General features: G+C 45.7%; 36 protein-coding genes. 15 read left to right on the top strand and 21 right to left on the bottom strand.

Features of this window, described 5'->3' with window-relative positions; all coding sequences use genetic code 11:
- Nucleotides 1-266: 266 nt before the first annotated feature.
- Genes VF399_07505 through VF399_07490 form a run of 4 tightly spaced genes read left to right on the top strand, consistent with a single transcriptional unit; the run spans nucleotide 267 to nucleotide 3,836 of the window.
- Nucleotides 267-1,406, top strand: coding sequence for a hypothetical protein (locus VF399_07505; GenBank protein ID HEX7320184.1), 1,140 nt, complete (start codon nucleotides 267-269; stop codon nucleotides 1,404-1,406).
- 60 nt (nucleotides 1,407-1,466) lie between these two features.
- Nucleotides 1,467-2,609 (top strand): ParB/Srx family N-terminal domain-containing protein, encoded by a 1,143-nt coding sequence (locus VF399_07500; protein ID HEX7320183.1) that lies wholly within the window; start codon nucleotides 1,467-1,469, stop codon nucleotides 2,607-2,609.
- Nucleotides 2,610-2,667: 58 nt separating this feature from the next.
- Nucleotides 2,668-3,477: a restriction endonuclease gene (locus VF399_07495; GenBank protein ID HEX7320182.1), complete on the top strand. Its 810-nt coding sequence runs from the start codon at nucleotides 2,668-2,670 to the stop codon at nucleotides 3,475-3,477.
- Between the two features lie 14 nt (nucleotides 3,478-3,491).
- On the top strand, nucleotides 3,492-3,836 hold the full coding sequence (locus VF399_07490) for a hypothetical protein (GenBank protein HEX7320181.1): 345 nt from the start codon (nucleotides 3,492-3,494) through the stop codon (nucleotides 3,834-3,836).
- Nucleotides 3,837-4,186: 350 nt separating this feature from the next.
- Here the strand turns inward: VF399_07490 and VF399_07485 are convergent, their stop codons facing one another.
- Entirely contained in the window at nucleotides 4,187-5,602 is a 1,416-nt protein-coding gene (locus VF399_07485; GenBank protein HEX7320180.1) for a hypothetical protein, read from the bottom strand.
- Nucleotides 5,603-5,687: 85 nt separating this feature from the next.
- Complete coding sequence (locus tag VF399_07480; protein HEX7320179.1) at nucleotides 5,688-5,861, bottom strand: hypothetical protein; 174 nt, start codon at nucleotides 5,859-5,861, stop codon at nucleotides 5,688-5,690.
- A 393-nt stretch (nucleotides 5,862-6,254) separates the two neighbouring features.
- On the opposite strand from VF399_07480, the gene VF399_07475 reads away from it, so the two are divergent.
- From VF399_07475 to VF399_07465, 3 genes are all read left to right on the top strand, one after another.
- Nucleotides 6,255-7,322: a hypothetical protein gene (locus VF399_07475; GenBank protein ID HEX7320178.1), complete on the top strand. Its 1,068-nt coding sequence runs from the start codon at nucleotides 6,255-6,257 to the stop codon at nucleotides 7,320-7,322.
- A gap of 34 nt (nucleotides 7,323-7,356) precedes the next feature.
- Nucleotides 7,357-7,641, top strand: a complete 285-nt coding sequence (locus VF399_07470; GenBank protein ID HEX7320177.1) for a hypothetical protein — start codon at nucleotides 7,357-7,359, stop codon at nucleotides 7,639-7,641.
- A gap of 172 nt (nucleotides 7,642-7,813) precedes the next feature.
- Entirely contained in the window at nucleotides 7,814-8,311 is a 498-nt protein-coding gene (locus VF399_07465) for a hypothetical protein (protein HEX7320176.1), read from the top strand.
- A gap of 100 nt (nucleotides 8,312-8,411) precedes the next feature.
- On the opposite strand, the gene VF399_07460 is transcribed toward VF399_07465, so the two are convergent.
- The gene (locus VF399_07460) at nucleotides 8,412-8,687 is read right to left on the bottom strand and encodes a hypothetical protein (GenBank protein HEX7320175.1); all 276 of its coding nucleotides are present in this window, start codon (nucleotides 8,685-8,687) and stop codon (nucleotides 8,412-8,414) included.
- A gap of 108 nt (nucleotides 8,688-8,795) precedes the next feature.
- Here VF399_07460 and VF399_07455 point away from each other — a divergent pair, with 108 nt between their 5' ends.
- The 4 genes from VF399_07455 to VF399_07440 all read left to right on the top strand — a co-directional run bounded on the left by VF399_07455 (nucleotide 8,796) and on the right by VF399_07440 (nucleotide 12,420).
- The gene (locus VF399_07455; GenBank protein ID HEX7320174.1) at nucleotides 8,796-9,992 is read left to right on the top strand and encodes a site-specific DNA-methyltransferase; all 1,197 of its coding nucleotides are present in this window, start codon (nucleotides 8,796-8,798) and stop codon (nucleotides 9,990-9,992) included.
- Nucleotides 9,985-11,073 carry a CfrBI family restriction endonuclease gene (locus tag VF399_07450; protein HEX7320173.1) on the top strand — a complete coding sequence of 363 codons (1,089 nt, stop codon included), beginning with the start codon at nucleotides 9,985-9,987 and terminating at the stop codon, nucleotides 11,071-11,073. The genes VF399_07455 and VF399_07450 overlap by 8 nt, the downstream gene beginning before the upstream one ends.
- Nucleotides 11,074-11,080: 7 nt before the next feature.
- Entirely contained in the window at nucleotides 11,081-11,365 is a 285-nt protein-coding gene (locus VF399_07445) for a hypothetical protein (protein HEX7320172.1), read from the top strand.
- 440 nt (nucleotides 11,366-11,805) lie between these two features.
- Nucleotides 11,806-12,420, top strand: a complete 615-nt coding sequence (locus VF399_07440; GenBank protein ID HEX7320171.1) for a DUF4145 domain-containing protein — start codon at nucleotides 11,806-11,808, stop codon at nucleotides 12,418-12,420.
- A 558-nt stretch (nucleotides 12,421-12,978) separates the two neighbouring features.
- Here the strand turns inward: VF399_07440 and VF399_07435 are convergent.
- The 5 genes from VF399_07435 to ruvX are packed head-to-tail and all read right to left on the bottom strand — an operon-like array spanning nucleotide 12,979 to nucleotide 20,441.
- A complete protein-coding gene (locus VF399_07435) occupies nucleotides 12,979-14,370 on the bottom strand; it encodes a diguanylate cyclase (GenBank protein HEX7320170.1) in 1,392 nt (463 codons plus the stop codon).
- A complete protein-coding gene (locus VF399_07430; protein ID HEX7320169.1) occupies nucleotides 14,367-16,637 on the bottom strand; it encodes a hypothetical protein in 2,271 nt (756 codons plus the stop codon). The genes VF399_07435 and VF399_07430 overlap by 4 nt, the downstream gene beginning before the upstream one ends.
- Entirely contained in the window at nucleotides 16,634-19,051 is a 2,418-nt protein-coding gene (locus tag VF399_07425; GenBank protein HEX7320168.1) for a hypothetical protein, read from the bottom strand. The genes VF399_07430 and VF399_07425 overlap by 4 nt, the downstream gene beginning before the upstream one ends.
- A complete protein-coding gene (gene mltG, locus VF399_07420; GenBank protein ID HEX7320167.1) occupies nucleotides 19,038-20,009 on the bottom strand; it encodes an endolytic transglycosylase MltG in 972 nt (323 codons plus the stop codon). The genes VF399_07425 and mltG overlap by 14 nt, the downstream gene beginning before the upstream one ends.
- Before the next feature lie 12 nt (nucleotides 20,010-20,021).
- On the bottom strand, nucleotides 20,022-20,441 hold the full coding sequence (gene ruvX / locus VF399_07415; protein ID HEX7320166.1) for a Holliday junction resolvase RuvX: 420 nt from the start codon (nucleotides 20,439-20,441) through the stop codon (nucleotides 20,022-20,024).
- Between the two features lie 286 nt (nucleotides 20,442-20,727).
- Between ruvX and VF399_07410 the strand changes: the two genes are divergently transcribed.
- From VF399_07410 to VF399_07400, 3 genes are read left to right on the top strand one after another with little or no spacing between them, the layout of a single operon-like run.
- Entirely contained in the window at nucleotides 20,728-21,540 is an 813-nt protein-coding gene (locus tag VF399_07410; protein ID HEX7320165.1) for a geranylgeranylglycerol-phosphate geranylgeranyltransferase, read from the top strand.
- Nucleotides 21,537-22,286 carry an undecaprenyl-diphosphate phosphatase gene (locus VF399_07405; GenBank protein ID HEX7320164.1) on the top strand — a complete coding sequence of 250 codons (750 nt, stop codon included), beginning with the start codon at nucleotides 21,537-21,539 and terminating at the stop codon, nucleotides 22,284-22,286. The genes VF399_07410 and VF399_07405 overlap by 4 nt, the downstream gene beginning before the upstream one ends.
- 12 nt (nucleotides 22,287-22,298) lie before the next feature.
- Complete coding sequence (locus VF399_07400) at nucleotides 22,299-22,784, top strand: flavodoxin family protein (GenBank protein ID HEX7320163.1); 486 nt, start codon at nucleotides 22,299-22,301, stop codon at nucleotides 22,782-22,784.
- Nucleotides 22,785-22,889: 105 nt separating this feature from the next.
- On the opposite strand, the gene VF399_07395 is transcribed toward VF399_07400, so the two are convergent.
- The 13 genes from VF399_07395 to VF399_07335 form a co-directional block, all read right to left on the bottom strand.
- Nucleotides 22,890-23,912, bottom strand: coding sequence for a T9SS type A sorting domain-containing protein (locus tag VF399_07395; protein HEX7320162.1), 1,023 nt, complete (start codon nucleotides 23,910-23,912; stop codon nucleotides 22,890-22,892).
- A 15-nt stretch (nucleotides 23,913-23,927) separates the two neighbouring features.
- Nucleotides 23,928-24,233: a hypothetical protein gene (locus VF399_07390; GenBank protein ID HEX7320161.1), complete on the bottom strand. Its 306-nt coding sequence runs from the start codon at nucleotides 24,231-24,233 to the stop codon at nucleotides 23,928-23,930.
- 411 nt (nucleotides 24,234-24,644) lie between these two features.
- Complete coding sequence (locus tag VF399_07385; GenBank protein HEX7320160.1) at nucleotides 24,645-25,283, bottom strand: hypothetical protein; 639 nt, start codon at nucleotides 25,281-25,283, stop codon at nucleotides 24,645-24,647.
- A gap of 6 nt (nucleotides 25,284-25,289) precedes the next feature.
- The gene (locus VF399_07380) at nucleotides 25,290-25,667 is read right to left on the bottom strand and encodes a hypothetical protein (protein ID HEX7320159.1); all 378 of its coding nucleotides are present in this window, start codon (nucleotides 25,665-25,667) and stop codon (nucleotides 25,290-25,292) included.
- Nucleotides 25,668-25,682: 15 nt separating this feature from the next.
- Nucleotides 25,683-28,793, bottom strand: a complete 3,111-nt coding sequence (locus tag VF399_07375; protein HEX7320158.1) for an N-6 DNA methylase — start codon at nucleotides 28,791-28,793, stop codon at nucleotides 25,683-25,685.
- A complete protein-coding gene (locus VF399_07370) occupies nucleotides 28,783-29,076 on the bottom strand; it encodes a UPF0758 domain-containing protein (protein ID HEX7320157.1) in 294 nt (97 codons plus the stop codon). Before VF399_07370 ends, VF399_07375 begins: the two co-directional genes overlap by 11 nt.
- 327 nt (nucleotides 29,077-29,403) lie before the next feature.
- Nucleotides 29,404-31,800, bottom strand: coding sequence for a PEP/pyruvate-binding domain-containing protein (locus tag VF399_07365; protein HEX7320156.1), 2,397 nt, complete (start codon nucleotides 31,798-31,800; stop codon nucleotides 29,404-29,406).
- On the bottom strand, nucleotides 31,778-33,658 hold the full coding sequence (locus VF399_07360; GenBank protein ID HEX7320155.1) for an ABC-F family ATP-binding cassette domain-containing protein: 1,881 nt from the start codon (nucleotides 33,656-33,658) through the stop codon (nucleotides 31,778-31,780). The genes VF399_07365 and VF399_07360 overlap by 23 nt, the downstream gene beginning before the upstream one ends.
- A 12-nt stretch (nucleotides 33,659-33,670) precedes the next feature.
- Entirely contained in the window at nucleotides 33,671-36,586 is a 2,916-nt protein-coding gene (locus tag VF399_07355) for a tetratricopeptide repeat protein (GenBank protein HEX7320154.1), read from the bottom strand.
- Nucleotides 36,587-36,615: 29 nt separating this feature from the next.
- Nucleotides 36,616-37,710 carry a GTPase HflX gene (hflX, locus tag VF399_07350; protein HEX7320153.1) on the bottom strand — a complete coding sequence of 365 codons (1,095 nt, stop codon included), beginning with the start codon at nucleotides 37,708-37,710 and terminating at the stop codon, nucleotides 36,616-36,618.
- A gap of 17 nt (nucleotides 37,711-37,727) precedes the next feature.
- Nucleotides 37,728-38,312: a CDP-alcohol phosphatidyltransferase family protein gene (locus VF399_07345; protein ID HEX7320152.1), complete on the bottom strand. Its 585-nt coding sequence runs from the start codon at nucleotides 38,310-38,312 to the stop codon at nucleotides 37,728-37,730.
- On the bottom strand, nucleotides 38,305-38,970 hold the full coding sequence (rsmI, locus tag VF399_07340) for a 16S rRNA (cytidine(1402)-2'-O)-methyltransferase (protein ID HEX7320151.1): 666 nt from the start codon (nucleotides 38,968-38,970) through the stop codon (nucleotides 38,305-38,307). The genes VF399_07345 and rsmI overlap by 8 nt, the downstream gene beginning before the upstream one ends.
- Nucleotides 38,970-39,938 carry a hypothetical protein gene (locus tag VF399_07335; GenBank protein HEX7320150.1) on the bottom strand — a complete coding sequence of 323 codons (969 nt, stop codon included), beginning with the start codon at nucleotides 39,936-39,938 and terminating at the stop codon, nucleotides 38,970-38,972. Before VF399_07335 ends, rsmI begins: the two co-directional genes overlap by 1 nt.
- Nucleotides 39,939-40,208: 270 nt before the next feature.
- Here VF399_07335 and VF399_07330 point away from each other — a divergent pair.
- A partial coding sequence (locus VF399_07330; GenBank protein HEX7320149.1) for a C25 family cysteine peptidase occupies nucleotides 40,209-42,989 on the top strand: 2,781 nt, incomplete at its 3' end.

Here is a 42,989-nt window from a genome sequence, read left to right as displayed (position 1 = left end):
GATTCCTCGCCCTTTAACATCGCCAATACCACCCCAAGCTTTTCCTCGAGCGTCCAAATCTTGCGGTTCATCGTAAAACTCCTTTCCAAGCCCGCAAGTATACCTTATATTCATGTCCAAGTCAAACGGGGAGCATTCCGCAATACTGTCTAAGCAATATGCGGATATGTCAAATAGTAAACGAGGAGCATGAATTATACTCAAATGAACGCGCAAAGTTATTTAAAAATACCCATGAAATAATAAGACAAAGAAATGATTAATTTGTGACAATGATATTGAAACGACATCATAAGAGAAAGAATATTTTATTGATTGAACCTGGGTATGAGAGTCACTATCCTCCTTTAGGATTAATGAAAATATCTACTTGGCATAAAAACAAAGGAGATGTTGTTGATTTCATAAAGGACAATAATAATAACCATGACTTTTTTGGTAGTAATCAGGTTAAACTCAAAAAAAATTATGACAAAATATACATAACAACATTATTCACTTATCATGCAATCACAGTTATAGAATCTATCAAACATTTTCAATCGCAATATCCACATGCTGAAATTAAAGTTGGGGGTATATTTGCCACTTTGCTACCAAACGTCATAAAAGAGCAAACGGGTATAAACCCCCATCTTGGTCTTTTAGACGGTGCTGAACATGTTGCTCCAGATTATTCGTTATTTCCTAAGTTACGGTGTTCAATAACATTTACGTCGAGAGGATGCAAAAGAAAATGCATGTTTTGCGCAGTTAGATGTCACGAACCACAATTTTTTATTAAAGAAGATTGGGAAAAAGATATAGATATTTCAAAAGAGAGGATTATTTTTTGGGATAATAATTGGTTGTTTTCGCCACGATTTGTGACTGATGTCGAAAATTTAAAGCGTCTTAACAAAATATTTGATTTCAATCAAGGTTTGGATTGCAGGCTTTTTGACAAAGAAAAAGCCAAATTATTATCAACAGTAAGAATCAAACCTTTACGTTTTGCTTTCGATAATCATTCAGAAGAGGGGTATATACAATCCGCGATAAAAACAGCAGAAAAAATTGGATTTAATGATATCAGAGTTTATGTTTTATATAATTCAGAAGATCCTAATGATACACCGGATTATTTTTTCTATCGAATAAATGAATTGAACAAACTTGGTGTATTATCTTATCCAATGCGATATCGATCTATTAATAGTATTGAAAATCACTTTGTATCACCCCGTTGGGAAAAACCTATACTTCGCGCTGTAAAACTGTGTTTAATGTTCTTTTACTCTTACGGAATGATTAGAAGAAATCGCGAAGCATTCACAGCTCTTTTCGGAAAAAACGCCAAGGAATTTAAGGAAAAAATGTGTAAGATTTATGAAAGCGACAAAAAAAAGAAAAAGAAGAATAAATGATGAAGATCAAAGATATTAGTACAACATTAAGGATAACGAAAATATAAGAGGAGGTGCTTCATGCCAAGAAATAAGGAAACAACAATTTACGCCGAACTATTAAATATGAAAGTAGAAAGAGTAAAGATAGAACAAATCTATCTTGATCCTAATAATCCCAGACTCGAAATTCCTGGAAAAGAGAAAATATTAGATAGTAGAATAGTTGAACCTAATATACAGAACGAATATATGAGTCAAATAAAAAGTAAGGGTATTGTGGATTTAACTGAAAGCATAAGCACTTCTGGCTTTTGGATCGTTGATAGAATTGTATTAAGGCCACTGGTTGCTGATAAATATGTTGTTGTTGAAGGCAACAGAAGAGTTGCAGCACTCAAAACCCTAAAGGAAAATCATGAAAAAGGAATCAAAACACTGGCTAAGCAGATAATTGGCGGCATAGAAAAATTTGAGGCATTGAAATACACGGGTAGTAATCCCGATATTGCCTGGATTATTCAAGGTTTTAGACATACGCCTGGTATCAAGTCTTGGGAACGGTACCCGAAAGCAAAATTTTTTGCAGATTTCGAAAAAGCGAGTAGTAAAGAGTTGCAAGATATTGCTTCACTTTTTGGAATAAAACCTGCTAAGGAACTTACACACTTGATTCGTTCATATTATGCATTTGAACAGGCAAAACAAGATGATGAATATGGTGATATGCTCACGCCAGACAAATTTGGGCATTTTGATGAAATAATTATGGTAAAAGAAGGATTGAAGATATGGTTAGGTTGGGATGATACATCCCGCAAATTTACTAAGACTGATAATTTGAGAAAGTATCTTTCTTGGGCAACATCTCAAGAAGACGTAAAACCAAGGATTGATATTTCTCCAACTACCCGAGACACATTAGCAAAGCTCGTACAGCCAGAATACAAAAAGCTGTTTGATAAGTTCAGTAATGGTGAACTTAATCTTATTCAATGTGCAAACGAACTCCATCAAGAAGAAACAAAAAGAATGCCAATTGATATCACAGATATTATCAAGCATTTACGTGATGCAGAACAAGTCATAAATACACTACCGATACCTAAATTACAGTCACCTAAATCGAAGGAAGAAAGACTCCAGAGAGTCAATCTTGTCGAGATATTAAGAAAGATGATTAACACATCACGCCTACAAATAAATAATCTCACAAGGAAATGAAGTCATGAGTATTAATTTGCCAACTGTAAAAGTAGCAAGAGAGGTGTACGATGAAATAATGAAGATGAAAGAGGATAAAATTAATCTCAAAGACTATTGCACCAAGAAAATAGAGAAAATGTATCCTGGACAAAGCCCACTTGAAATCACAGATAGTCTTGATGATATACTACCAAAGGTTGAATCATATTTTGTAACGCGAAAGGAAGTTTGCGATTCCAGAGGCGTAGGAGCTGAGTATGAACTGTGTGAGTCACTACCGCACATGATTATTAGCTATAGCCTCATACATAATGAAAGTCTTTGGTTGGCAAATTTCAGAAAATGTAGAGCAACTATTTTAAGAACAATGTGTAGTATGCCTTGGCAGGGATTTGAAAAACTATGTGTTGATTTACTAAAGATTTCTGGTGTGAATCCAGTAAAACAGACCAAAACGAATCAAGAAGGAATAGACTTTATCGGTTTATATAATATCGACAAAGAAATCTCATTGGGAATTATTCCCAAAAAATATCAGATAAAAGTAATTGGACAAGCAAAACGATACTCAAAAAAAGTAGAGCCAGGTTTGGTTCGATCATTCAAGACATACTATGACGAAACAAGAAATGGGCAAGTCGATTTGCCCATTTGGTTCACGAAAAACGAAGGGCCTATTTTGGGCATATTTTATGCTACCTCATCATTCACGCGGAGGGCTGCAAATTTTGCTCAAAAAGAATGGATAATATTAAAAAATGGTGAACAGATTATAGAGGATCTTACTAAATTACCTATTGATAAAAATTGGTTTTCGCAAGATAAAAAGGGGGAGTTAAAATTCAATAAAGAATTATTTATTTCAAGATGGACTAATAGATCTTAGGTTTGGAGGTATGAATGTCTCATTACCAGTATGGAAGAAGAAAAGAATTTCAAGTCGGTGAGTTTCTTAAGAGACGTAAATATCAATGGTCGATAGCAAGAGGAAGTAGAGGACCCATTGATGTTATGGCAGTGAAAGGTCGCAGAAAGTGGGCAATTCAAGTAAAATCAACAAGAAAAATTTCCATTTCTTATGCACGGTTGACAATAGACGATGAAAAAAAATTAGTAATGTCTGCGAAAAGAAAAAATGCTATTCCTGTATTGGCTTTAGTGGTAGGAAATAGTGTTGGTTTTTTCAAAATTTCTAATAGAGATTTAATGTTGCGTGGTAAATTGAGACCGCTACAATATAAGTAATATAAGTATTATTTGTTCAAAAATGATCTAATATCTGCTTGTTGAAGGATAAGAGAATGGAGCCATCATAGTTGTGTCATTAAGCATGACCAAGTGATAATAACATATATATAAAAATTCGCATTCGTCAACACACTGCCTTTTGATGACCGTGAGAAGTAAGTAGACAAGTTTGTGTCACTTAGTCCTGCCAAATGCTGAGGATTAAAAGAATGGTGTACTCCTGGCTGTGTTATTGGTTCCACAAAATGACTAAATCATAAATATAAAATTCGCAGTCGTTAATAAATGAACATAGAAAATCAAAAGCAAATTAAGTATTATTAAAAGTTATCAACAAATAAAGAAAATCAAGAAATCCGTTTAATATGATCATATATTTCTTTCCAGTTTTGGACTCGTATAATGTTTGAAGGCAAATTATTTCTCATTTCTTTTTCTTTATCAGGCAAACATTCAAGGGGTTCATTGTACGGATGAGATAGCAGAAAAACAACATCGCAGATATAAGAAAGTTTTACCGCTTTTTCTATGTCGTCTTCAACAAAAAACCTTATATTTTTTTCTCTGGATAAATAAAATCTATTATTAAAATGTCCACGAGGGTCAGATGAATAATCATTACCTTTTTCAAAAATTAATCTATCATATTTTATTTGATTAGCCTTTAACCATTCATTTGTAATTTGCTTGAGAGGTATTTCCTTTTTTAATATAATATATTTTTTTAATGAAAGTATTCGCAATATCTTAAATAATAATCTTGAAAATGAAAAACTATTACAAACCCCTAAGAATATATCAATGTATTGTAATAATTCTTGTTCGTTACTATGCTCAGGCCATCCCCTCCATGTAAATACATAAATTTTTAATTTAAATTTATTGCGTAAATCTCTTATTGAATCGTAGGCATGTTCAATTATAGGCATGTCTTTCCAATATTGAGGATCATTAAAAACAGCCAGCTCATGATCGCGAGTCACATTTAGATTAGGATCTTTGTGAACGGGCATATAGTGAATGTCTTCGGGCTTGATACTAATAATATTATTTGTTTTTTCTCTAAGTAAATTACAAAATTGCTCTCTATGTTTATTTAGAACTCCATCAATATCAATACCCAAAATATTTGATTTCAAATATTTGGTTTCTCTACGTCTTGCGAGTATTTCATAAATAAGGGTATGTATTAACCATAAACATACATAGATTATCATACACCCTATTCCAAAAGACAATGATTTTAAATCGTTCGAAGCAGGAATATTTAGAAAAATATACAATGCTGCACAAGCATACAATGAGTTTATTATTGCAAATACCATTACTACTGGAAAGAAAAACCAAGGTTCATAATATTTTGGAATATAAGGACATTGGGGTAAGGATCTCATATGCAGCTTAAAATTTATGTCTATTTTAGAATTATCGTAAAAATATTTTCTTATCCCATTTACTGTTCTTGCATAGAGAATTGCATCAAATCGATGATTGATTATATATATTGATACAAGTATTCCAATAAATACAAATGATAAAAGAACGATAATTAAGAAATCTTTGAATTTCTCACATAATTGTAAGGCTTCTGGTAAGGAAGTCAGTCTAAGTAATACAGCCACTGCTGAAAGTGGCAGAGCCATTATAAGCAAATAATGTCTAAAAAATGACGTTATACTTTCTATAGATTTAAAATGTGCCTTTACAATATTCTCATATTCCGATAAAAGAAACTTTTCGAATTTATTTTCATCGTTTGTCATTTCTTATCCTTTTTTCGAGGGATACCCGGGGTTGTCCAGTTCACTGTTGAAATTCGGTAACAAACTCTATTCATAATATATGATATTATGCAACCACCGGGTTGTCAAGAGCCTTGTTTTGCTTTAAGGCTGCGACTAACCTGGGTAGATCGCGATAGCCTCTGATCTTACGGGTCCTTTTTTCAGCCTCGATCAGATCCAGTACCACCCAGCGTTCAGCCATCCGACCGTTACGCCATCGCTTCACGTACTTCGACACCTGACGCACGTCCGAAAAACACTCTCAATCAGATTTGTGGTCTGCAAGGATTGCCGAAATGCCCTGGGCAACCCTAAATCAATCACGGGCAAGGTGTCTGCTAAATCATCTTCCAAACTGCGCGCCGCACCCGGATAACTATCGGCCAGGGTCTTTATTAAACGCCCTAAGATCGCCCGCGCCCTGGCACCATCCTCTCATTAAAGATATATTTCTGAAACTTGGATTAAATATACTATGAAATTATAGAAGACTTGTTAGGTTATTAGATGTAGTTATGATAGGGAAAAGGGCAATATAAAATAGGAGATTCTATTAACGATTGCTGTTGTATCTTCCTTAACATATATATCTCCTTCTTGACTAATCGGACGATTTGAATATAATCCCCCCATGTTATTAAAAAATGATTGTAAGCGAATGTTAATTTTAAGTGGGAAAGTGGCACTCCAAAAAAATTGTAGTAATATTATAGCTTTTGAAAAGGTGCTCAAGGTTTATTGTGCTGAAAGAAGAGCTGATTATGATACATGTTTACTATATTATGATGTACCCAATAAATTCAAAATAAGACCAGTCAGAAAAAGTGCTAAAGCAATACGTAAGTTCATTCTTGATGTTGAAAAAAAATGGGGGATAATAAATATATTATTGATAATCGGTGGCGATGCAGTTGTTCCCTTTTTCCGATTGACTAATCCATGTGATGATAGTGATGCATGGGTTTTGTCTGATAATCCTTACGCATCAAGAGATGATGATTTTTTAATACCTGAGCGCATTTGTGCTCGTATCCCTGATAATAAAGATACAGACTTCATTATCAAATTACTCCAAAAAAAGTCAGGGCATCGGACTAGGAAAGCATTTGGGCTGACAGCTAGAATGTGGGAAAAAGCTTCAGAAAATGTATATCGACAAATAGGAAAAGTTAAGGATTTAAAAGTATCGCCACCGGTAACCAGTGATTTTATCAAAGCAGTATGGTTAAATGATAAAGACTACTTATATTTCAATGTCCATGGTAGTAATGAATCTGCAAACTGGTATGGTCAGGATGGTGATGAATATCCCATTGCTTTAAAGCCGGATAATGTTGTGAATGCAGGTGGCGTCGTAGCTTCCGAAGCATGTTATGGTGCGTACATTATAAAAAAGTCAGATAAAAATGCAATAAGCTTGAAATTCCTAAACCAAAATGACGTGTTATGTTTTTGTGGATCTACAACGATAGCCTATGGACCTGCAACACCACCCTCTAGTGAAGCTGATTTGCTGGTGAAATACTTTTTTGAATATGTCAAGCAGGGTGTTGCTATTGGTGAAAGCCTAAAGAATGCAAAAAGTGATATCGCTCGCAAATCTATACGACGACATGGATTTTTGGATGATGATGATCAAAAGACATTGCTTCAATTTGTTTTATATGGGGACCCAACAATAAGGTTGAATACAAAATAAATGAGAGAAAATATTATTATGGGGAGGAGGTAGGATGCTTGATACAAAAAGATTAAGCCAAATAGCGCAGGATATAATAAAAAAATTCCCTGAATTTAAAGGCGTTATTCCCAAAATTGTACAGAAAATAATTCCTGTACAGAGTCAAGCACAAATCCGTAAGAAACTCGCTATTGGGATGCTAATGCAAAGGAAAAGAATCACTAGTCTACGGTTTACAAAAGCAATAAAAACCGCTGATGCCGCAAAAATTGAGAGATATCTTGTAGTGACAATTGATGAAAAAGGTGAAATCATTAAGATTACGCATAGTAAATAAATATTTGTAAATTATGTGACAAGGCAAAACAATTTATAATTAACTTTGCCTTTTTGAAAGGAGAATAATGAATGCAATGCTATTATTTCTGACCAGCATATTATTGGTATGCGCAATTGCAAGTATTGTGATATTTACATTTGTAGGTCGGCTTGTAAATAGTAGGAACATTATGCAAGAACAAGTAATAACAAAACAAATAAGTGATATAAAATTAGCTGAGCTAGAAAGTCAGCCTGATGACGTGATAGCTGCAATGCGGCGTAATGTTGCTGAACTTACAGGGTACTATACAATTAACAAGCAGCAAGCTCGTAGTGCGTTTACTGCTGCATTGCTAATATGTTTTCTAGGTTTTATTTTATTTGCAGGTGGTGTTATAATTACATACATGACGCCTGAGAAAACAAGTATAATCGCCTATTCAACAATTGCAGGGGCAATTGTTGAAATTATCGCTGGTTCTTTTTTTTGGTTATACAGTGAAGCTCTAAAGCAGATAAATAAGTTTCATGATCAACTTATTCATACTCAGGAACTGTTGACAACGATACAAATAGCAAGTAATTTAACAAAAAATGAACGTGATAATGCATATCTGCTAATTATAAAAAATTTATTAAATGATATACTGAAAGGCGATCAGAAAAAACATGAAAAAAAGAGTTAGATAAATGGATTATTGTAACATTCGATAAAATATTCTACGTAAAACATTTCTAATATCAAGAATGAATATTATGCACTTGCTAATCACTATAATGAGTTTCTTAATCATGATAAGCATTTAACTTTTTTATGGTTTCTTCAATATTTGCTGATAATATTGCATATTTCGTATTATTCATAATTGGACCAGCCTCATGGTAATTTTCTATGAGTAGGCCACCATATTTATCCTCATGCCAAACAGCTAAACCCTTTGCTGAAAAAAGAGGAAGAATGTCCTCAATTCTTGTTTCGGGTGGAACATCAATATGTTTTCTGATAATTTTATTTTTAGCATTTGCTTCTCGCGCTGGGATATATAGTACTTCAATTTTCATATCTATATTATATATATCCATGCGAATTAATCAAGGTCTTATAAATAATATCTATTATTTATAAGGGATTGACATTCATTTAACAATATAGTACAATAATAGAATATGATACGAAAGAAATTACTAAGTAGAACTTATATTGTTAATAATGTCAAACAGGCAAAAAGCATAGCATTAATTTATCTTAGGAATATCTCTTTAGATACAGTTGTAGATTTTGGTTTGCCGGAAATTGATGACCGCTATCATATATGGAGAGTTCCCTTAAAAAGTAATGATGAAATGATTGGTGAGGTGGTAATAGATGCTATAACTAGCTTAATTGTCACATCCAAATCCACAAAAAAGGAAGTATTGGAAGATCGACTACTGGGAAGAAAAAAAAGAAAAAAATTCAGAATTTCTAATGGTGATTTACCGAAAATATCGAATCTTCGTAATACTGTGGGTTTGGGCGATTCCGAAGTATTGCTTCAAGAGACACCAGCTGAATCAGTAGATTTAATTTTTACATCTCCACCATACTATAATGCGAGACCGGAATATGCTGACTATATATCTTATAATGATTATTTGGAGAAAATGAAAAGAATACTAAAACAATGCCATCGAGTACTTAACGAAGGTAGATTTTTTGTTATTAATATATCGCCAATTTTAATAAGACGATCCAGTAGAAATGAATCTTCGAAGCGCATTGCGGTTCCCTTTGATTTTCATCGATTATTCAATGAAGTGGGTTATGAATTTGTTGATGATATTATATGGGTAAAACCAGAAGGTGCGGGGTGGGCAACCGGGAGAGGAAGAAGGTTCGCTGCGGACCGCAATCCTTTACAGTATAAACCAGTTCCTGTTACAGAATATATTTTAGTATATAGAAAAGCAACTGAGAAACTTATTGATTGGCATATAAGGAAACATCCCAATCAAAAGAATGTTAAAGATTCTAAAATAGATGATGGGTATGATGTGACGAACATTTGGAAGATACATCCATCCTACTCTAAGAAACATCCTGCAATCTTTCCTCTGGTATTAGCTGAAAAAGTAATAAAGTATTATTCATTTATAAATGATGTTGTATTAGATCCATTTGCTGGTATCGGTACAGTAGGTTCGGCTGCCGTTAGAACAAATAGGCGCTTTGTTCTTTTTGAAATTAATTCACATTATGTCGATGAGATAAAAAAATTATCTATAAGTTGGACATCAGGCAAAATTGATATAATAAATTGGATCAATACTTCACCACCAACAAAGACACAGGAATATTTAAACTTTGAAGATAAAAAAAATGGATAAAAAACGAACAATATCGCATTATATACCCAAAATTGGCAAAGACCTTTCCAATTATTCGGGCAAAGAAATTATCGATAAACTTGGAGATGATGTAATAAGAAATGTCGTAATATCAGTTCTGTCTGGAGGCAATGTTCGTGCTTTAACTGAAAGCTTAACAAGAAGAAGATTAAATTTATCGAATGCATCAATGCTTATTACTTATATTCATTGTTTAAATAATATAGAAGATTTTTGCAATAATCTTAATGATCTTGTAGCAGATGAATTAAAAAATGTTCATCTTGATAAAGAAAGCAAAATATTTCTGAATTGGATTATTGGATTAACTGGAAAGGGTATACAAAATGTATTGCGTAGCGATGATACAGAATTATTACCATATTTGAATGATTTGAACGAAGCCTTACAAAAAAGTGTTAAAGAATCTATTAATACATTTGGAGAAATTACAACCGAACTAATAGACAAAAATAATCAAAAATATTTTCTGAAATGGCCAGAATTATTACAATTATTTACAGCTATCGGTACTCAAACTTTATCTATTCGTGGTTCTGAAAAATCGATGTATGGAAAGTTTTTTGAAAAACTAATTTTAGGATCTTTGTTAACAATATTAGGATTCAATATACGAAATGAATCTAACAAAAACATTAGCAGTAAATTATTTTGGTTATCTGAAAGAAACAATAAGAGAGAAAGCGATGCTACAGTATTATTAAAACCAGGTGTCGGTGCAAGATTTGATATTGGATTTATTGGTCCTGGTAATACAGAAATTTCTCTAGATAAAGTATCTCGTTTTGAAAGAGAAATTGAATATGGACGACAGAAGTACTACATGTCAACAATAATAATTGTCGATAGAATTGGTGAAGGGAGTAGAATTAGGGAAATGGCGAAAGCAATAAATGGCGATATAGTGCAAATGAGCATGACATATTGGGTAAAGGAAATCGCCACAATTTTATATAAAAAATTGTCTTATTCGCATGATCTTCTTAAATACACTAATGAAGAAAGTATCAAATATATTAAAAAATGTATGCAAAATGTGGATATGAAATTATTTGTTTGAACTACAGATGACAATCGAACTCCTCTATTACCCCCTTACCAATAGTGATATCCAGCGTAAGCGTATAGAGGATCCACACGGCACCGACATATCAGCTATACTGCCAATGGTGAGTGGAAAAGGTTTGGCGGAATGGCAGGATGATCGATACGGGGGACAGGTGACAGGGGAGTATAAGACAGCTGGGGCGGTGGAAGACGGGAAGGCGTATTGTATTTTATCGGGGAATGTTGATATGACGATGAAGATAATGAATCAAGGCGATAATCTATTTTTTATTAGTAATCAATGAGTGAAACATGCGTAAGTATGACAAATATCCTATTCTAAACTTAAATAAGATAAAAAAAGGATGTAAGGCAGCATTGAATACATCTGAAGAATTGATAATTGATGCGGAAATTTTTAATTAATGAGACGTTAAAACGGACTATCCAAAGAATGAAAAATGAAAATATAAAATTAAATTGTATTTTTTAAAAATATCTATACCTGATTATTTTGGTCCTCATACTTATCTTGATGATTATTGTTAGATCAATGATATTAAAGCAAAAAAAATATAGTACAAAAGAAATTATTAGTGACAGCCTATTTTATAAAACCTTGGATTTAATTGTTCAATATAATAAAATGCAACCTGGATATGACTCTACAGACCTACTGGGGCTTTTCAAGTAAATAATTATTGACATCCCCTCAAATTTAACCATAATAGGGGAGGAGGAGACCATGATAATTGAATGCCCTGCATGCGAAGCAAAAGTTGATGCAAAAGTACTTGCTAAACGAGTCTATCCACCGACTGATGAATGTGAACCCTGTATGTATACTTTTCTTGAATGTCCTTCATGTAATAATGTATTGGTGGGTTATTCAGAAGAAATGTATTGTGGTGGAGGCGAGTCGAAATGGGAAAATCCATGGCGACTTTGGCCTGAACCACCGCACGTCTTTCATGGTGATATCCCGCAATTGGTGAGGGATTCTTTAAGAGACGCTCAAAAATGCTTAAAGGCGAATGTGTATCCAGCAAGTGCTGTTATGTGTCGCAGAGCATTAGAAGCAATTTGTAAAGATAAAACTGGTAAAAAAACATTATATGAAGGTCTTAAAAAATTAAAAGAAAAAGAACTAATAGATGATCGTCTATATAGCTGGGGTGAAGCATTAAGACAAGAAGGAAACATTGGGGCTCACGCAACTGAGGAAATAATACTAAAACAAGATGCCCAAGATATATTGGATTTCGCTTTGGCAATTACGGATTATATATATGTTTTGACTGAGAAATTTAATAAATACCAATCACGAAGGAAAAAAACACATAAGAAATTAGAAAAGTAAGGGAATCAATCGCACTGCTCCCCTCTATTTTGGACATAAAGGGGCTTGATATATGTTAGTCATTCCTAAAAATATTGACTATTATATTATGTTAGTTTGATAAATGTGACCAGTAGATTAAAAAAAGGATTTATGCGAATTCTTTTTTTGGATGATTCCTATCAAAATCAAAAAGAGTGTAGATACTACGGACATGGTGGTTTTTGTATTGATGAAAAAACATCAAAGCTCTTATCAATGATTTAAGATATATTAAAGGTAAGCACGGAATTCCACCTTTTGTAGAGCTTAAATGGTCACCGCCGCGAGAAGATAGCTTACGTGATTACATTAAGGGCAACCGTCAGAGTTTATATAAGGATGTCATTTCATTGCTTTGTAAATATCATGCAACTGTGATCAGTGCAATACACGGAACAAACTGATCTGCCATACTTTTTATAGTTTTATGCCGATTTTCTTATGAAATTTCAGGTGAAATTCTAAATTCCAAAGTGTTTCGTAAAACATCTGCAGTTTTGATTTTGCGCTAATAAAAAAGTTTGTTTGCGAAAAAAATTACGCCAGCACGACCTTGTTCCGGCCCGTGGTCTTGCCGTTGTACATCGCCCGGTCCGCCGCGCCGATGAGCTCGTCGCGGTTGCGGGCATCGTCCGGGTAGGTCGCTACGCCCAGCGTGACCGAAACATGGAAAGTCTTCTTGCCGCTTGCCGGGAACGGCTCGCGGCTGATCTCCTGGCGGATACGGTCGGCAATATAAGCGGCGGTTTCCTTGTCGGTCCCGGGCAGGATGACTATGTACTCGTCACCGCCGTACCGCACCGCCACATCTTTGTCCCGGATCGAGCGCTTGATCCGGTCGCCGATCAGTTTCAGGGTCTCGCTGCCTACCAGGTGGCCATAGTTGTCGTCCACGAGCTTGAAATAGTCGATGTCCAGGAAGATCAACGAAAGTTTGGCCTGGCGTTGGGTGGGTTTGGACAGGTAAATGTCGAGGAACTGGTTGCCGTACCTGATGTTGTACAGTTTTGTCAAGTCGTCGGTCAAACTTGTCTGTTCCATTTTTGCATAGACACTGGCATTCTCCAGGGCGATCGCGATGTGAGCCACGAGGTTCTCGAACACCTCAAGGTCATCCTGGGTAAATGGCTCGCCGCCGATCTTGTTGATGACTTCCACGACCCCCATGAACTGGTTCCGGTGCCTCATGGGTACGCACAGGATCGATTTTGTGATAAACTTAGTTTTTCTGTCGAAACCATCATAGAACCGGGGATCCTTGGCGACATCGGCCACGACCAGCGATTTGTTGTGCTGGGCGACCCATCCGGCGACGCCCTGGCCGACCTTTATCCTCAAGCCCAGTAGTTTCTGCCCGGCTTCGCCTGCGGCCGCTTCAAAAGTGAGCTCGTTGGTCTTGGGGTCGAGCAGCAGCACGGACCAGGCTTCGGCTTTGATGACGTCGGCGGTCTTATCCATGATCGTTTGGAAAATGGCTTTCGGTTCAAGGGAAGAATTGATCGCCTGGACAACTTCGTTCAGGGTCTTAAGCTCTTTGATCTTGCGCTGCAGGGACGCGACGTTCTTCATGCTGTCAAGGACCCGCTGGCGCTTGTTCAGGGCTTTGTTCACGACGCGCTTGAGCAGCGATGGCCGGAACGGGCGGGTAAGAAAGCCGGTTATCCCGGTAAGGATCATTTTCTCGTAGTCGATCTTCGATGACTTATTGGTGATGATGATGACGGGAAATTCCGTGCACAGACGCTCAAGATGAGTGGCCTTGCGAAGCGCGATCTCATCAAGGATCTGAAGGTCGTAACGGTGTTTTCTGCTTTCGGTGAGCATTTTTTTCAGGGTTGTGACGACGAACGCTTCAATGCCGAGTTGCCTCAGCTGCTTTGCCAGCCGGACATGCGTGTCGGGCTTGGGATCGTAGATCAGGGCTTTCATTGGATGTTAAGGATCTCAAAGAGCGGTTTTATCTTCATCCGCTGTTCGTTGTAGATGATCTTGTCCTCGCCGATAAAAAAGGCCGGGATCTTTTCATCCGTGAGCGCCTTTTGCTTGTTCACTTCTTCCAGCACATGCGTGCCGCGCGGCACGACCGATATCTTGTAATCCGCGAACACGTAAGGGTGGTAGGTCTTCTTTGTTTCCTCGACGAGTTTGACATAGCGTTCAAAATCGTTTTCCTGGATCGGGTACTCAAAGGTCTCGACGTTGAGCATATGGTTTATGTACGTCGGCATATCGCAGATGATCACGGACCGGCCCGGCTGGCGCTCCATGGAGTATAGATGGGCATCGGCCAGGATCGGACCCACGAGGTCCGGGTCCCCGTAAGAATTCGCGGCAATGACGACGTCAGTTCCGGGGATACCGGTGCTCAGGCCGATGCCGATCCGGAAGAGGCTTTTGAATTCAGGCGGCAGCAGGGCGTACGTGACGCCTTCGACTTCCATGGTCCGTTCCGTGATCGCCGCGAACCATTCCCGGTAATGCATGAAATTCGCCTTGATGAATTCCTCGGCTTTCAAGACCATATCCCGCGCGCACAGGATCGCCCTTTTTGCCGAGTCCGCCGCCGGGCTGAGCTCGAACTCGCCGCCGGAGAATATGGAATATCTCAGCTTGGTGCCGCGGCCGGTGACGGATTCCGCGTAAAGATGGTCGTAGAGCGAACCCGAATTCTCCGCGAACCAGACAATGCCGCCGTCGCCGGTGTCTTTCAGCAGGAACGCGTTGTATTTTTTTGCTATCTCCGCCATTTCCTTGGCGAACTTGTACTTGATCTTTTGTTCTTTCTGCGCATCATGGAGTTTGATCCCCATGTAGGAAGAACCCCTGATGTCATAGACCAGAACGGTGATGGATTTGCGAAAATTCTCCACGTAGGAGACGATCTCTTTCGGCGGCTGCGCCGGCCGGTCACGGACCTCAAGGACGTTAGTTCCCTGCAGGTTCATCACCCGTAGGTTGCCGATGTCCTGGATAACCTTGAGCGGCTCGTTCCCTTTCGGCGGCAGGCACTGCACGAGGTCGAAAAGACACTGCGCGAGAAAATGCGGGACGATCGTTTTTATTGTGAAATCATCGTAGGCTTGCCTGACCGCTTCAAAATCCAGTTCCACACCCAGCAGCGCCTTGTGTTCGAATTTATTGAGCAGTGGCAGGTCCTTGCTTTTCTGGTGGTGGAGCTCTTCGAACGCCTGGGTAAGGTTCTTGACAAAAAGGCGGTCTTCCGGCTGGGTCAGGGTTCCGTACTTGCTGACAAAAAGGTATTCATCGTAGATCTCGCTGATCTTTTTCCGGCGGTCGATGACCTTTTTATCCGCCCAGTACTTCAGTTCTTCTTCGGCGTTGATGAGTTTCTGCAGTCCCTCCCGTTTTGATTCGTATTCTTTGAGGTGATAGATGTTGCCGAGGAAAAGGCGCTCAACGCGTCCGAAAAGATTGGCGATCCGCTGCGTGATCTTGTCGACATCAGAACCCTTTTCGACGTCGTTCTGCATGATCTCCTGCAACCCGGCATTCGTCTCCTGGTAAAGGCCGTTCATCTGTTCCTTAAGGCGCGACGCATACAGATCGATGTTCTTGAGTTCGTCGCTCATCCGCGCTTTGTCCGCCTGCAGGAGTGACGCGATCTTCTTGATAAGCTTGCCCAACGATGGCGGGGTCAAGTACTGAAGATAAACGGACGGGATCTTTTTAACAATGTCATCCAGGGTTTTGAAAGTCACCCGTTCCAGGTCGGAAAGGAGCGTGGGCATTAGCGATTCGACGCGGCAGTTCAGGATCGATCTATGGATCGCCAGGAATATGTCGGGCGACAGCGAATAGCGTACCAGGTCGTTGGCGTATTCATTGATGTATTTGTAGGACTTCATCTGGTCAAGCAGCGCGGTGATATCCTTCGGGCATTTTTCAGCCAGGTTTTCAGGCAGGGGGGTATTTGTTTTTTTTAGACCGATGTAAAGGGGCAGTTCGGCGCCGGTGTATTGCGGCAGCTGTGCTCCGAGGTGGATGACGAGGTTTTTCCGCCCTTCAAACGGCTTCAACGGTTCATCGGAGATCTTGAGGCACGCCAATCCTTCTTTGACCGCCTGAAATTTAATCTCGTAGTCAGCCTCGTCGATAATGCGCTCACGTACGAGTTTCATGTACTGGCTGGTTTCTTCGACGTAGTCCTGAAGGTTCACGATCGTCACTTTGTTCATTTTGGCACCTCTTGTGATAGTTCAAATAAAAACTTGCCGCGTCCGCCCTTGCCGTCTTTTATCTCGCCGGTCTCGTCGATGGCGATGTCATCGATCCCGAGAAGGATCTTCAGGCTTCCAGGGTGGCATACTTCCTGTCCCAGGTTGGTCGCGAAGATGCGGTAAAGGTCGAGAATGAAACCCCGCCGGGTGGTGCGCTGGTTGATCCAGTATTCAAGTCCCTGCTCGATGTCAAGGTTTAAAAGGTTGGTCTTGAGTTCGCTGTCGCCAAGAAAAGAGAACTTTTCAATATTGAGCAGCAGGTTATAGACGGTCGAATCGTCGCAGATCACGGTGGATTTGTCTTTGGCTTTGACCTTGCAGTAGAAAGAAGCTTCACGCACCAGCATGCCCGTGAGGTCCAGTTCCCCGAAAGCGTTCCGGTCGAGGAAGACTTCCCGGGGATAGGTTCCCGAAGCGATACCCACGCCGATCTGGAATATCGCCTGGTAAGACGGCGGCAGGGTGGCATAGGTCGCTCCTTCAAAATCGATTTTCCGCTCTTCAGCGGTCTTAAACCAATCCTTGTACCTGGTGATGTTCTCTTCGATGAAGCGCCGCGCGCCCTGGGTCATTTCCAGAGCGCAGCGCATGGTCGAGACCGCGCTGCCGGGCTCGAGTTCAGTCGTTTTGCCATTGGTGATCTCATAATGATTTTGAGTGAAAAGTGCAATACCGCCATCGCCCGTATCCTTGATGGGGATGCCGCCGTATTTTTCGATCGTCGCGAGCATTGATTCCTGGAACAGGTTCCGGATCTCGTTTTCTTTACGGGCATCCTGCAATTTCGTCCCCATGAACGTGGATCCTCGGATGTCATAGACAAGCACGGAGATTTGTTTCTTGTAGTGCTCGATATTGAGCGCCGGCGCCTCTTCCGGTCTTGGCGTTTGCTCAATATCCTTCTCGATCATCGATACCTGCCCGGCCATTGCTTCTTCAGCAAGGTGACGGACCGTTTCCTGCGAGACCGTGCCGGTGATCTTGGGGTAGTATTCGATCAGCTCTTCCAGTAAGAACGACTGGATAAGCGGCAGTATGATCTCGTCGAGGACCATGATGAACCGTTTGTTGATCTCGGTCGTGTTATATTTGTCCTTGAGAAACCCCGGGATCTTCAGGCTGCTGACGATCGTCATCGCATTTTTGTCGCCCTTGATCTCGCCGCCGACCTCCTTGATGATGACCTGCATTGTCTCGTCATCGATCGGTTTGTATTTGTTGAGCAGGAGGATAATGAAAGGATCCCAGTCGTTCTTGGTGATGAACTTCGAAAGATCGGAGGAACGCAGGCGGATCAGGCCGTCAAACTCGGTCTCGCGGAGCTGGTAATCCTGTAGCTCGCGGCGCAGGTTTTTCAGGCTGTAGGCGAACGACAACATTTCGCGCTTCAGGTTCTGCACACGGCCGTCAAGGGCCTCTTCGGTCGAGAAATCGCGTACTGATCTTGTCAGATCTACGGTCGACTCTTTTAACCTTTTATCGATCTTGCTTTCCAGTTCCTTGATCTTGCTTTCGACCGCGGTTTTCTTAGCGGTGTTGGCTTCCGACATTGCCTGGGTCCGGCGCCGGATCAACGCCAGCACTTCCTCGGCGGTTTTTTCATCGGGGAAGAAGTATCCGGAATTGAAGATCTCCTTGATCACCGCCTGATTGAGGTGCTCCTTGTGTTCCAGATCGAAAAGGACCTTGGACTTTTGCTCCGAGTAGTACGATGTTGTGACCGCTTTGAATATGGCGTTGAACAGCACCTCGGGCATTCCCCGCTGCAACAGCTGTTTGGATAAAAGCTTGAGCGCTTCGCTACGAGAGCACCTGGGCATCAACGGGATCTTTTCGTAGGAATTGACGATAAGCGAATCCGGGATGATGACGTTCCGGGTCAGTGAATTCCGGACGTAGTTAAAAAGCTGGTTGACGACCGAACCGAAACGCTCCAGCGCCGAGACCTTGATGTCGTAGGGGACGCTGGTGGTGTACTTAGTGAGCAGGTCGCGCAGCAGCTTGCGGTTCACGATCTCGAAGATAACGATCTTGAACGGATCGCCCTGGGTGAATCGCTCATATATATCAAAAAGGCTTTTGCTGTAGCGGTCGAAAAATTCCTCCCATTTCGTCGAATGTGATTCGTCCTGCAGGAATTTGAGATAACTGGTGACGAACTCGTTCTGGAGGACGAAGATCTTTCTCCCCAGAAAGACCATTTCCTTCCCGCCGCGCTGATGGAAGGCATTTACCAGGCCGTCGTTCCGGGCGAGAGTGTGAAGGATACCGAAATATTTATTGAAGCTCGCGCGATCGCGGTTCATCTGGTCGAGGCTTTCATAGTAAGGTGTATGCTGAATTATGATATCTTCGAAATCAGTCCTGAGCACGGTACTTGTCCTTGGCTGCCAGGTGTTCTTTATAAGAACGGGAAAAATAATGACGGCCGTTGTCCATTAGAACGAAATACAGGTAATCGGTTGAAGCCGGCTGCCGCGCGGCCTGGATCGAGCTGACTCCGGGCGAGCAGATCGGTCCGGGCGGCATGCCCGGGTGCAGGTAGGTATTGTAAGGGGATTCGAATTTCAGATCCTTTTCCAGCAGCGCCGTGTAGTTGGCAAAGCGCGGGTTCCCGCTTGCTTTGAGGGCGTAGATCACGGTGGCGCACGATTCCAGGGGACGGCGGATCTTCAGGCGGTTGACAAAGACGCCGGCGATCAGCGGCCGTTCATCATCGAATCGGGCCTCTTTTTCGACCAGCGACGCGATGATCAGGATCTCCCGGAGCGAATCCGAGGCATTCAGTTTCAATTCGCGCATGTGGTTTGTGAAATTCCTTAACATTATCCGGCAGATAGTGGTTTCATTCTGTGATTCGCTGAAAAAATAAGTGTCGGGGAACAGGTAACCTTCCAGCGTGGCAGCATCATAACCCTTTTCTTTTATGAACTTCCGGTCAGCGCACAGCTTTGTGAAAATATCTCGGTCGATCAAAGCCCTTGACTCAAGGATCGCAGCGGTTTCGTCGATCGTGAGACCCTCGGGGATCGTGACGACGATCTCCTTTTCCGCGCTGAACGAAAGTTCACGGATATAATACAGCGGGTTTTTGTATCGCGCCAGTTCGTAGGTGCCGAACTTCAATGTTTTTTCCTGGTTCAGAAGCCTAAGCCATAGCAGTATTTCGTTCCGGCTGCGGATGATATGTTTTGACGCAAGGACGCTCATGATCTCATGCGCGGTCGCGCCCTTCGAGATCGTGACTTCCTGCTTGCCCAGGTCGAACGGCTGGATCCATACAATAAAGAGGGCAAAGACGACGATCGCAATGACAAAGCCTTTTCTCATATTTTTCGTTTCTTATGCTGTGCTTGGACAGGATTGCAGGTATTCCTCCAGGATGATCGCGGCGGCGACCTGGTCGATCTTTTTGGCTCGCTGCCGGCGCGTCATGCCGAGTTCACGCAGCCGTGCATCAGCATACTTAGATGTGAGACGCTCGTCCCAGAGCTTTACCTCGATACCCGTTGACCTGGCGAGCTTACCGGCAAAAGCCGCGATCTCTTCCGAGAGCGCGGTGGCGGTGCCCTGGTGCGATATGGGATTACCGATGAGGACGAGCCGGACTTCGTTTTCTTTGATGATCGACTTAAGTCGGTCGATGAGAGATCTCTTCGAAGAATATTTGATGGTCAGATACGGCTGGGCGATCACCGCCAGGGGATCGGTAAGCGCGACGCCCACGCTGGATGTGCCGTAATCGATAGCCATGATCTTCATTTTATCTCGCTTTCGTTTTTTTGGTGCTACAAACGTTATTATAGTAAATTTATTTGATATGTCAATGTTAGAGAATCTTAATTACTGTTCGAGCTTGTCGAGAACTTCATTATAAGGTACTTCTCCCGCTTTGTGGGATACTCGGTTTTGCAGCCAAATCATAGATTTGGGCAAAAACGGTATCGATGCTCCCTCGATAAACTCGGGATTACTCGAAGGGTAAAACAATGGCAGCGCTGGGTTTTGATCTCCATTGACATCATCGGCGCCCTAGATACAATTGCCCGTGGGTTATATACGGCTCGTGCGACCGGTGAACTGCGCGATAACGTTCGTGTCGGTCCTGGTCGGCGCGTGGGTGGGACAGAGCATATCATGGAACTGGGCGCTGGTGAGCGCGGCCGGCGTCGCTTTTTTCGTCTGCGCATTCGGCAACATCGTCAATGACCTCATGGATATCGGGATCGACCGTATCAACAACCCCAATCGGCCGCTGGTATCGGGAAGAGCGCGCAAAAATATCGCGCTTATCATCGTCAATGTCATCGGCGTTGCCGCTTTGATCGCGGCTTTTTTTCTAGGTTGGAAAGTATTTATTATGGTCGGGGCCACGATCGCAGGTTTGATCCTCTACGCGATGTTTTTAAAGAAAACCGTGATCGGAAATTTTTTAGTGGCGGTCCTGGCGGGCTTGAGCTTCGCGCTCGGCGGCCTGATATCTGCTAATTGGTACTGCGTGATCCCATTTATTTTCGCCCTGCTCATTCACGTACCGCGCGAGATAATAAAGGATGCTCTTGATATCGAGGGCGACCGTACCGCTGGCGCAACCTCGCTACCTATGGCAATGGGTCAGGAAAAAGCACTCATGCTGGGGGCTCTGTGTTTGATCCTGCTGTGCATAGCGGTCCCGGTGCCGTTTTTTCTCAAAATATTGAATATCGCGTATCTGATACTGGTCGTGGTCGGTTCATACCCTGTCCTTATCGTCGTTATTGTCAGGCTCATTAAGGCACCGGAACATAAAGAGCTCGTGTTCATGAGCGCGCTACTGAAGGTCGCCATGGGTGTCGGGCTGCTGGGGTTCATGCTGGGATGATCAAGGTTATCCTGCTGGGTATTGTTCAGGGATTGACCGAGTTCCTGCCGGTCTCGAGCTCCGGGCACCTGGCAATACTGGAGCATTATTTCAAGATCGAAGAACCGGTCGTAATGGCGGCATTTCTGCATCTCGGGACGTTCCTGGCGACCGTTATCTATTTCCGTAAACCGCTCGCAGAACTGATCGCCGGCGTGTTCAGGCGCGACCGGGATAGTCTGCGGTATCTGCTGTTCATTGTCATCGCCAATATTCCAATAGGGTTGTTCGCGCTTTTTTTCCGTTCAACAATAGAGTCCACTTTTTCGGATCTGAAGATCATCGCGGTATTTTTGGGCCTGAGCGGCGCCTGCGTCCTATTCACGTCGCTCGTGTCAAAAGGTACGAAGCGTGTCGGATTTATCCAGGCGATAGTGATCGGGGTTGGACAAATGTTTGCGGTTTTTCCGGGACTATCGCGTTCGGGTCTGACCATATCATCGGCGATGTTCTCCGGTGTCGAACCGGTCCAGGCATTCAAGTTTTCTTTCATCATGTCATTGCCGGCGATCCTAGGCGCAAATCTCCTTGAACTCAAAGGCACTAGCGGTTTCGGCCATCCGGTTGAAATGTTCGCGGGGCTTCTGGTAAGTCTGGTAGTGGGTCTGGTCGCGCTGCGTTTGTTGAGCGGGTTAGTAAAAAAACATTTTTATATTTTTGGATTTTATTGCCTATTGATTAGTGCTTTAATGCTGCTACTGCTGTGAAAGGAGATCTTTATGTCTAAACAGTTCAAAATACTGATCGGGTATTATTCGAGAAGCGGGAATACCAAAAAGATGGCGAACCTGATCGCGAAGGGCGTGAAAAAGGAAGGCGCGGAAACAGTGGTCAAGGATGTTCGCAGGGTCAAGCCATCTGAATTACTGAAATACCACGGCATCATCATCGGTTCGCCGACGTATTACGGAATGATGTCTGCCGAAGTGAAGAAATTTTTCGATGACAGCGTCAAGGTTCACGGAAGACTGACCGGCAAGGTCGGCGGCGCGTTCACGTCCAGCGGCGGGATCGCCTGCGGTGCCGAGACGACTATCCTGTCGATACTCAAGGCGTTCCAGATCCACGGCATGATCGTCCAGGGTGATGCCAGCGACTGTCACTACGGACCGGCGGCGCTGGGAGCGCCGGATAAAAAGGCGGCGGTGATCTGCGAGATCTATGGTCACAAGATCGCGAGGCTGACTAAAAAAATATTTGGATAAAGTAAATAAATGGTTAAATGTTGAATTATTACTGTGAAACAATCGCACTAAAACAAAAAGGGCATTCGTAAAGAATGCCCTTTTTGCATGGGTTCGTATACGCAGTTATTTGACCTTTATGACCTTGAACTGTTCTCCGGTAGACGCTTTGACAAAATAAACCCCACTTTCAAGCCCTGTACAGTTAAAGCATCCGTTGTTCGTCGAGCCTAACAGACGGCCGGTGCGGTCATAGATCCTGATCTGCCGGTCACCAGCGCCGATAATTTCGATCGAATTCTGCACGATGCTGGTCCTGAGTTTAAGGTCGGTCTGCCTGCCATTATCCGCGCCTTCCTCAACATCGATCAGAAAGTCCACGTTTCCATAAATATCGTAGGTTGATCGATATTCTGACCAGAGGTTCAGGAAACGTCCGTTACCCGGAACAAAATCGGCATAGTAGCAGTTGTAGGGCGTGTTGGAAATATTGAACGGAGCACCCACGGGCGAACCCGCAACGTCATAATATCGGCCAAAAACCTGGTAATAGCCGCCGCTTGCACGGCAGTATGTGACGAGGTATTTGCCTCCGTCCCAGCGCAATCCCGACGACATGTACATAACCGTATCGGCGATCGTGAACGGGCTGCCGATCGGCGTGCCGCTGGTCGATACGATCAACCCTTTAAGCAGATTGGCGCCGCCGTATTCCATCCAGGACACGAGGTAATTTGAACCGCTATAAGCAAGGCGCGTCCCATAGACATAGGTTGACGCCGCCGCCAGCTGGATCGTGTCGCCGTAAGGCGTACCATTGGTATTAATAAACCTGCCGGTTACTGCGTACGGTGATAAATAATATCCCCAGACGGAGAAAAACCTTGTTCCGTCATAGACAATGGACGGAAAATACTGGTATGAAGCGGTCGCGGGTCCGATCTGGATGCCGCTTGGATCAAGCACTGAGCCAGCCGGCGTGACCCGGGCTGCGTAGATCTGGTAACCGCTGCCAGCGCGGGCGTCGCTCCAGATGACCATGTAGATGCCGCCGCCGAATGCCACGTCGGCCAGGAATTGAATACCGGTCGCGGCGGATATGGTGATCGAATTAATGCTGTCGCAGTTGGGAGTGACACGCACCCCCACGATATCGCCGTAACTTCAGCATCCGTTGCGGAAGACCGCCATGCAGTTGGCGCCGTCATGGGCGACATTGGGCTTGGATATGCAGCTGTCGCGGAACAGCATCTTGCCGTCGACATCAAGAACTGTCCCGGTGTTCGTGACGCGTGCGCCATAAAGACAGTAGGTGTAATCGGCGTTGTAATAACGGGCGTCCGCCCAGAAAGCGTAGAACTGGTTGTTGGCGAATAATATAGCAGGGTAGTATTGGCTATTTGTACTTTCGGTACAGATCGGGAAATTCACACCGGTTAGAAAGAGAAGACCCACCATAATAACGCTCATTATGCCTCCTTATCCTTTTCCTTTTCTCAGATATCCGCTTCTAATAAAACTTTATTGATGTTTAAGTATAAACACGTATTGTTACTTGTCAAGGGGGGAACAGATATGTCTTTTCACATCTTCCATATATTTTTATTGATGGGGATAATTTAAAGCCGAGTTCCTAATATCAAAACCCTGAACAAATTCAAAATCCTAAATCCCAATGATCTAAACGAATTCTGTCATTGCGAGTAGTTCTTGTGCGAAGCAATCTCAGGCATTCCCAGGCGCAGTCTCAATTCCAATGCAATGCATTTACTTCCAGCTTTTAATGGTTTGCTTCCATTCCGCAGGAATAGTTCATGTCTTATTGTTGCTTAGGATTCATTAATTCGAATTTCTTCATGAAAAACGGTTATTGGTTTTCCGCTAGTCACTATCTTCAATCCACCCTTCAAAATCATCATAATGTTCGCATTCAGAGCCGTCGAGTGCATCAGATGGCAATTTGCAGGTAGCATAATAATTATGATAGAATTTAATATGATAGACATTATTAGTGTCACACCTGAAATTCGCTACTGCGCTTATGTAAGGAAATATTTCTGCGGGTGTCCGCGCGCTTTCGTCCTTACGTGCAGGATGATACATCGCCTCCATAAAAGTTCCGTCATTAAATTCACAACATATACCCGGGACTCCTGAATGCACAACCAAAACAGCAGGACATTTAAGTTCTTCTGCCGGTTTCAATTGATCGGCCGCCTCAAAAATTTTATTTTTTATATACGGACTAATGGATCTCACAAATTGAGAGGTCGGTTCCTCTGTTGACTTATTGATAAAATCAAGCCGTCTTCCTAAATGGCTATTGGGATCATCTGATTCTTTCAATTCTTTAAATTCAAAAAGTAATCTTTGGTTACCATTAATATAAAAATCTGGTTTTACAGTTCTTTTATCATTATTAACTATAATTGTGAATGGATGATGATGGATAATTTCTGTTTCTTTGAAATATCTATTGAGAAATGACCAAAAATGCTTGACAACGCTCGACTCAACCATTTCGTACTACTTGGTGATCTCTATATAGACTTCGTTTCTTACTTGCTCCCGGATTTTGCGGTCAAGGATACCGTCTATATACGAATCAATAATTTCGTCGATTCTCGATTTGAGGCGTTCCAGTTCGGGTAATATCTCATGCAAATATTTATCGTCTTTGGGGACAAAAATTTCCATCATACCGGCATCGATAAAAACCTTGAGGTAACGCGCTTCAACATCGGAACGGCAAACTATATGATTTTTGCCGGCGATAACCTTCCAGCCAAACAAATCCTTTTCCACCTTGACATCATCTGAATTTGATGGTAGCTCTCTCTTGCTTATCGTTTTCTTGGGCAATGATAATATCTTTTCTTTATAAAACGCCCCGATTGTTTTCATTATTACCTGCCTATTTCACTCCTTTTCGATTTGCTCCACAATAATTTTTTTCAATGCATTTATATTCACCCCGTCCTTTGCTTTGTCCTGCTTCTCAACACTTTTTGCTTTTTCAATTCTTGACTTAACCAAATCAATGACTGCTTTATAAACCTCAAGCTGTTCTTCATCGGTTAATCCAAGAATATTGCCCATGATGATCTTATCCAATTCCCTGCGGTCAGGTTTTATTTTATCAAGGGATGCTTTCTCGGGCGATGATGCTCCGATTTCAGCGATGATATTATCTATTGGTCTGTCTAAAATCTTAATTCGCCTAATTTTATTCTTGAATTTTTTCAAACAATCCAATGATGGTATATTAGTTGCAGCAGCCACATATACATCTATGTCTAATGGTCCTCCTCCACCACCAGGTTGTCGGGCAAATAGCTCGCTATAAAAAGCGGTTAGCGTAGAATTCAATACTAATGCAATTAAAATTGAAGCACTTTTGGTGCGGGGCTCAACACCGTATAAATTCTTATTTAGCGCAATTCTTTCAGGATTATAAAAAACTATATGACGCATTCTTATACGTTCAGGAAAAGCAATAATATCGTCTATGTTTTCGCCAAGATCAAACCATGGTCTGCCTGGCTCACGGGTTGCACAAGTTGGTCGCTGATTATAACCTGCTTGCTGGCCCTTATTTATATACCGTAAGATGTTTGTTCCATTAAGTTTTTCCTTATGTTTGTTTATAAAGAGAACATTATATCTGAGTAAACTAGGCTCGACTATAGGCTTGCGTAATTCATTTGCCTTCACAAAAACTTTATCCGGTACCCATTTGCCTTTTTTATCTTTATGCATCCAGAATTCTTTCTCAATTTTTTTGTTTTTTATCTCTTCTTCGGTTAAATAGAAAAATTTATTCGCACCAGTTTTAATACCAAATCGCACATCAGCAATTTCTTTCAATGGCACAAGTTTGCCTTTTCCTTTTTCTAATATCCTAAAGAATATCGCTGGTGCCCTCAGATATTTTCCCCATTTTGAGCCGATATAGTCTCTTGTTTCGCGATCATATCCTTCTTCCCATAATTCATTCTGTTTTTTGGGATAGATTCTTAATTCGTCATTTTCATAGAAATCGCTGTGTCCTAGTATAGTTTTTTTCAGTTTATCAACCTCATCCCGACGCGTAACCTGTTTTTCCCACATATCCTGTGCCGGTGGAATAAAACTACGTAATGGCGTTTTGAGATAAACAAAGCGAACGATATTCTCATCACGCGCTTTCTTGTCTTTGCATTTCTGCAGTATCACGATGCATGTGTTGATGTCCGCTGCTGCAAACCACCTCTCTATTTTGGACGCAATGATGGCTATGATTTTATGATTGCCAAGAAAAAACTCCTGCAAACCTTTACCATAATCTGCATCAAGCCAGGAATCTGATACGATAAAACCGAAATGCCCGCCATCTTTCAAAAATTTGGTCCCGTGAACGAAGAAGTATGAATGGATACCCGCACGCCTGCCGATTTCCGCTATTTTGCGTCCCGATGGATCTTTTAAGGCGCTATCTATGAGTCTTTGTTTGTCAACGCCGATATCAGGTATCTCTTCCTGTCGTGTATAAGGAGGATTGCCGATTACCAAATCGAACCAGCGTGGATAGGTGATCTCTCTTTCTTCAATACCAAGAGTGACTGCCCTTGTTTTTCGCCAGGTTTCAGGCGCTTCAAAACCATCATGCACCATGAGCAGTGCAAAGAAGTCATCTTTGATAATATTAGGGTAGTTTTTGCCTGCCTCTAATTTATTAATTGCAAGGTTGATCGTGGAGAGATGGGCCGGGAATTTAGCGATGTCAACTCCCCAGAGCGTATCGAGTAAGTCCTGATGTTCCTTTCGTTGGTTCATTAGTACTTTATGCTGATAGGCACGGACAAGGAATGTCCCGGCTCCGCACGCCGGGTCAAGGACTTTATCATCCTCATGATGGTGACAAAACCGCAAAATAAGATCGACGATATCAGGATTTGTGAAATACTGACCAAGGTTGTGTCTTTCATCCGGTGGAATAAGCTGTTCAAAAATTCTGCCAATAATTTCATATCTTATTTTTGAAAAGTCGTATCTTTTTAGAACATTAATCAATTCCCTGATTTCTTTTACAACTTCCTTTTGGTCGGGGAAAGCTTGAGTGTCAATAAAGTCAGTGGTATAGATGGTTTCATAATCAATTTTTAAAACTTGCTTAAAATAGCCCTGCAGCGTAGTCTGCAGCAATTCGCCTTTAGTTAGGCTATCCGGAATATCAAGCGGGTCAAGGTCGCCTGGTCGTTTGGCCTGAAGAAGATCATAGAATAAAATTTTGTTGATTAACAGATAAGCGGTCTGCCTTGCAGCTTTTTCGAAATCCGAATCAAGCATAGTAAAATTCCAACCTTGTTCGATAAACCATTTTTTAAGCGTTTGCTTAAACGACGTGTCTTTATGGCATTTGTCATCAATTATTCGTTTATAATACTTAGCAAGAACTCTTATTTTTTCCTGAAGTCTTAGTACTAAAAACTCGTCTATAGCCTGCTTTGGTATTGTTTTTTTCTTATTATGAACCTCATAGAGCTCAATAAGAAAGCTTTTCAATCCTCTTTTAATGGGTTCGCTGAAATTCGCTTGTTCGATCTCATCGAGGTTCTCGATTTCTGATAGATTATATTTATTGACAATTTGCTGTTCTTCAGATGCAAGTTCATTTGTTTTTCTAGTATCAAACCAAATGAGTTTCTTGAAATTAGTCGTGGCAAAATATCTGGCTTTTCTCTGATTTGCTTTTTCCCACGCAGGTTTTTTCAGTTCTTTTTCATCAAAGACGTCATAATAAGGTGCCTTTGCCTCAATCACGCACAGAACATTCTGACTGCGCCTTGATTCATAGATGACCGCATCCGGTTTTTTCCTATCCGCTCCAGTAGTTTCCACGTCCGGTGGCCCCAGGTCAATATTTTCTTTTTCGATGATCTCTCGCATCCAATGCATCAGAACCGCCACAGCCGTCGGCTCTGTTTTATGAATGGTTGTGTCAAACGGACTTGGTATTCTTGCTGTTTTTCCTTTTATTTTACTTTTCATTCTCTTTTATTACCTGCCCTACTATTCTTTTGGCGATTTCAAAGGCTGCCGCGATTCTAATAGTTTTTACATCACCCAGACCTTTAATCTCAAGTAATTTGCTCAATGGCTGATTAGCCATACCCTTGAAAGAACCGAAGCGATTAAGAATTTCTTGAGCTATTTTTTCCGCTGGTTTACCCTTTATGCCAGAAGATATAAGAATGGCTAAAAGCTCTGCATCGGTAAGCGTGTCCGCTCCTTTGTCGCGTAATTTCCCGCCCGGATGCTGCCAATATTTCATTTAAAAAACCTCCTCATGCCTAATTAAATCCATTTTTCAATACTTGTCAATGAAGAAGAAATCCAGCAGACCGAGGTCTGCCACTACAAAAACCATAAAAAGTCCGCAGGCTGAAGCCTGTGACTACAGCTGTGAAGCACGAAATCCTAACAAATTTATAATCACTCAATTACACAATAACAGAATATTAAATAACCCCCACCTATATCCTCCCCCCTCGAGGGCAACGTGGAAAAGAATCTTGTGATAATTGGTGCCCCTATGGGAGGAGGGTAAGGGAGAGGGGGATTTGTGCTTCGATATTGTTTAGAATTTATTATTTCGAATTTAGGATTTGCTTAGTATCGTCACTCTTCCCGTGTTTGCGTCCAGCTCTATTTCCTGACCGTCCTTGATGATCTCGGTCGCGCCTTTGAGCACGACTGCGGGTATGCCGAGTTCCCGCGCCACCATTGCCGCATGGCAGATCAAACCTCCGACCTCGACGATCACGCCGGACGCGACCGTGAACAGAGGCGTCCAGCCAGGATCTGAGTGATTGGTTACCATGATCTCACCGCTTTTAAGTTTGCCGCCTTCTTTTATGTCGCCGATGATGCATATCTTTGCCCTGACGACGCCAAAGCTTAACGGTTCTCCGTGGAGCGTGCCTGTCTGTTTTACTTCAGCCGTCACGCGCTCGCCGCTGCCGTATATTATGTCGGGCACCGGCGCGACCCTGAATTGTTCCCATTCTTTTTTCCTGGATTCGACGAGCTCCAGGATCTGCGCAGGGGACAGCTTGTTCTTGACAATGTCCGACATATCATCCAGGGATAAAAAGAAAATATCGCGCTCCTGAACGAGCGCGCCTTTTGCAATGAGCGCGCGGCTCATCATTAGCAGCTGTTCCTTGAGCTTTTCCTGTTGTAGAAAATAGTAATGCTTGCCGTTCTCCCGCATCGGTATATACATTTCCATGCGTGGCAGGAAGAAGCGCAGGACCCTCCGTTCGACCGGTTTCAGGGATTTCAGCATATCATCAATGATGTGCTTTTTCTCCTGCTTTCTGTTCCTGGCCTTGCGGGGATTTTCAATCATGGCGAAAACAATGCCAGGATCCTCGCGATAGGTCTTGCTCGCGATGTCGAATTCGGCCGGACCGCGGTGGCCGAAACTCTTGATAAAGGCGTCGAACGCTTTTTTGAATTCCGTGTCGCGCTCATACAGGTCTTTTAGCGTTTTAATCCCCGTTTCAGTCCTTCTTACTGCCGCGGTCGCGGCCAGTTCCTCGACGGCGATGGTCATCTCCCCGGTTTTATCGATCAGACCGGTGATCGCCCTGCGCGCCAGCGCTTCACCCGCCGTTCCCATTCTCAGGCCGAGCAGTTTCTGGAGTAAGATCAGGTAAAAAATGCTAAGGAATATGCCGGTGAAATACCGGCTGGCGAAATCCGGGAACGCGATGTTGCTCTCGACCACTTTCAGACCATCGGCGAGATCGTCGGCAAGCCGGATCTTTTTCACGCGGTCAATGAATTCATTGTTAAGCTCATGTCCGAATTTCCTTTTTATCGATCCCGGTGAAATCAGGCTCATGACGATCAGGAAGGTCAAATGCCGCAGGGATCGCAGCCCGTACATCGTGGCCTGGAAAGGGGGGAGCAGTTCCGGCAGCTTCTTGACGTCGATGGCCTTTAATGCCGTGGCCATCTGCGGGTCCAGGTTCTTTTCCATCCCCATCGTGTCTATCAGGGGACCGACCGGTCTTCCGTAGGCGATCGCGTTGTTCATGTTCCAGTAAAGCCGGCCGGAAATATTATCCACCGGTGAGTATTCCTTGAACCGTTCCCGGCTGACCGGGAATTTGAAGGAGTCAAGGATGATCATGGGGAAGAGATGCTTTTCGAACAGCGACCACATGAGCGGCGAGACGGGATCAGGGATGGTCTCGCGCACGTTCACGTTGCACCAGACCGTGCAATGCCGGCGCGGGATCGAGGAATATACGAATACCGGTCTTGACTGTAAAATATACAACTTGTTTTTTTCAAACGCCCACTCTATGTCCTGTGGCGCGCGGAAAAGTTTTTCTATTCTTTTTCCGGCATCGGTCAGTTCGGCGAGTTCCTTTTTGGTAAGCATCGGTTTATCTGGTTGTTCAATGATGTTGTTCGCCTTTATCCGGAAACGTTGAGGCGTGATCGCGCCGGAAACGAGTTTTTCGCCGAGACCCTCACAGCATTCGATCAGGATCTCGTTGACATTGAACGGGCTCTGCGTCACCAGCACACCGCTGATATCGGGATCCAGCTGGCGCTGGACAATGACCGCCATCTTTCCGATCTCCGCGTGCATTTTCTTACAGTAACTGGCGACCCGCTCGGCATTGAGCGAAGCCCAGACCTTTTCGACCGCTGATAGTCCCTGATCTGCGGTCTGGACATTGAGGACAGTGGTATACAGTCCGGCGAATGAAAGACCAGGCAGGTCCTCAGACGTGGCCGAGGAACGTATTGCCAGGGGTCCATCCCTTAACCATTCTGTTAAAAGATCCCGCAGTTCATCCTGGAGCTGCCGGGGTATCATTTGCCCTGCTTGATATTCATCATAAGCCATAATTGGCATGACCACAAATTCGGGGACCAGGAAATGTTCATGCAGTAAAAAGAGGTTGTAAGCTTTCCGGCCGACCGCGGCGGCAGTGATCCCGGATCGGTCTTTACTGTTTAACAGGTACATCATCTTGTTGGGCGGCCAGCAGTTTCTCCAGGTCCTCGATCTCGGCGGAGAGGCGCTGGTATTCCTCAAAGAATTTTTTGGATTTGCGGGGGTTCTCAATGAATCCTGGCCGGGAGAACGTATCGCGGAGCTTGCTGCGGCGCTCTTCTTTGACCATGATCTGTCTTTTTATCTTCTCGGCTGTGGTCAATTGTTTTCCTTCCTTTTTAACTTTGGCTTCAGCGCCTGCAAGCGCCGGTTGGGGGACAGCTCCTGCCGCAGGGTGATCGCGTTTCCACAGGTAATAGGAAAAATCGCCCGGATAATCAAGGAGTGCGCCGTTCTTGATCTCAAGGACCCGGTCGGCGAATGAAGCGATGAGGTCACGGTCATGGGTCACGAAGATGAGCGTGCCTTCGTAAAATTGGACCGCCTGCCGGATCGAATCGACCGAATCGCGGTCCAGGTGAAAGGTCGGTTCGTCGAGAACCAGCATGTTGGACGGTTTGATCATGGTCTTGAGCATGACCAGCCTGGTCTTTTCACCGCCTGAGAGCACGTTGACTTTCTTGAAGACGTCATCACCGGAAAAAAGGAACAAGCCGAGATAGCCACGGATGTTCTGGCAGATCTGGGGCGGCGCGTGTTTCTGCGCTTCCTCGATAACGGTGCTGGACGGGTCAAGCCCCAGCATGATCTCGTGCGAAAAAGCGCCGATCATAACCTTGTCGCTCGCTTTCCGCTCGCCGGTGGTCGGTTCTTCGATGCCGGCGATGATCCGGCAGAGCGTCGACTTGCCAGCGCCGTTCTTGCCGATCAGCGCGATCTTGTTGCCCCTTTCGATGACCGTGCTGATGTTATGCAGGACGGTTTTGCCGCCATATACCTTGCTGATGCTGTTCAGCTGCACCACCTGCCGGCTGAAGATCGGTTCGACCGGAAAGCTAACCCGGATCTTTTTTCGCTCCGCTTCCACCTCGATGATCTCCATGCGCTCCAGGTACTTTTCCCGGCTCTTCACGACCCCGGCCTTTTTCTTGTTCGCCTTGTTCCGGGCGATGAAGTCCTTGATCTCGACGATCTTGCGCTGCTGGGTTTTGGCAAGCTGGATGATGCGTTGTTTGCGCGCCTGCGATTCCTGGAGATACGCGGAATAATTCGCGCGATAGCGCTCGAACCGACCGAAATCGAGTTCCCAAATACCCGATATCCCGTCGGAGGTATTCAAAACCCGGTCCAGAAAATACCGGTCGTGCGAAACAACCAGGATCGCGCCTTGATACTTCTCAAGGTACTCTTCGAGCCATTGGATCGATTCGATGTCCAGGTGGTTGGTCGGTTCGTCCAGGAGCAGGAGGTCGGGATCGAGCAGGAGAAGCCGCGCCAGGACTATCCTCATCTGCCAGCCGCTGGAGAACTGCTCCACGGCCCGGGCAAAGTCCTCGGCAGTGAAACCCAGGCCGACCGCGACCTTCCGGGCGCGGGATTCGAAGTCGTAACCGCCGTGATGATGGAACTCGTCGTGGGCTCGTTCATACTCCCGGATGATTTCGGTCGCGCGGGGAGCGGCGGCCATGCGTTTTTCAATTTCGCGGATGCGCGCCAGGAGGACGTTATAATCGCGGAGCACTTCATCGAGGACCGTGTTGCCGCGCAGCACCATTTCTTCCTGCGGAAGGTACCCGATGGTGAAGGTCGCAGGCCGCGAGACCGTGCCGCTGGTCGGGGAGACGTCGCCGATAATAATGCGGAGGAGCGTGGTCTTGCCCGTTCCGTTGGCGCCCACCAGGCCAAAACGGTCATGGCGGTTCATGGTGACGGTCACGCCGGAGAAAAGCGTTCGCTCGCCGATACTATATGAGAGGTCGCTTATATTGAACAAACAGGCCTCGTGTTACTGGGATGTTTTCGCCTCTTTCAGCAGTGCCGCCATGTCAACGTCGGTCAGGCGTGATGCTTTCGTAGTTAGCGCCTGCCTGGTATCGGCCGGTATACCCGGTTCCAGCGATGCCAGTAATTGCGAAACGCGGTATTTCAGGTCATCGTCAAGATGCTCCTGGAGCGTAAGGTAATTTAAAGCAATGACCGCGGTTTCGGTCTTGCCCGTAGTGGAGGCGATGTTCGCCAGACCATACACTGCTTCCTGGAACATGCCCGCATCGCGGATCTCGAGGGAACGCTGCACGATCTCGCTAAATTTTTCCGATGCGGCCACGAGATCTTTGAGCACGCAGTATAATTCAGCAAGGTTCATCAGCGGCATCAGTATGCCGCGCGCGTCCCCGAGCGCCCGGTATTGAGCGACACTTTCGTTGAGCAGTCCGATCGCGCGCGGGTAATCTTTAAGCGCCATCGCGGTCGATCCCAGGCTGTTGTAGGAGAGAGCCACGCCGTGGTGGTCGCCGAGCATCTTGCGCATTTCCAGGCTTTTCTGATAGTATTCCTGCGCGCGCGCGTTCATTTCAAGCGCCTTGTAGGCAAATCCCAGATTGTGCGTCGCGTTCGCCATGCTGAAAGGGTCATGCAGTTTCCGGTCGAACTCCAAACTTTCCTGGAGCAGGTTCACCGCTTCATCGAAATTACCAAGCTCGATCTCCACCAGCCCGAGGTTGCCGGCGGCTGTTGCTTTGCCCTTTTCAAAATCGAGTTCCCGGCTCATGGCCAGGCATTTCTGAAAAGTTTCCTTGGCCGGCAGCCACTGACCCCTGCGGTAGTGGATGACGCCGATATTATTCAGGCAGCCGATAAGGCCGTACTTATCCCCGACCGACTGAAAGCAGTCTTGGGCCGTTTTATAATGCGGCAGTGCATCATCGTAATTCCCCAGCACATTTTCAACGTTCCCGGCGGCATTGCTGGCGTAGGCGAGTTCCGGGTCATTACGGTGACTGGGAAAATAAGCGACACTTTCGTGCAATAAGACCCTTGCTTTATCAAAATTGCCCAGGCGGGTCAGAAACACGGCGTACCGGCTTGTGGCACGAGCGAGATTTTCCGCGTCTGGTTTTAACAGCTCGCATATCCGTTTGAAATTTTGCTCGCCTTCCAGGTAGAAACCGCGGGTCGCAGTGTATGATGCATAGGCGGCCAGCGAATCAACGATCACCGGGCGGTTGTTCTTTTCGAGCGCCCAGTTGAGCGCCGCCCGGATGTTCTCGATCTCCAGATCGAGGTCGGCCATGATCTCGAGCTGACTTTTTTTATCGATCTCCTGCTGACGCGTCGCCAGGTACTGCGCGTAGTAACGGGCAAAGCGTTGCATCGTTGAATCGTGCTCGGCGCCGTCCATGGCCAGTTTTCTGAACGCATACTGCCGCAGGATGTCGATCCATTCGTATCGTCCCGACGCGTTCTTGCGGAGCAGCGATTTGTCGACGAGCGCAACGAGGGCAGGTAGCGATATTTGGCCGATCTCCTGAGCCGCTTCGCGGGCGAATGAGCTCCTGAACACGGAAAGGCGCGCCAGGGTCTTTTTTTCTTCGGGGCCGATAAGGTTCCACGAGTAATCGAAAATGGCGCGCACGCTCCGGTGCCTTTCCGGGACGTCGCGCATGGAAGTTGTCAGAAAATCGATGTTCTTTTCGATCTCTTGCGCGATCTCCTGACAGGACAGCGTCCGCAACCAGGAGGAAGCGATCTCGATCCCGAGCGGCATGCCCGCGATCAACTGGCAGATGCGCACGATAGACTTTTTCTCCTCGTCGGAAAAGGTGTCCTGCGCATTCACCCGCTGCGCGTTGTACATGAAGAGCTGGATGGCGCTGTACCCTTCGATATCCACGGCATCGCCGGACGGCACTTTCATGCCGGCGATCTGCATCAGCCATTCGCCCTTGAGATTGAGCAGTTCTCGGGAGGTTACGAGGATCTTGACTTTATCCGCCGCTTTCAGGATCTCGCCGACGATCGTCACCGCGGATAAAAGATGTTCGAAATTGTCCATGATAAGCAGGATCTCTTTTTCCCGGAGGAAATCAAACAGTTGTTCCTTTTCATCCTTACCGCTGTAAAAAGAAAATTTGACGGCGTTGGCGATCGCCGAGATTACGAGCTCGGGACGGTCCAGCGGCGCCAGTCCGATAAGATAGACGCCGTGGCGGAAATGCTCGATCGCTTCAGCGGCAGCCTGGAGGGCCAGGCGGGTCTTGCCGATGCCGCCCGGGCCGATGATGGTGACGAGCCGGACCGTATCGCTGGCCAGCAGTTTCGTGATGTCGGGTAATTCTTCTTCGCGCCCGAGGAACGGCGTGGTTTGCAGGGGCAGGTTGTTCGGTTGCTGGGACAGCGACCGCAACGGCGGGAATTCCTTAAGCACCAGATCAGGGTGCAGCAGCCCGTACAAAGACTGTGGTTCGCTTAGGTCCTTGAGGACGTGCAAGCCCAGGTCGACGATCGTCGCATGAGGAGGCAGGCCCGCGACCTGGCTGACCTGGGGCGTCAGCACGATCTGACCGCCCCACGCGACGGACATGATCCGCGCCGTGCGGTTGATGATCGGGCCGAAATAATCTTCACCCTTTTTTTCCACGAACCCCGCGTGCATGCCGACGCGCACGCGCAGTTCGCCGAGTTCTTTCCAGTCGGTCTTCTGGATGCCGGTCTGGATGTCAAGGGCCGCTTGGAGCGGCGCCCCGCCTTCGAATACCGCGAAAAATCCGTCGCCGGTGTTCTTGATGATCTCGCCCCCGTGCTTTTCGATCGTCGATCTCAGGAGCTCGTTGTGCCGTTCGATCGCGCTCTTCATCGATGCCGGGAACCTTTCCCATTTCTGCGCTGATTCCTCGATGTCGGTAAAAAGAAAAACGGGCATGGGTAATATTAGTTATCCGGATGCCGGTGTCAATCCGGTATGAAAAATCTTTTCAGCCATTCTTTGAGCTCGGTCATCCCGGTTTTCTCCAACGCCGAGACGAACAGCGCTCGGGGGAATTTTTCCGCCAGGCGGACCTTTTCCTCCGGGAACAGCCGGTCGATCTTGTTGAAAACGAGGATCTGGGGTTTTACGTGCGCGCCGATCTCCTCCAGGACCTGTTCCACGGTCCCGATCTTGGAGTCGAGGTCTTCGGCAGTGGCGTCGGCGATATGGATGAGGATGTCCGCGTCCAGTACTTCAGCCAGCGTGGCATGGAACGATGCGATGAGACCATGGGGTAGGTTTCTGAGGAACCCCACTGTATCACTGATCAGCATGCGATGGCGCGGCGGCACGAACATCAAAGATGTGTTGGAATCCAGGGTTGAGAACAGGTGCTCGGAGGTCAACAGCTTGGTCCTGGCCAGGACGTTGACGAGCGATGACTTCCCGGCGTTTGTGTAGCCGACCACGGCGATCCGCGGCATGCCACTCCGGCCTTTGCGCTGCACCGCTTTAGCCCGCTCGATCTTTTTGAGCGAGTCCTTCAATACGGCGATCCGGTCTTTTATCCGACGCCGGTCGACCTCAAGTTTCCTTTCGCCCGGGCCACGCGTACCGATCCCTCCGCCCAGCCTGGACAATTCCGTGCGGGTGCCGACCAGCCTGGGCAGGCGGTATTCGAGCTGGGCGAGTTCAACTTGAAGTTTAGCTTCTTTGGTCCGGGCGTGCTTGGCAAAAATATCAAGGATCAGGGTCGTACGGTCGATCACTCGCACGCCGGTGACTTCCTCAAGGGTCCTGATCTGCGCGGCGGAGAGCTCGGCATCGAAGATAAAAAGGTCGATCGCGTGCTGCTGCGCGATCTGGGCGAATTCATGGGCTTTGCCCATCCCCATCAGCGTTGCCGGGTTGTATCGGGGTACGATCTGGATAAAACTCTCGATCGTTTCGCCGCCCGCGGTTTGGGTCAGGCTGGAAAGTTCTTCGAGCGACCGGGCGATCAACCAACGTTGAGCGCGGCGGTCGCCGACACCGACCAGGAGGACCCTTTCCCGGGACCTTGGATCACTGCTGTACACTGCTGGTGTGATCGCGGTCAGGCTCCGGGATCGCGGTGAACCAGGACATAAATGATCCGCTGGATCATTGTGCCGATGGTTCCCACCGCGAGGATGATAAGGCCATAAACCATAATACCCGGTCCGAACACCGAACCGGCGATAATGAACACGAGACGCGTGAACCGCTCGAACATGCCGACCTGCGGAGATATGCCGATCCCTTCAGCGCGCGCCCGCGTATAACTGACCATGAGCGAGCCAAAAATAGCGACCAGCACCCAGTATGTGACCGATGGCTGATGTCTCATATAGAAACAGAACATTCCCATGTATGCCAGGAATTCGTTGACACGGTCGATCGTGGAATCGAGGAATGCGCCAACCTTGGAAACAACTTTCAGTCGCCGGGCAACCTCGCCGTCAAACGTATCCAGGATGCCCGATAAAAAAACGAATACCGCGGCCAGGAGAAAAGATCCGCGAAAATACAGGAAAAACGCGATGATGCCGAAAAAGAGGCTGCTGACGGTTATGTAATTGGGATGGATGCGGGCGGCGATCAATACCCGTGCTACCGGCCTGACAAAGAATCTGCGTCCGAGTTCCTTGATCTTATTCATGGTCACCATCGATCATGATCGTGAATTCACCTTTGACGGTCTTAAGGTTTTCGAGCACCGTCTTTGCGGTGCCGCGATAAACGCTTTCATGGATCTTGGTTAGTTCGCGCGCGACGGCGATCCGCCGTTCTCCGAGGATCTCCTGGATATCCCGCAGCACGTCGATTATACGGTACGGCGATTCAAAGAATACGACCGTTCGTTGTTCATTTTTCAGTGATGCCAGGAGTTTCCGGCGCGCCGCTTTCTTTTTTGGCAAGAATCCCTCGAACACGAACTTATGGATGGGAAGCCCGGAAACACAGAGCGCCGCGAGCAGGGCAGAGGGTCCCGGGAGCGGATAAACATCGACGTTTGTCTTTATCGCTTCCGTTACGAGGATATACCCTGGGTCCGATATTAGCGGTGTGCCCGCGTTGCTGACAAGTGCTATGGTTTTCCCCTCTTGCAGCTGGGACAGAATGTAGGGAGTGCGTCTTCTTTCATTGTGCTCGTGATACGATAGGCACGGCGTTTTGATCCCGTAGCGCCGCAAAAGAACGGAGGTCTTTCTCGTGTCTTCGCAAGCGATGAGGTCGGCAGACCGCAGCAAGGCGGCTGCCCGTTGCGTGATATCCTCAAGATTCCCGATGGGAGTTGCGACGATATAGAGGGGCATTAAACTTTTAACTTTGTGTAGTCGAAGAAATTCAGTGATTTCAAAGCGAACCGGTAATCACTCAATACCTTTTTGGCAATGACCTCGCTCTCCTTTCCCAGCAGGGTGGAAAATGATTCAAAGATCAGATCGAACCACCGCGCCATGCCGCGGGCCAGGACCTTTGGTTCGATTATTAATTTTCCGCTGAGTTGCAGATCGGCCGCTATTTTGAATTCCTCGATAAAAGGGAATTCTTTTTGAGCTGTTGTACGCGCGATCATGACGGTCTTCAAGACCATGGTCTGGCCGATCGGCACGGCATAGGATTTGAGCAGGGATGAGTAGATCTTGCAGAACATTTCGACCTGGGCCGGTGTAGCCTGGGTCAGGGTTATGGCTTCGATCTTATCAAAGATCGATATCCGGATATTGTCTTTGGATAAAAAATTGATGATCGCGTTATCATCCTGCAATTTCTCGGCGCTGCCGGCGACATAACATCCCTGGATCGCGCCCTTGCCAAAATGAATGAACGACTCGTCCAATCCCATCCTGATCCAGATGAACCCTTCAAAATTCGTGACCTTGAGTTTGTCCAAGAAGGTCTTGAGCTGGAGCCGGGAGAGGTCAACATCCGCCTTGATGGGTTCCAGTGTGACGGAACTGATCATCAGATTGAGGAGGACATCATCGGTCGCATATTCTGAAAGGATGCCGGAAGTCGCTTTTTTAGCTTTTTCAATAACTTCACTGATGGGTATGATCTTTCTTTCCTTCTGGTTGATGCGGGCGGCATTGAACGGTTCGCCCTGCTTAAGGAAAATAAGCTCTTCGGAATCCGGGTAAATAATGGAGATATAACCCGATATTTTATGGGCTCGTTCCCGCTTTGATGCCGTTAACACGCTGTCAAGGTTGATGAATTCGAGACGTGTGTTTTCAAGAATTGGCCGCCCTTTCGGGAACTTCATTCTATATATTAGCATAAAGAATATCAAAAGTCAAGTCTCATGATTGTACCCTTGACAATCAACCATTATTCATTATAATATTATATTACAACCATGCGGGAAAATACGATATTTCGAGGTTTAAGTCCTAATAAGGCTTGGAGGGCGGCCCAATAAGACACCTCCTATTTTTTAACCCCCTTTTGGGCCCCCTCCCCATTTTTACGGTTTTTGGCTAATGGCTTATGGCGATTAGCTCGAAAATAATAGTTAGTTTCATTATTATAAAAAGCTAAGGAGGCTTTGATGAAAACAAGGGTCTTGATGATCGCACAACCGGTGATCGTCATGCTCGCGCTGTGTTCGTTCGTGCAGGCGGCATGGATCCCGTTCACTGGCGACAGGGCGATACGGGAAACCGAAGTCAAGGTCGAATCGCAGCTTGACAATTCGGTTACGCTTGATGTCGATATCTTTGGCGCGGAGGCATCAGATTACGATGCCGCAACAATGACCGATACGGGCAGAGAACGGTTCACGGTATTGAAGATAGATGAATATGCTTTTCTCAGTGAGATCGGCAATCCAAAACTGCCCATGGTGACCGCGGTGCTGGATGTGCCCCATGGCGCGGAGATACAGGTTCAGATCCTGAGCTCGGATTACAATGAATACAGCCTGGCTGAGCTCGGTATCGATCAGCGGATCGCGCCGGCTCTTGCAAGCGTGCCGAAGACAGAGGGCGCCACGGCAAACTTCGTTCTTAACGAAGCTACGTATGCAAAAGATGCTTTCTATCCAGAGCGGCTTACTGGTTTATTTGAAGGTGGCGGATTGGCGCGCGGCCATCGGCTGGCGACCGTGCAATTTTACCCCGTGCAATACAATCCCGTAAAAGGTAAGATCAGGGTTTATACGCGGATAAAAGTAAAAATTGATTTTGTCGGCGCAAATATCCCGGCTACTGTTTCGGGGATTGTACGGGACTACTCGACGGTGTGGGAGCACTATATCCGGACAATGGTCGTGAATTACCCTGAGTACCTCATGGCCGTGCCCCCGCTGCCGATCTACTATGACATATTTTACAATGGTCAAGCATTAACCCTGGCGAACAAGCTGCGCAACTGGAAAATGAAGAAGGGCTATAATATACGCATGTGGAATGCCGCGGGCTGGACCGCAACGCAGATCAGCGACACGATCCGGCTCCAGAGTCCCAAGGCGACCTTCCTGACGATAATTGGTGACCCGAATTCCGGGTCGATCGCGCTGCCGGCGTCGGCGACCGGTTCATCTTCGGCCGATCAGACCGATCTTTATTATGCCGAGACTAACGAATCTGGATACCTGCCCGATATGTTCAACGGGCGGATCTGCGTGTTGGATACGACCGAGGGTAATATCTCGATCAATAAAGCGCTCCGGTATGAACGCGCTATTTTCGGGAGCGCTGGGACTGCGTGGCTGAAGAGAGCCTGCTTGATCGCCGGTTATGACGCAGGGTATCAGCCCGTCGGTATCGCCACTAACGCGTACTGCCGCGCGCTGATGCTGCCTTACGGATACCAGGTTGACACGCTGGTCATTGCCAGCAGCGAACAGGAAGCCAGGATCGTTGCCCGGATCAACGCGGGTACGGCATGGTGCGTTTACACGGCACATGGCAGCCAGACCTACTGGGCGATCAGTTCAAGCGGCGATTTCACGATCCCCGAGCTTAACGGAACGACCAATCTAGATATGTATTCGATGCCTGCCGGTCATTGCTGTCTTGCGGGTGATTATCAGTACGGCAGCAATTGCTTCGGCGAAGTCTGGGACCGGATCGCCGGCAAGGGTGGGTTGTCTTATTACGGTAGCGTGCCTTCGACCTACTGGGACGAAGATGACTGGCTGCAGCGCCGTTATTTTGACGCGGTCTATACCGACAGCATCCCCGGCCGCATGTATGAGCGCGGCCGTTATACGCAATGGGGATTATACTGGATAGAAAATCACACGGGTTCATCGATGAAGCGATACTATTTCGAGGCTTACCACGTATTCAACGATCCTTCGCTCGATACCTGGACCGATATCCCGGATACACTGCAAGTGACCCATGATCCATTCGTGCCGCCGTCACCCACGAGCTTCGCCGTCAACGTGAAGGACAATGACGGCGTAACGAATTTGCAGGACGCGCTCGTGTGCGTTTGGATATATACTCAAACGCCACAGGTTCACGCGGCCGCATATACCAATGCCAGCGGCAATGTATCGCTCAGCATATCGCCCACGAATCCCGGAGATACGATGTGGGTGACGGTCACCAAACACGATTACAAGCCTTATGAATCTTTCGTGCTTGTTCAGGATGCGGGCATGCCGGCGACACCGACGGTCACCAAACCGCTGGATTTCGGCCGTTTGCCCGACCTCAACCCGGCTTTGACGTTCACATCCACGGATCCCGACGGTGACCAGATCCGGTACCGGGTAATGTGGGATACGGATCCGGCCTTTGCCAGTCCGGAAAGCTCGACCACGGCCAATTACGCGAGCGGGGCCATTGTTAATTTCAATTTCCCGTTCAACCTGGCCAACGGTTCGACCTACTGGTGGAAGGTGAAGTGCACGGATCCATCGGGTTCCGGGTACTGGACGAGTTACACAACATCACGGTCGTTCACGGTCGATACTAGTCTTCCTGCCAATACCTGTTCCTGGTATCAGACCACCGCGGCGCAGTTCGGGTTCAACACGTTCAACAGTACCGTAATCCAGGGCGACAGCGTGGTTTTAGTGGCGGCTGGTTCTGTGGTCGTGGAGACGCTGCAGGTACAGCCCTTTGCCAGCGCCAGCATGCCTTCGGGCTGGACCGTGGTCAACGGCAACGGCGACGCCTATCAGTGGGTTGTTGGTACGACCTCGGATATGGGTTCGTACACGCCGCCGGATTACGGCAGTTACTACGCTTACTATTCGGATGACGATGCGGGCAGCGGGAATATCAGTAACAATGAAGAGCTGCTTTCGCCGAAGTGGTATGTGGGTGGTTTGACCGGCAGCGTGGTCATGGAGTACGGTTGGGGTTTCCAGGTA

The sequence above is a fragment of the bacterium genome (genome assembly GCA_036382775.1).
Classification (GTDB): domain Bacteria; phylum Hydrothermota; class Tepidihabitantia; order SM23-42; family JAOAFX01; genus DASVHD01.
Note: the sequence above shows the minus strand (reverse complement) of the source record. Positions and strands in the feature narration are given on the sequence as shown.

Excerpts from the sequence above, each read along its gene's own strand:
- VF399_07450 (HEX7320173.1), top strand. The coding sequence starts at position 9,985 with ATGGATAAAAAACGAACAATATCGCATTATATACCCAAAATTGGCAAA.
- VF399_07465 (HEX7320176.1), top strand. The coding sequence starts at position 7,814 with ATGCAAGAACAAGTAATAACAAAACAAATAAGTGATATAAAATTAGCT.
- ruvX (HEX7320166.1), bottom strand. The coding sequence starts at position 20,441 with ATGAAGATCATGGCTATCGATTACGGCACATCCAGCGTGGGCGTCGCG.
- VF399_07440 (HEX7320171.1), top strand. The coding sequence starts at position 11,806 with ATGATAATTGAATGCCCTGCATGCGAAGCAAAAGTTGATGCAAAAGTA.
- VF399_07385 (HEX7320160.1), bottom strand. The coding sequence starts at position 25,283 with ATGGTTGAGTCGAGCGTTGTCAAGCATTTTTGGTCATTTCTCAATAGA.
- VF399_07460 (HEX7320175.1), bottom strand. The coding sequence starts at position 8,687 with ATGAAAATTGAAGTACTATATATCCCAGCGCGAGAAGCAAATGCTAAA.
- VF399_07345 (HEX7320152.1), bottom strand. The coding sequence starts at position 38,312 with ATGAATAAGATCAAGGAACTCGGACGCAGATTCTTTGTCAGGCCGGTA.
- VF399_07375 (HEX7320158.1), bottom strand. The coding sequence starts at position 28,793 with ATGAAAAGTAAAATAAAAGGAAAAACAGCAAGAATACCAAGTCCGTTT.
- VF399_07405 (HEX7320164.1), top strand. The coding sequence starts at position 21,537 with ATGATCAAGGTTATCCTGCTGGGTATTGTTCAGGGATTGACCGAGTTC.
- VF399_07365 (HEX7320156.1), bottom strand. The coding sequence starts at position 31,800 with ATGATGTACCTGTTAAACAGTAAAGACCGATCCGGGATCACTGCCGCC.
- VF399_07400 (HEX7320163.1), top strand. The coding sequence starts at position 22,299 with ATGTCTAAACAGTTCAAAATACTGATCGGGTATTATTCGAGAAGCGGG.
- VF399_07435 (HEX7320170.1), bottom strand. The coding sequence starts at position 14,370 with ATGAAAGCCCTGATCTACGATCCCAAGCCCGACACGCATGTCCGGCTG.
- VF399_07335 (HEX7320150.1), bottom strand. The coding sequence starts at position 39,938 with ATGCTAATATATAGAATGAAGTTCCCGAAAGGGCGGCCAATTCTTGAA.
- VF399_07445 (HEX7320172.1), top strand. The coding sequence starts at position 11,081 with ATGACAATCGAACTCCTCTATTACCCCCTTACCAATAGTGATATCCAG.
- VF399_07470 (HEX7320177.1), top strand. The coding sequence starts at position 7,357 with ATGCTTGATACAAAAAGATTAAGCCAAATAGCGCAGGATATAATAAAA.
- VF399_07355 (HEX7320154.1), bottom strand. The coding sequence starts at position 36,586 with ATGCCCGTTTTTCTTTTTACCGACATCGAGGAATCAGCGCAGAAATGG.
- VF399_07490 (HEX7320181.1), top strand. The coding sequence starts at position 3,492 with ATGTCTCATTACCAGTATGGAAGAAGAAAAGAATTTCAAGTCGGTGAG.
- VF399_07475 (HEX7320178.1), top strand. The coding sequence starts at position 6,255 with ATGTTATTAAAAAATGATTGTAAGCGAATGTTAATTTTAAGTGGGAAA.
- VF399_07390 (HEX7320161.1), bottom strand. The coding sequence starts at position 24,233 with ATGAGCGTTATTATGGTGGGTCTTCTCTTTCTAACCGGTGTGAATTTC.
- VF399_07430 (HEX7320169.1), bottom strand. The coding sequence starts at position 16,637 with ATGAACAAAGTGACGATCGTGAACCTTCAGGACTACGTCGAAGAAACC.
- VF399_07500 (HEX7320183.1), top strand. The coding sequence starts at position 1,467 with ATGCCAAGAAATAAGGAAACAACAATTTACGCCGAACTATTAAATATG.
- VF399_07485 (HEX7320180.1), bottom strand. The coding sequence starts at position 5,602 with ATGACAAACGATGAAAATAAATTCGAAAAGTTTCTTTTATCGGAATAT.
- VF399_07370 (HEX7320157.1), bottom strand. The coding sequence starts at position 29,076 with ATGAAATATTGGCAGCATCCGGGCGGGAAATTACGCGACAAAGGAGCG.
- VF399_07495 (HEX7320182.1), top strand. The coding sequence starts at position 2,668 with ATGAAGATGAAAGAGGATAAAATTAATCTCAAAGACTATTGCACCAAG.
- rsmI (HEX7320151.1), bottom strand. The coding sequence starts at position 38,970 with ATGCCCCTCTATATCGTCGCAACTCCCATCGGGAATCTTGAGGATATC.
- mltG (HEX7320167.1), bottom strand. The coding sequence starts at position 20,009 with ATGAGAAAAGGCTTTGTCATTGCGATCGTCGTCTTTGCCCTCTTTATT.
- VF399_07380 (HEX7320159.1), bottom strand. The coding sequence starts at position 25,667 with ATGAAAACAATCGGGGCGTTTTATAAAGAAAAGATATTATCATTGCCC.